The sequence below is a fragment of the Bacteroides sedimenti genome, assembly GCF_040365225.1.
GTDB lineage: Bacteria > Bacteroidota > Bacteroidia > Bacteroidales > Bacteroidaceae > Bacteroides > Bacteroides sedimenti.
Window position 1 is genome coordinate 1 of record NZ_AP028055.1, and the last position, 57,671, is coordinate 57,671.

The 57,671-nt window shown below is 39.5% G+C and carries 43 protein-coding genes and 1 tRNA gene; 23 read left to right on the forward strand and 21 right to left on the reverse strand.

Annotated features, from left to right (window positions below; translation table 11 throughout):
• From dnaA to ABWU87_RS00020, 4 genes are all read right to left on the reverse strand, one after another.
• On the reverse strand, nt 1-1,407 hold the full coding sequence (dnaA, locus tag ABWU87_RS00005) for a chromosomal replication initiator protein DnaA (protein ID WP_353332063.1): 1,407 nt from the start codon (nt 1,405-1,407) through the stop codon (nt 1-3).
• A gap of 359 nt (nt 1,408-1,766) precedes the next feature.
• On the reverse strand, nt 1,767-2,657 hold the full coding sequence (locus ABWU87_RS00010) for an MlaD family protein (protein WP_353332065.1): 891 nt from the start codon (nt 2,655-2,657) through the stop codon (nt 1,767-1,769).
• A gap of 28 nt (nt 2,658-2,685) precedes the next feature.
• Complete coding sequence (locus ABWU87_RS00015) at nt 2,686-3,990, reverse strand: N-acetylmuramoyl-L-alanine amidase family protein (RefSeq protein WP_353332067.1); 1,305 nt, start codon at nt 3,988-3,990, stop codon at nt 2,686-2,688.
• Nucleotides 3,991-4,417: 427 nt separating this feature from the next.
• Nucleotides 4,418-6,469, reverse strand: a complete 2,052-nt coding sequence (locus tag ABWU87_RS00020) for a TonB-dependent receptor plug domain-containing protein (protein WP_353332069.1) — start codon at nt 6,467-6,469, stop codon at nt 4,418-4,420.
• A 92-nt stretch (nt 6,470-6,561) separates the two neighbouring features.
• On the opposite strand from ABWU87_RS00020, the gene ABWU87_RS00025 reads away from it, so the two are divergent.
• Entirely contained in the window at nt 6,562-7,473 is a 912-nt protein-coding gene (locus ABWU87_RS00025) for a bile acid:sodium symporter family protein (protein WP_353332071.1), read from the forward strand.
• 18 nt (nt 7,474-7,491) lie between these two features.
• On the opposite strand, the gene ABWU87_RS00030 is transcribed toward ABWU87_RS00025, so the two are convergent.
• The 4 genes from ABWU87_RS00030 to ABWU87_RS00045 all read right to left on the reverse strand — a co-directional run bounded on the left by ABWU87_RS00030 (nt 7,492) and on the right by ABWU87_RS00045 (nt 10,851).
• Complete coding sequence (locus tag ABWU87_RS00030) at nt 7,492-8,139, reverse strand: NAD(P)-dependent oxidoreductase (RefSeq protein WP_353332073.1); 648 nt, start codon at nt 8,137-8,139, stop codon at nt 7,492-7,494.
• A 111-nt stretch (nt 8,140-8,250) separates the two neighbouring features.
• On the reverse strand, nt 8,251-8,385 hold the full coding sequence (locus ABWU87_RS00035; protein ID WP_353332075.1) for a hypothetical protein: 135 nt from the start codon (nt 8,383-8,385) through the stop codon (nt 8,251-8,253).
• A gap of 282 nt (nt 8,386-8,667) precedes the next feature.
• A complete protein-coding gene (locus ABWU87_RS00040) occupies nt 8,668-9,891 on the reverse strand; it encodes an exo-beta-N-acetylmuramidase NamZ family protein (protein WP_434533894.1) in 1,224 nt (407 codons plus the stop codon).
• 27 nt (nt 9,892-9,918) lie between these two features.
• A complete protein-coding gene (locus ABWU87_RS00045) occupies nt 9,919-10,851 on the reverse strand; it encodes a mechanosensitive ion channel family protein (protein WP_353332077.1) in 933 nt (310 codons plus the stop codon).
• A 74-nt stretch (nt 10,852-10,925) separates the two neighbouring features.
• On the opposite strand from ABWU87_RS00045, the gene ABWU87_RS00050 reads away from it, so the two are divergent.
• Together ABWU87_RS00050 and ABWU87_RS00055 are read left to right on the forward strand one after the other, a co-directional pair.
• Entirely contained in the window at nt 10,926-11,459 is a 534-nt protein-coding gene (locus ABWU87_RS00050) for an HD domain-containing protein (RefSeq protein WP_353332079.1), read from the forward strand.
• An 88-nt stretch (nt 11,460-11,547) separates the two neighbouring features.
• Nucleotides 11,548-14,253, forward strand: a complete 2,706-nt coding sequence (locus ABWU87_RS00055; RefSeq protein ID WP_353332081.1) for a putative LPS assembly protein LptD — start codon at nt 11,548-11,550, stop codon at nt 14,251-14,253.
• Between the two features lie 112 nt (nt 14,254-14,365).
• Here ABWU87_RS00055 and ung read toward each other — a convergent pair whose 3' ends face one another.
• Nucleotides 14,366-15,028 carry a uracil-DNA glycosylase gene (ung, locus tag ABWU87_RS00060; protein ID WP_353332083.1) on the reverse strand — a complete coding sequence of 221 codons (663 nt, stop codon included), beginning with the start codon at nt 15,026-15,028 and terminating at the stop codon, nt 14,366-14,368.
• 5 nt (nt 15,029-15,033) lie between these two features.
• Nucleotides 15,034-16,071 (reverse strand): aspartate--ammonia ligase, encoded by a 1,038-nt coding sequence (gene asnA / locus ABWU87_RS00065; protein WP_353332085.1) that lies wholly within the window; start codon nt 16,069-16,071, stop codon nt 15,034-15,036.
• A 353-nt stretch (nt 16,072-16,424) separates the two neighbouring features.
• On the opposite strand from asnA, the gene ABWU87_RS00070 reads away from it, so the two are divergent.
• Nucleotides 16,425-16,497, forward strand: a tRNA-Arg gene (locus ABWU87_RS00070).
• 316 nt (nt 16,498-16,813) lie between these two features.
• Here ABWU87_RS00070 and ABWU87_RS00075 read toward each other — a convergent pair.
• Nucleotides 16,814-17,560, reverse strand: a complete 747-nt coding sequence (locus ABWU87_RS00075; protein ID WP_353332087.1) for an HAD-IA family hydrolase — start codon at nt 17,558-17,560, stop codon at nt 16,814-16,816.
• A gap of 122 nt (nt 17,561-17,682) precedes the next feature.
• On the opposite strand from ABWU87_RS00075, the gene ABWU87_RS00080 reads away from it, so the two are divergent.
• Nucleotides 17,683-18,156, forward strand: coding sequence for a DUF5035 family protein (locus ABWU87_RS00080; protein WP_353332089.1), 474 nt, complete (start codon nt 17,683-17,685; stop codon nt 18,154-18,156).
• A 342-nt stretch (nt 18,157-18,498) separates the two neighbouring features.
• Here the strand turns inward: ABWU87_RS00080 and ABWU87_RS00085 are convergent, their stop codons facing one another.
• The 5 genes from ABWU87_RS00085 to aroC all read right to left on the reverse strand — a co-directional run bounded on the left by ABWU87_RS00085 (nt 18,499) and on the right by aroC (nt 25,278).
• On the reverse strand, nt 18,499-19,842 hold the full coding sequence (locus ABWU87_RS00085; protein WP_353332090.1) for a glucose-6-phosphate isomerase: 1,344 nt from the start codon (nt 19,840-19,842) through the stop codon (nt 18,499-18,501).
• Between the two features lie 11 nt (nt 19,843-19,853).
• Nucleotides 19,854-20,849 carry an NAD(P)H-dependent glycerol-3-phosphate dehydrogenase gene (locus ABWU87_RS00090; protein WP_353332092.1) on the reverse strand — a complete coding sequence of 332 codons (996 nt, stop codon included), beginning with the start codon at nt 20,847-20,849 and terminating at the stop codon, nt 19,854-19,856.
• Nucleotides 20,850-20,857: 8 nt separating this feature from the next.
• The gene (gene lysS, locus ABWU87_RS00095) at nt 20,858-22,591 is read right to left on the reverse strand and encodes a lysine--tRNA ligase (RefSeq protein WP_353332094.1); all 1,734 of its coding nucleotides are present in this window, start codon (nt 22,589-22,591) and stop codon (nt 20,858-20,860) included.
• A gap of 216 nt (nt 22,592-22,807) precedes the next feature.
• Nucleotides 22,808-24,175 carry a dipeptidase gene (locus tag ABWU87_RS00100; RefSeq protein WP_353332095.1) on the reverse strand — a complete coding sequence of 456 codons (1,368 nt, stop codon included), beginning with the start codon at nt 24,173-24,175 and terminating at the stop codon, nt 22,808-22,810.
• Nucleotides 24,176-24,201: 26 nt separating this feature from the next.
• Complete coding sequence (aroC, locus tag ABWU87_RS00105; protein WP_353332097.1) at nt 24,202-25,278, reverse strand: chorismate synthase; 1,077 nt, start codon at nt 25,276-25,278, stop codon at nt 24,202-24,204.
• A 548-nt stretch (nt 25,279-25,826) separates the two neighbouring features.
• Here aroC and ABWU87_RS00110 point away from each other — a divergent pair.
• Nucleotides 25,827-27,110, forward strand: a complete 1,284-nt coding sequence (locus tag ABWU87_RS00110; RefSeq protein WP_353332099.1) for a serine dehydratase subunit alpha family protein — start codon at nt 25,827-25,829, stop codon at nt 27,108-27,110.
• Nucleotides 27,111-27,124: 14 nt separating this feature from the next.
• Nucleotides 27,125-27,700 (forward strand): TlpA family protein disulfide reductase, encoded by a 576-nt coding sequence (locus ABWU87_RS00115; protein WP_353332101.1) that lies wholly within the window; start codon nt 27,125-27,127, stop codon nt 27,698-27,700.
• A 1,176-nt stretch (nt 27,701-28,876) separates the two neighbouring features.
• Here the strand turns inward: ABWU87_RS00115 and ABWU87_RS00120 are convergent.
• Nucleotides 28,877-29,440 (reverse strand): FKBP-type peptidyl-prolyl cis-trans isomerase, encoded by a 564-nt coding sequence (locus tag ABWU87_RS00120; protein ID WP_353332103.1) that lies wholly within the window; start codon nt 29,438-29,440, stop codon nt 28,877-28,879.
• Nucleotides 29,441-30,006: 566 nt separating this feature from the next.
• On the opposite strand from ABWU87_RS00120, the gene ilvD reads away from it, so the two are divergent.
• The 5 genes from ilvD to ilvC are packed head-to-tail and all read left to right on the forward strand — an operon-like array spanning nt 30,007 to nt 35,926.
• Nucleotides 30,007-31,836, forward strand: coding sequence for a dihydroxy-acid dehydratase (gene ilvD, locus ABWU87_RS00125; RefSeq protein WP_353332105.1), 1,830 nt, complete (start codon nt 30,007-30,009; stop codon nt 31,834-31,836).
• A gap of 28 nt (nt 31,837-31,864) precedes the next feature.
• Nucleotides 31,865-33,562 carry a biosynthetic-type acetolactate synthase large subunit gene (ilvB, locus tag ABWU87_RS00130; RefSeq protein WP_353332107.1) on the forward strand — a complete coding sequence of 566 codons (1,698 nt, stop codon included), beginning with the start codon at nt 31,865-31,867 and terminating at the stop codon, nt 33,560-33,562.
• Nucleotides 33,563-33,573: 11 nt separating this feature from the next.
• Nucleotides 33,574-34,125 (forward strand): acetolactate synthase small subunit, encoded by a 552-nt coding sequence (gene ilvN, locus ABWU87_RS00135; RefSeq protein WP_353332109.1) that lies wholly within the window; start codon nt 33,574-33,576, stop codon nt 34,123-34,125.
• Entirely contained in the window at nt 34,112-34,855 is a 744-nt protein-coding gene (locus tag ABWU87_RS00140; protein WP_353332111.1) for an acyl-[acyl-carrier-protein] thioesterase, read from the forward strand. The genes ilvN and ABWU87_RS00140 overlap by 14 nt, the downstream gene beginning before the upstream one ends.
• Nucleotides 34,856-34,879: 24 nt before the next feature.
• Nucleotides 34,880-35,926 (forward strand): ketol-acid reductoisomerase, encoded by a 1,047-nt coding sequence (gene ilvC / locus ABWU87_RS00145; RefSeq protein ID WP_353332112.1) that lies wholly within the window; start codon nt 34,880-34,882, stop codon nt 35,924-35,926.
• A gap of 87 nt (nt 35,927-36,013) precedes the next feature.
• On the opposite strand, the gene ABWU87_RS00150 is transcribed toward ilvC, so the two are convergent.
• Nucleotides 36,014-37,057: a sugar kinase gene (locus tag ABWU87_RS00150; protein WP_353332114.1), complete on the reverse strand. Its 1,044-nt coding sequence runs from the start codon at nt 37,055-37,057 to the stop codon at nt 36,014-36,016.
• A gap of 261 nt (nt 37,058-37,318) precedes the next feature.
• Entirely contained in the window at nt 37,319-38,458 is a 1,140-nt protein-coding gene (locus ABWU87_RS00155) for an acyltransferase family protein (protein WP_353332116.1), read from the reverse strand.
• Between the two features lie 116 nt (nt 38,459-38,574).
• Here ABWU87_RS00155 and ABWU87_RS00160 point away from each other — a divergent pair, with 116 nt between their 5' ends.
• Nucleotides 38,575-39,459, forward strand: coding sequence for an AraC family transcriptional regulator (locus ABWU87_RS00160; RefSeq protein WP_353332118.1), 885 nt, complete (start codon nt 38,575-38,577; stop codon nt 39,457-39,459).
• A gap of 142 nt (nt 39,460-39,601) precedes the next feature.
• The gene (locus tag ABWU87_RS00165) at nt 39,602-40,402 is read left to right on the forward strand and encodes a M48 family metallopeptidase (RefSeq protein WP_353332119.1); all 801 of its coding nucleotides are present in this window, start codon (nt 39,602-39,604) and stop codon (nt 40,400-40,402) included.
• Between the two features lie 101 nt (nt 40,403-40,503).
• Here ABWU87_RS00165 and ABWU87_RS00170 read toward each other — a convergent pair whose 3' ends face one another.
• Complete coding sequence (locus ABWU87_RS00170) at nt 40,504-41,058, reverse strand: hypothetical protein (RefSeq protein ID WP_353332120.1); 555 nt, start codon at nt 41,056-41,058, stop codon at nt 40,504-40,506.
• 8 nt (nt 41,059-41,066) lie between these two features.
• The gene (locus tag ABWU87_RS00175; protein WP_353332122.1) at nt 41,067-41,405 is read right to left on the reverse strand and encodes a DUF6970 domain-containing protein; all 339 of its coding nucleotides are present in this window, start codon (nt 41,403-41,405) and stop codon (nt 41,067-41,069) included.
• Between the two features lie 976 nt (nt 41,406-42,381).
• On the opposite strand from ABWU87_RS00175, the gene ABWU87_RS00180 reads away from it, so the two are divergent.
• From ABWU87_RS00180 to ABWU87_RS00220, 9 genes are all read left to right on the forward strand, one after another.
• Nucleotides 42,382-43,827, forward strand: coding sequence for a sugar porter family MFS transporter (locus tag ABWU87_RS00180; protein ID WP_353332124.1), 1,446 nt, complete (start codon nt 42,382-42,384; stop codon nt 43,825-43,827).
• A 129-nt stretch (nt 43,828-43,956) separates the two neighbouring features.
• Nucleotides 43,957-45,123, forward strand: a complete 1,167-nt coding sequence (locus ABWU87_RS00185; protein ID WP_353332126.1) for an AGE family epimerase/isomerase — start codon at nt 43,957-43,959, stop codon at nt 45,121-45,123.
• Between the two features lie 106 nt (nt 45,124-45,229).
• On the forward strand, nt 45,230-47,545 hold the full coding sequence (locus tag ABWU87_RS00190; protein WP_353332128.1) for a DUF4434 domain-containing protein: 2,316 nt from the start codon (nt 45,230-45,232) through the stop codon (nt 47,543-47,545).
• An 84-nt stretch (nt 47,546-47,629) separates the two neighbouring features.
• Complete coding sequence (locus ABWU87_RS00195; RefSeq protein WP_353332130.1) at nt 47,630-50,857, forward strand: SusC/RagA family TonB-linked outer membrane protein; 3,228 nt, start codon at nt 47,630-47,632, stop codon at nt 50,855-50,857.
• A 33-nt stretch (nt 50,858-50,890) separates the two neighbouring features.
• A complete protein-coding gene (locus tag ABWU87_RS00200) occupies nt 50,891-52,600 on the forward strand; it encodes a RagB/SusD family nutrient uptake outer membrane protein (protein ID WP_353332132.1) in 1,710 nt (569 codons plus the stop codon).
• Between the two features lie 25 nt (nt 52,601-52,625).
• Nucleotides 52,626-53,765 (forward strand): glycan-binding surface protein, encoded by a 1,140-nt coding sequence (locus ABWU87_RS00205; protein ID WP_353332134.1) that lies wholly within the window; start codon nt 52,626-52,628, stop codon nt 53,763-53,765.
• Nucleotides 53,766-53,927: 162 nt separating this feature from the next.
• Nucleotides 53,928-55,133: a glycoside hydrolase family 27 protein gene (locus tag ABWU87_RS00210; protein ID WP_353332136.1), complete on the forward strand. Its 1,206-nt coding sequence runs from the start codon at nt 53,928-53,930 to the stop codon at nt 55,131-55,133.
• 362 nt (nt 55,134-55,495) lie between these two features.
• Nucleotides 55,496-56,554, forward strand: coding sequence for a DUF4434 domain-containing protein (locus tag ABWU87_RS00215; RefSeq protein ID WP_353332138.1), 1,059 nt, complete (start codon nt 55,496-55,498; stop codon nt 56,552-56,554).
• Nucleotides 56,555-56,575: 21 nt separating this feature from the next.
• On the forward strand, nt 56,576-57,514 hold the full coding sequence (locus ABWU87_RS00220) for a ligand-binding sensor domain-containing protein (protein ID WP_353332140.1): 939 nt from the start codon (nt 56,576-56,578) through the stop codon (nt 57,512-57,514).
• Nucleotides 57,515-57,671 lie beyond the last annotated feature (157 nt).

A 57,671-nucleotide genomic window follows, 5' to 3' on the forward strand; every position in this document is an offset into this window, starting at 1 on the left:
CTATCTTTTACGTAAAGAAGCTTCAATTTCTTCTACTTCCGCCCGGAATGTTTTATCAACATCAACCTGCCCTTTTACAATCTTGCAAGCGTGTAGCACAGTGGCGTGGTCTCTGTTTCCTACTAACTGACCGATCTTTGATGAAGAAGAATCTGTATGTTTCTTAGATAGGTACATGGCAAGCTGGCGTACCTGAACCACCTCTCTCTTGCGAGATTTGGAGTGAATGGCAGATGGGTCAATATCAAAATGCTTGCACACCTTATCGATGATATCTTCGATAGTGATCACCCTCGTTTCGCAGCGAACCGCTTTGCGCACAATTCTTTCAGCCAGCTCAATATCTATCTCTTTATTGTAGATAGTAGAGTGTGCCATAATAGAAATAACTATACCTTCTAAGTCACGTACACTTTCATTCACGTTTTCGGCGATATATGTAATCACTTCTTCCGGGAATTTCAAACCGTCGCGATGAATCTTATTCTTTAGGATATTCTTTCTTAGTTCTACATTCGGTTTTTCCAGTTCAGCAGTCAATCCCCATTTGAAGCGGGTAAGCAATCTGTCTTCCATGCCTTGTAATAAAATAGGGGCACGGTCTGAAGTCAGTATCAATTGTTTCCCGTTTTGATGCAGGTGATTGAATATATGGAAGAACGTGTTCTGTGTTTTAGTGAGACTGGCAAACTCCTGTATATCGTCAATAATTAATACATCAATGGATTGGTAGAAGTTGATGAAGTCATTAATGGTATTGCTTCGTACAGAATCTGTATATTGTACCTGGAACAAGTGAGCCGATACATAAAGTACTCTCTTGTCAGAATAAAGTTCTTTGATTCGTGTCCCTATTGCATTAGCAAGGTGTGTTTTGCCCACACCGGATGCTCCATACAAGAACAGCGGATTAAAGGTTGTCTTGGCCGGATTTACTGCAACCGCTTCTCCGGCAGTTCTGGACAACTTATTGCTATAACCTTCGATAAAGTTTTCAAAGTTATAATTCGGATTCAATTGTGGATCCAGATCCAGAGGTGAAGGCGCTTTCAGAGTGCTAGGCGCTTTGTTGCCGTTACGGATGATTGCTCGTTGCGGAATAGCTGTAGAGCGATTGGTTGCTTCCAAGTCAACCGAAGCTTTAGAACTATTATCCACAATGACACGATACATCAGTTTTGTTCCTTCTCCGATCTCCTTATATAAGGTTGCACGGAGTAACTCTACAAATTTGTCTTCCAGAAATTCATAAAAGAACTGGGAAGGAACCTGTACAGTCAGCGCATTGTCCTCAAATTTAAGGGGAACAATAGGAACAAACCACGTGTTGTAAGTAGTCTCAGGCACATTGTCGCGTATCACACGGAGACAACGATTCCATAGACTTACATGGCTGGAATCAATCATAAGGCTATTAATACATTTAATAATTTGATGAAACTTCTACTATTGCAAATTTGGGAATCTTATTCCAGAAAAACAAATGTTATTTTTAACTTGTTTTTTTAATAAAATTAATAAGTTGTTTAATTTCAGCATCTTATCTGACTTTACTTGCTGGAAAGCTTGAAAATAGATTTTGTTTGTTTGTAAGTATTTGATAATCAAAAAGATATAGTGTTATTTTGAAAGTAAAACAGCTCTTGGTTTCTTTTTCAACTATTTGAATATACTCATCTATTAATGGTGAAGTTAGTCGTTATTCTTTAATATAAATTAATAATTTGTTATTTAGACAAAATCTATTTTATACATTTTTTTTCGACTTACTTTCGCCCGAAAATTGAAAAGTGAACATAGCGTTTTGGGTTTGCTTTCAAGTCTTGCAGTAAGAGCGATGCATTGGCTCCGGTATTCGATAAATTTCGGTACAATGAACTGTCATTAAGCAGTAGTCCGAGTGAGTTATCTTTTCTGTTTAGTTTTGCAGTAACCATTTTCACGTTGGCCATGGTAGAATCGATCTTACTGAATGTAGATGCATAGTCAATTCCTTTCAGGTTATTGCTTACAGCTATAAGATTATCTCCAATAGTGTTTACCTTATTTGTCAACTGAGGTACATCATTATTCATAAAGCTCCGCAACTGAGTTGTTGTTTCAGCAAGGTTATCGGCAGTCTTTCTCACAGACTTCAATGTTGCCGGTATATTAGGATCGGCTGCAATCTTATTCAGCGAAGTCAAAATTGAGTCTAATTTAGGCAGCATCTTTTCCATTTGCGGCATAACTGATTTTGTAACAGCTTCCATCAGGCCGTTGTTAACAGTTCCAGGGATTGTATCTCCAATGGAATATGCTTCGTTAGGATTAACAGCCAAAATAATATTCATCTTTACTGTTCCCAACATTTCAGTTACCAGTTCGGCATGAGTACCCTTCGGAATTCTCATAGCATTATCAAGTTCTACTTCCACAGTGACGTTTCCAGGATGTTCATAATCATAAAATATATCACTTACAATTCCTATCCTAAAACCATCTGCAAATACCGGACTTGATTTGGCCAGTCCTTGAATATCTTTGTATTTTACATAAAAGTAGCTGCTGGGTTTAAACAAGTTTACCCCTTTCAGATAGTTGATGCCATATACGAGCATGCATAAACTTACTATTCCTGCAATTCCTATCTTAACCTCTTTTGTAAAGTATTTCATTTCTGTTGTTTTTTATGTTTATGCTTATTTATTTTCTGTTACTTTTAAACTCTTTGATAGCTTCATTGACGTTAATTTTCACTCCATCCTTGAATGCAATGATGAATGAATCCTTGAACAAGCCTGCTATTTGTTTTTTTATTTTCAGAACTTCATTATAATTCTCCGATGCTGCATAGGTATACTTAAATGTTCCCTCCTCGTTGTAACATTCGATTGGAGAGAGTTCCTTAAATCTTTTATCGTTTTCCTTCAGCTTATTTCCGGAAGTGAGTATCTGAATTTTGAATATCAAACCGCTTTGGTTTGATGATTTATCGATTTTCTCCTCTTTATTTTCTTTTCTGTTAATTCTGGCATTCAGGCTATTTTTTACTATATCATCTTTTTCTTTAGCGGTAGCCTGTTCTTTTTCTGTAGCAGATTCTCTAACCTCTTTCCGACTGTTTGTAGTTGCAGAATCTTTCTTTTCAGTGCTTGAAACTGGAGTTGTTTTTATATCTGCCTTTGAGTCATCTTCATCATCCGGACGATAGGGCACTTTTGTTTTAGAATGCCGCACATCATGCTTTATTTTATATTGTTCGAAGGCCTTAAAGATAGCTCTTGCCAATGCGTTAGTTCCTTCTTCCGTGTTCAGGTATTGCTCTTCATCGGGATTGGAAATAAAGCCAACTTCAGTAAGTACGCTCGGCATGGCTGTTGCTTTTAAAACCAGGAAAATATCCTGATGCACTCCCCGGTCTGGTCTTCCAACATGGGTTCTGTACTGTTTCTGAATTAATGTAGCCAGATTAACACTTTGCTCCATGTGCTTATCCTGAATAAACTCAAACATGATGTATGATTCAGACGAGTTCGGATTAAAACCGGCATACCGTTGCTTGTAATCGTCTTCCATCAGAATTACGGAGTTTTCACGTTTGGCAACCTCCAGGTTAGCGCTCGAACGGGAGAGACCCAGTGAAAATGTTTCGGTTCCTCTGGCTGCTTTACCAGGGGCAGCATTTGTGTGAATAGATATAAACAAATCTGCATTTGCATTATTGGCAATTTCAGCCCGTTTGTCAAGCGGGATAAAAACATCCGTTTTACGAGTATATATTACTTTTACATCGTTGCAACTTTGTTCAATAATGCGTCCTACCTTCAATGCAATATTGAGGTTGATGTTTTTTTCGCGTGAAAAATTTCCAATGGCACCCGGGTCATGTCCTCCGTGTCCAGCATCAAGAACTAATACAAAATCTTTTCCGGATACCGGAATGCATCCCACGGTTGCCAACCAGATGCAGCTGATTAAAGTAAGGGTATGAATGATACTTTTTTTCATTTTTCTACAATAATGCACAAATGTAGTAGAATTTTCCTGAAAACTTACTATTAATCTTTAAGTTTTCTCTTTATTTAAGGGAAAGTTTAAATTCTTTCTTTTTTGTTAAAGAATATAAATACAAATTGAACGGAAGTTTGTTTATAGATGCTTATGCACGGGGTTAGAGGATGATTAGTATTTAATCTGGTTATTCTAAATTTATAATAGAATTATTTCTCGTATCAATTGCAATATAAATGGCTGTTTCAAATTGGATACCATTTTTGTCTTATGATTTCCAATTATGAAACAGCCTCAATTATTGAACCAGCATCTCAAATACTAAATGTTATCGTATTCATTTACAGTCTATTTAATTCCTTATGTGAGAAATAGTAATAATGACACTGAATATTTTTATACTGGCTATAAATGTAATAGCGTTTTATTTGAAGTTAAGCCTGTAACTGAACCCTACTTTTCCCCAGAATCCGGGTTGAGGAATATTGCCCAAGTCGTAATACTTACGGTTGAGCAGGTTGTTTGCTTCCGCAAAAATTGAATAGTTGCGGTCAGTCCACATTAACTTCATATCGAGCAGACAGAAAGATGGATAAGGCACCTCCTCTGCCGGCTTCAGATTCACGTATTTGGTATAGCTTCCTTCACGATCCTGCCAGCGAAATGCCCAATTTGCGCTCAGCTTCCGCCAAATCTGATGATCGATGGTGAGCACCAGTTTATGTTTGAGATAGTCGAGTGCATAGTTAGATTTATATACATCTCCAATCTCTTTGTCTTGAGTGATATAGGAATAGCCTAAAGTAGCTTTCTTCAGTAAGCTCGTATTTCCCAATAATCTGGTAAAGTTCAACGTTGCCATGGCTTCAATTCCCATATTGTTTAGTTTTGTATGGTTTACGGTTTGCCACTTATCGTCGGCGTTGAATTTTACCCAGTCAATCATGTTTTCCCCTTTCCGGTAGAATGCACTTACAGAAGTTTGTAATGCATAAGAGGAGTATTTGGTTCCTATTTCAAAAGCCTGTGTTTTCTCCGGCTTCAGGTATGGGTTTCCCTGATTGGTCTTGCTCTCATAATAGAGATCGGTAAATGTGGGCAGGCGCAGTGCCATGTTCCATGAAGCAAAAACTTTCAGCCCTTCAGTCAGCCGGTATGAAGCATCTACTCCGGGATATAAACGGAACTTATGATCCAGCCCCGTATTCATCGTGGCCATGAGTCCGAATGACATGGTAAAGCGAGGCAATAGAATGTCGTGTTCCAGATAATAGCTGATGTTTGTCCGGTTATCCTTCTTCGTGAAGTAATGGTCTCCTTCACCGGGAACTTTCACTGGTTTGTCCATCAGTTTACCTAGGACATTACTCAATACTCCTTCGTTTCGAAATTCTGCACCGAAGGCGGTTTTACCTGCCAAAGAGTTAAAGTAGGCATTCAGGTTGGTTCCGAATACATCAGTCTGGTGGTAATTATGAGTTGTATACCACGAGGCAGGGTTGTCACGGAATAGCTCGAAGCGGTCGTGCCCACGGTTCCAGTAGATAAGCGGAGTAAAATGGATTTTTCCTTTAGTCTCTGCTTGTACCGATGCGAAGTACTTACGGGTATGTTCGTACTGGTTGGGGTAGGCGGCCGAATAAAAAGTATTGGCTCCGTAACCTTTGTCACTCACGCCTGCCTGCCAACGGATATCGGCTTCCTGACCGGAATATTCTCCCTGGTAGAAAGCCCTGAGCGTTTCGAAATCGCTGTTGGCTATGTATCCATCTGAGCGACCATATCCGGCCGACAGCTGGTTGCTTACCTTTCCTTTTGTGAAGTTTCCACTAACTCCCCCATTGAACAGCCCGTATTGTCCGGCAGACAGGTTAACGGCAGCATGACTCTGCTTGTCGTTCCTGGTCACAATATTGATGGCTCCGGAAAAAGCCGAAGTACCGTATACTCTTGCGGCAGGCCCCTCAAGAATCTCAATACGTTCAATGTCGTTCATGTCTACTGGAAAATCGGCCGTGAGGTGGCCTGTTTGGGGATTGCTGATGTTGGCCCCGTTAAGAAGGATAGAAATCTGGTCGAAAGTTCCGCCCCGGATGCTGATGTCACTCTGAATACCCAATTCGCCCCGCTGACGGACATCCACGCCAACGGCATACTCTAGCAGGTCATTGATACTTTGTACCGCCGCCTTCTGAATATCTTCACGCGAAAGTACAGTTACAATTCTCGCCGCTTCACCCAAAGTGAGCGGTACGCGGCTGCCGGTCACTTCAATCTCTTCGAGCTTGTATTCCTTAATTTGCTGAGAGGTTTCGGTCTGCGCAAATACAGACTCCACATTGGCAAAGGCAAGTGTAGTAATTGCCAGGACGCCAATATTGACCTCTTTCTTCAAACTACAGAATACAGCATACGACTTGTGATTGAATTGCTTCCATCTGGCAGCACGTCGTTCTGTAAACAAGTTTTCTTTCATTTAAATTAAAATTAAAATAAAAAATCGGCCCAAAGGTAGTATATTTCTTTATTTCGCCGTTACTTTGCACCCGAATTCTAAAGAAGATGATAATGCTGAAGTTCTTGAAAAATTGGTCTTTGCCTCTAGCAATGATTACCGGAGCCATTGGTTACCAGTTCTTTTCCTTGTTGGCGCCCTTTACCCCATTCCTGATTTTTACCATGTTACTTTTAACATTTTGTAAGGTTTCGCCCCGTGAACTGAGATTTGAAAAGTTGCACTTCTGGCTTATCGCTCTCCAACTTATAGGTAGTTTATTGATATATTTCTCCATTGCCGGTTTTAATTCTGATGTTGCCGAAGGTGCGATGATTTGCATGCTAGCCCCCACTGCTACATCGGCAGCAGTAATAACCGGTATGCTGGGTGGAAGCGTCTCCTGCCTGACTACCTATACTTTACTTTCAAATGTGGTGGTGGCATTATCAGCTCCGGTTATATTCTCGCTGATGGGGAACAACAGCACAATGCCCTTCTTTTCCTCCTTTTTCTATATATGCAAACAGGTCTTCCCTGTATTGATACTTCCATTTATCTGTGCATGGTTCATTCAGGCAAAACTGCCGAAAATACATAGCAAAGTGCTGAGTATGCCAATGGCCTCTTTTTATTTGTGGACGGTTGCTCTTGCCATAGTGGTGGGGAAGACGGTTGCCTTTCTGGTGAATCAGAAAAGCACCAACTACACCAATGAAATACTGGTTGCTGCCTCGGGGTTAGTAATCTGTTGTCTGCAGTTTTTTCTGGGAAAGAGTATCGGTGGACATTTCAAGAATCGTATATCGGGAGGGCAGGCTCTTGGTCAGAAAAATACTATCCTTGCCATCTGGATGGCACAGGTTTATTTAAATCCCATTGCATCGGTAGGACCGGCTTCGTATGTTTTGTGGCAAAACACCATCAATTCCTGGCAGCTGTGGAAAAAGAGAAAAAAAGATGAGGCTGCTTCCCAACGTCAGTAAAGAAACAGCCTTCGTTTGTCAATAGCCTATTGTAAAACGCTCGAAGTGGTGCTGGGGAACTTCAAGTTCATCTATCATGGCTACTGCATAGTCTTGCACGGAAATCTTACTTTCTCCTTCGGCATCAGTCACCAGATTGTCTTTCCCCAGTCTGTACTTTCCGGTACGCTCTCCGGGAGCAACGTTGGCAGCAGGCGAGAAGAATACCCAGTCTATCTCTTTCTCATTCTCACGCAGTGAATATAGTATTTCGGCTAGTGCCTTTGCTCCGGGTAAAATGGTCTCTTCCAGCACCCCCATGTCTATCAAACGCACCCCATTGATGAGCAGGCTTCCGGCACCTCCTACAATCAACAGTCTTTTCACTCCAGCCTTTTTACAACCTTCCAGGATAGATGGATAGGCCTTCATCGTGTCTCTGTATAGCTCCGGATTAGTCCATCCGGGATTGTATGCACTGATAACAGCATCTAGTCCCTCAACAAGTTCCTTAACAGTGTCTGGGTTCATTACATCTCCCCTTCTGATAATCAAGTTTGGATGATCAATCGTTATCTTTTCAGGATTGCGGGCTATTGCCGTTACTCGGTGTCCTCTGTTCAGTGCCTCTTTCAGAAGTGCTGACCCCACAAAACCGCTTGCTCCAATGATTGCAATATTTTTCATTTTGATAGCTTTAATGAATGTTCCATTTATTAATAACAATGCAAGAGGTCAAACAGTTTATTTCTGCGTTTGGGTAATTGTTATTTTACCCCACAAAAGAGATCCGTTCGTTTAAAACAGGAGGTCGTAAAACCTGTCGGTTGTAGAACCTGATGGATGCAGATTATAATAGTTTAGCAAAGGCATAATGTCCGAAACATAGCAGGTGTCCATGTTGTTGGAGAAGGCAGTTCTTTCTCTCATCATTAAAGAGCTATGATGGGTGGTTTTCAAAGAGAAAGAGCCATTCCCAACCTATATTGTGTGTTGGATATGGCTCTTTTATTGTTTTTTGACGTTGACTAATATCAAGTTTAGATCATTTAGATTGAAACAATTCCGTTAATCGCCAGACTTATATTATCAATTGTAATTGTCGTTTCTTTAATTCGAAGAATTCGTTTTCAGTTAATCAGTAGTTCTTTCTATTCTTTCAAATAAGGGAAATATCAGAATGACTTATCAACTAAAAACTGAAAGTTTTGGCAATTACTCTGTGTAAAGCAGGTATTTTGCTCTCATCTTTTTGTACTTTGCCAACTCTTTCTGCCATCCGGCCTTTATCTCTTTTTCACTTTTTCCTTCAATAATTTCTTTACGCACTGAAGCGTCGCCCATTAACTGGTCGAACCAGCGTGGACGACTGATGAAGTCGGCTCCCTGGCCTGATTTGTTATAGAAATCCATGAAGTACTTCAAGGTAAATCCTTTTATGCGCGGTGCCTTTCTAAGATCTTCTCCATAGCATACCTGATCTTTATGCATAGGATTTTTGTCAAATCCGGCAAGTGAAGTTGGCGTGAAGGTGAATTCACCGAACTTTTTATCCGGCGCTCCGATAACTTCAAACGGGAAATAGGTTCCTCTTCCAACACTGATGTTAGTTGCTTCAAAAAGACAAAGGGAGGCATAAAGATTAATGGCTTGATCATTGGCCAAATTGGGAGAAGGCTTTACCGGAAGTGAATATGGTTGACCATGTTTCCAGTTTTTTACTTTAATTACTGTAAGAGCACATTTCTTTTTTCCTTCGAGCCATCCTTCACCGTTAATCATTTGTGCCAATTCTCCTACTGTACAGCCATGAAGGAGCGGTATAAGATCCATGCCAACAAAAGAGCGTAAAGAAGGTTTCATCACTGGTCCGTCCACAAAGTCGCAAGGGTTGGGGCGGTCTGCAATAATCATTTTCTTGTTATTTTCTGCACAAGCTTCCATTACATAATGCATTGTGCTGATATAGGTATAAAATCGGGCTCCCACATCCTGAATATCGAACAAGACAACGTCTACATCACTCATCTGTTCAGCCGAAGGTTTTCTATTCTTTCCGTATAGAGAGATAATTGGAATTCCTGTTTTGCTGTCTTTCCCATCAGTAATTTTCTCTCCTGCATCTGCATTCCCCCTGAAACCATGTTCAGGCGCAAACACTTTCTTCACTGAAATGCCGCTTGCAAGCAGAGTGTCTAATAAGTGAACCTTTTTCTCTCCAACAATAGAAGTGTGATTTACCACTAATGCTACCCTTTTATTTTTGAGTAGTGAAAGCAATTTGTCCATCTGTTCAGCACCTACTTTCACTCCTGTAGCAGAGTTTACATTCGAAGCAGCATAATGTGTCAAGCTCTTGCCTTCAGATGCGTGTACATTGAATGGCATGCAGAGTAACAGCGCTGCGCATAGTGACTGAAAAATTCTTTTTTTCTTCATAAATACGGTTTTCGGTTAAAGGGTTAATTATTGTTTTAATATTACATTGTTGTATGGATATGGTATCTCTATCTTTTCTTTATCAAAACGTTCCTTAATAGATTTCAGCAGATCGCATTTCAGAACAAAAGCATTTCCAGCATTTGCTGCCCATGCCCATGCTTTCAATGTTATAGCCGAATTTCCGAGTTCGATCACCCGAACCATTACCTGAGGCGTACCTGCCTGTTTGTCTTCGGCAGATCGACGATCAATCAGCAAGGGGTGCCTCATTATTTCATCTCTCATCACCTCAATGGCTCTGTTCAGGTCGGTATCATACGAGACACCGACTTCAATGAAGCTACAAGTGTCTTGTTCTCCAATAGTTGAATTTACGATGGTGCTGGAGTTGATTTTACTATTAGGGATAATTATCATACGGTTGTCCAAGCTCTTGATTACTGTATGCCGTAGAGTAATTTCGGCAACAGTTCCGTTGACTACTGCATCGATCATGATTGAATCTCCAATACGGAAAGGTTTTCCAAATACGATGAACAATCCGCTGACAAAATTAGATAAGGCTTCCTGAGATGCGAAACCGACGGCCATTGCCATGATTCCGGCTCCTGCAAGGATGGAGTTGCTGACTTTTTCCATTCCCGGTATTAAAGAGAGAAAAATACCTGTACCAATTATGTATATGGCATAAACAAGGATACGCTGTACAAAGCTCTCAGTTGTTTGGTCAAGAAGAGCAATTTTATTTCTTCTTCTTCTTTGAGAACGTCTGAATAAATACTTGGTAAATGAAACGGCAGCCTGGGTAATTGCATATATCAAAACGGCTTTTACACAGAATGTAATTGCTTTTTCAATGCTAATATCCCAAAAAGAAGCTGCTTTCTCAAGATTAATATTTACCTTATCAAGATTAATATTCAAAATGGTACTGCAGAAAAAGTCGTGTAGATTCATGTTTGTTATTCTTATATTTAGTAATATTGCACAAAATTATTTATTTCCACCGAAAAAGCAAGAATATAAATATAATGAATGTGTTAGAGATTATTAATAAGTATTATAAACCTGGAAGACAACTGGATATTTTACTCACTCATAGCAGGGCAGTTGCCGATAAAGCATTACAAATTGCTTCAGACCATCCTGAATTTAATCTCGATAAAGTTTTTCTGGAAGAGGCTTGTATGATTCATGATATCGGAATATTTCTAACAAATGCTCATGGTATCGATTGCGTGGGTACTGAGCCTTATATTTGTCATGGTTATCTGGGAGCCGATTTAATGCGCAAAGAAGGATTCCCGCGTCATGCACTTGTGTGCGAACGGCATACTGGTGCCGGAATATCTGCACTTGATATTGAGAAAAATCAGTTGCCCCTTCCTCATCGCGACTTTCTTCCCGTATCCATTGAGGAACAGGTGATTTGCTTTGCAGATAAGTTTTTTTCTAAGACTCATCTTGATCGTGAAAAAAGTGTGGAGGCAGCCCGGAAAAGCATCTCAAAATTCGGTTGTGAAGGATTAAAACGATTTGATACATGGTGTGAGATGTTTCTATAGCTGAAAAAAATATTTAAATAAACTGAAAGTCGTTAATATTTGGTGGATATTGCTTACTTTTGCCCATTCAAGCGTAAATGCAAAATTGATGACATCACTAAAACTAAAAACATATATAATCCCGCTTTTTATTCTTGTCATGACTCTTTCTCTTTCAGATGGAGTTCATGCGCAGAGGAGAAAACGAAGTACCTTGTCTTCCGATACAATTAAGACTGATACAATTGCAAATGATTCGCTGACTGGAAAAACAAAGAAGAAGCAGATGCTTGACGCTCCGGTAGCATATGAGGCTTCTGACTCTATTGTTTTTACAAAAGGTGGTTTTGCGCATCTTTACGGAAAGGGTAAAGTGAATTATCAGAAAATAGAATTGACCTCCGAAGTGATAACCATGAACATGGATAGTAGCACCGTTTATGCAAGAGGGGTGCCTGATTCTTTAGGAGTTGAAACCGGATCACCGGTTTTTAAAGATGGGGAAACACCTTATGAATCAAGAACAATTCATTACAATTTTAAAAGTAAACGAGGATACATTAAAGACGTTAAGACTAAGCAGGGAGAAGGGTTTGTTGTTAGCTACAATGCCAAAAAAAGCTCTGGAGATGAGCTTTTTATGGAAGATGGGAAATATACCACTTGTGATAACGAAAAACACCCTCATTTCTATCTGCAGCTTACACGGGCTAAAGTGAAACCTAAAAAGAATGTGGTGTTCGGACCTGCATATCTTGTTGTGGAAGATGTGGCCTTACCAATTGCCGTTCCTTTTGGCTTTTTCCCTTTTACCAGTACCTACTCTTCAGGATTTATTATGCCAACCTACGGCGATGAAATGAACCGGGGTTTTTATCTGCGTGATGGCGGATATTATTTTGCTTTGAGTGATTACATGGATTTGAAGTTGACCGGAGAGATTTTTACTAAAGGTTCCTGGGGATTAGGCGCTTCAACTAATTACAATAAAAGATACAAATATTCTGGTTCTTTGAGTGCCAATTATCAGGTAACCAAAACGGGTGATAAGAATATGCCCGACTATTCGGAATCAAAGGATTTTAAGATCAACTGGTCCCATCGGCAAGATTCAAAAGCAAGCCCTAATAGCACGTTCTCTGCCAGTGTAAACTTTGCTACCAGCAGTTACGAGAAAACAAATCTGGGAAGCTTTTATAATCCTGCTATGTATTCTCAAAATACAAAAACTTCTAGTGTAAGCTACACCCGGAATTTTCCTGATCAACGCCTCACACTTTCAAGTACTTTCAACATAGCTCAACGTACCAAAGATTCAACATTGTCCGTAACGCTTCCTGATATGAATTTATCAATGAGTCGCATATTCCCTTTTAAAAGGAAAAAAGCGGTAGGAGAAGAACGATGGTACGAAAAAATATCAATGAGCTATAATGGTCAATTACGTAACAGTATTACTACGAAAGAAAATCAGTTTTTTAAATCGAGCCTGGTAAAGGATTGGCAGAATGCAGTAAACCATTCAATTCCAATCAGTGCGACTTTCACCTTGTTCAAATACTTCAATCTGACACCCTCTTTCAATTATACCGAGCGCTGGTATACATATAAAGTAAATCAGTCCTGGGATAATGCCAGAAATGCCGAGAGAAGAGATACAACATATGGCTTTAACAGGGTTTATAACTATAACATGAGTTTGGGGCTTAGTACTAAGCTCTATGGTAGATATGTGCCGTTTAAAGCCATTAATGCCCTCTTTGGGAATAAGATAGACGCTATCCGCCATGTCATTACACCAACCATCAGCCTCAGTGCACAACCCGATTTCGGTGCACGTCATTATGGATACTGGGATACTTATACGTATACAGATGCCAATGGTGAGGTCCGCATGAAAGAGTACACACCTTACGAAGGAGCTCTGTTTGGTGTTCCGGGTAAAGGTAAACAAGGGAATATAAGTATGGATATATCCAACAACCTGGAGATGAAAATTAAATCAGACCGCGATTCAACAGGTGTGAAGAAGATTAGCCTGATTGACGAACTGGGTGCAAGCATGTCTTATAATATGGCGGCTGTAACAAAACCATGGAGTGATTTGTCTATGCGTCTTCGAATGAAGTTCTCGCAACGGTATACATTAAATTTAAGTACCTCTTTTGCAACGTATGCTTACCAGTTTGATAAGAATGGCAATGTGTTTGTAGGAGATAGGACTGAATGGTCTTACGGTCGTTTCGGACGATTCCAGGGGTGTGGGTCTTCTTTCTCTTACACCTTTGATAATAATACCTGGAAGAAATGGTTTGGTAAAGAAGAAGAGAAGAAACAGGATAAAAATAAGCCGAGTGAAGAAACAGCAGCTACAACTGAAGGAGAAGAACCTAAAAAACCGAAAGAAAAGAAAGCTGATGTTGATTCAGATGGTTATCTTCCGTTCAATATGCCCTGGTCGTTTAATATTTCCTACTCGTTTAATTTTAGGGAAAACACCACAGCTAAAATTAATGAGAAGAATATGCGTTATCCATATAAGCTGACTCATACACTGAGTGGAGGAGGCAACATAAAGATCTCTAATAAATGGTCTTTCTCATTCAACGGATCGTATGACTTTGATGCGAAACAAATTGCACAAACCTCCTGTAATATAACCCGCGACCTCCACTGCTGGAGTATGACTTGCAACCTGAATCCTTTTGGCAGATGGCGTTCATACAACTTCACCATCCGTGCCAATTCAAGTATGTTGCAGGATTTGAAATGGGAACAGAGAAGCAATATGTCTTCCAATATCAAGTGGTATTAAACATCAATTGAAATAAAAACAGTAAGAGCGGGTCTGGAATATTCAGAACCCGCTCTTACTGTTTTTATGGAACTCTTATATTATTTTGATTTGATCTGGTCTGATCTGGTCATTACCAGATAATCGGTTCCTTTCCATGTTCTGTAAGGTACCGGTTGGCTTTGCTAAAATGCCTGTTTCCGAAGAATCCTCTGTAAGCCGAAAGGGGGGAGGGATGAGCTGAAGTAAGTATCAGGTGCTTGTTTCGGTCAATCATAGCACCTTTTTTTTGTGCATACGATCCCCATAAAATGAAGACCAAATTTTCGCGCTCTTCTGCCAAATGGCGAATTGCTGCATCGGTAAACTCTTCCCAACCTTTTCTCTGGTGTGAGCCAGCCTGATGGGCCCGTACGGTTAGAGTTGCATTCATCAGCAGAACTCCCTGTTCGGTCCATCTTGTAAGATTACCACTTTTAGGCGGTGGAGTTCCCAAATCACTTTCAATCTCTTTAAAGATGTTCTGCAAGGACGGAGGAAATGGCACACCATCATTTACAGAGAAGCATAAGCCGTGTGCCTGTCCCGGTTCATGATAAGGATCCTGGCCTATAATCACTACCTTTACCTTATCGAACGGACAGCTGTTAAACGCATTGAAAATAAGCTTTCCCGGAGGATATACAGTGTAATTTGCATACTCGAACCTTACAAAATCAGTAAGCCGACTAAAGTAGCCGGCTTCAAATTCTGGTTCAAGATGCTGTTTCCAGCTTTCCTCTATCTGTACATTCATCTCTCTTAAATTAAAGGCATGTTGAGTTCATCACATTCCTTACGCATATCTGCAGGCCAGATGCTTGCCTGGATCTCACCAATGTGAGCTTTACGCAAATAGAACATGCAAAGGCGAGACTGGCCTATACCACCACCGATGCTCAGAGGTAGGGTACCTTCTATTAGTCTTTTGTGGAAATAAAGATCCTTACGGCTTTCCTGGCCGCTTTCATTCAATTGTCTTATTAGCGCCTCTTTATCTACGCGAATACCCATTGATGAAAGTTCCACGGCACGATTCAGAACATCATTCCAAACCAGCAGGTCGCCGTTCAGTCCCGGTAGTCCATTTAATCCAGGAGTTGAATAGTCATCATAATCCGGTGCACGCAAGTCATGCTCTATGCCATCACCCAATTTGCAGCCGATACCGAAGATAAACACGGCACCGTATTTTTTAGTAATTTCATTTTCACGTTCTTTCGGCTCAAGTTCCGGATACAGTTGACGGAGCTCTTCAGCATGTATAAAGAATAGTTTTTCCGGAAGGCATGGCTTAATCTGAGGGTACATCTCATACACCATGTATTCTGTACGAACCATAGCTGCGTAGATGCGGTTTACAATCTCTTTCAGGAAGTCAATATTACGGTCTTCAGCTGTTATAACACGTTCCCAGTCCCATTGGTCTACATAAAGTGAATGTAGATTGCCTAGTTCTTCATCAGAACGGATAGCATTCATGTCGGTATAAATACCATATCCTGGTTCAATGCTGTAATCGGCCAGTGTTAATCTTTTCCATTTAGCCAGTGAATGTACAACTTCAGCCTCCTTGTCACCAAGTTCCTTAATTGGGAAAGAAACAGGACGCTCTACTCCGCTAAGGTCGTCATTGATCCCCATTCCCTTTAATACAAATAAAGGTGCTGTTACGCGTCGGAGTCGTAACTCAGATGATAAGTTTTGTTGAAAAAACTCTTTTATTTGTTTTATGCCTAACTCGGTTTGTTGTAAATCAAGTATCGGCGTGTAATTTACCGGTTTTATAAGGTAGCTCATAGGTTGGTTTTTAATTAATTGGTCGGCAAATATACATACTATTTATTAATATGCTATTATTTATTCATAAAATATTAGCATAATGTTGTGTTAAATAGTTAAATCTATTTCAAAATAATAGTTTAATGTTTAGCCAATATTCGGATAAATAGTGTTTATTTTATGTATATTATTGAGTTTTATTGCAATAGGAATTATCTTTTTTAAAGAAGAAAGCAATTATTTCATCCGTTTTTTTCATTTATCTATTGTGTATGGCAGATAGAGATGCAGTAATTTTCAATGTTTTGAAGGAAAATAAATGAAATATTAGGAAACATGCATCTCTTTTTGTACTTTTGCAATCACAAAAAGGTTCCGTAGCTTAGTGAATAGAGCGTCAGATTCCGGTTCTGAAGGTCGTGGGTTTGACTCCCACCGGGATCACAGAAATGAAAATCAGCTAATTAAATCCTATGCAAGAGGATTTTTAGCTGATTTTTTTATTTACATGCTATACTGTATGATGCAGAAACAAGGATTACTTGTAAAATACAGAGGTAATAGTCATTTAATGATGAACATGCCATTATGCCTTTAAAGCTCAAACTTCTTAAGCATTCAATGGCATGCAAAAGTAAGAGGAGTTGCCAGTCGTGAAACTTAAAACGAACTTACAATCATATTCGTACACCACGAAAATCTCTATCTCCCCTTTATATGGAGAAATAAGGCATAGTTCATCTCACATTTATTTTACCCGTTATGAATTTGGTTTTGTGGCCCGAAGTTCTTTTAGAAGTTCCTCCCAGGCATTGCAGAACGCCTGCATGGATGGAAAAAGAATATTGGCGCCGGCATCCAGCAGAACTTTATCCTCCAACGGTCCGGTGTTAACTGCAACGGTAAATATTCCTGCTGCCGAGGCGGCTTGAACGCCCAAAGGAGCATTTTCTACCACTATTGCCTCGTTTGCCATCAGGTTTCCTTTATTTAGAGCCATTAGATAGGGTTCAGGATGAGGCTTCCCAATTTTTACATCGAATGCTGTCACCATCAGTTCTGGTTTAAAGATATTTGGGAAGTTATCGTTCAGGCGATTTAGCAATGTAGCTTGTCCAGATCCGGTAACCACCATCGAAAAGAGTCCATCGCGTTTTACTTTGTTCAGTACCTCCCAGGCGCCATCCATTTTTTCGGCTTCCGGAAGTTTGTTGAACGCTTCGGTTTTTGCTTTATAGATTTCCTGAATCTCCTTTTCGGTTGCGTTTCGGCCATACTGTCTCTGGCAGATGATATTGATCGTTCCTGAGCCTGTTCTGCCTTCGTGCAGATATGCTTCCTCTTTTGAAAGATGCAAACCGCGTTCTTCCATAATCATATGCCAGGAGTTGGCGTGGTGAGGCATGGAGTCGAACAGTACGCCGTCCATATCGAACAAAACGGCTTTAATAGGGATTGAAGAATGTTTTTGGGTCTTTAGATATTGTTGAATAGCAGTTCTAAACATAGTTTGGGAATACATTTATTTGTGTGCAAAGATACGAAGAACTTCTTAATTAACAGATTAAATGCTTTGTAATTCAGAATATTCGTGTATTTTTGCATCCGTGATTTATTAATAAAGTATAAATGAAAAAACTTATTTTAACAATAATTCTAGGTGCTGTATCCTTTTCTTCCTGTAGTTTCGAAACACCAGAGTCGCCAGCAATCAAAATGGAAAGCTGTACAGTAAATGGTGAATCTGTTTCTTTACCTTTGCCCTCTGTTAAGGCCGGAGATGTTGTTGAATTGACTCTCGATCTTGAAGGAAACGGTTCCGAACTGCAGACTTTTCAGGCAGATGCCGATGCAGATGATGTTAAAATGTCTCTTACTGATTACGATAAAAGCAGGGTTACAGATGATAAGAACTTTACGAACATAGATGAGTGTCTTCTTAGATTTGTAGACGGGGTAACCATCTCTTCTGTGAAGGTAAAAGCAACTGTCCAGCAAAAAAATGATGCTAAAATGTGTATGAAGTTTTATCTTTCTGCAAAATCTGCTAGTGAAGGTACTGCATTGGAAATTGATATGAACAGAGACAATATCAAAAATTAACCAGAACTTATAATAACCAGATTAAAGGCTGCTTCATTTTATTTTTGAGGCAGCCTTTTCTGTTTCTAATCTAAAAATATAAGATTGCTTCCTCCGATATCATCTACTCTAATTATTGCGCTTTAGTATCTTTTGGCGATTAAAACGCTCATTTACCTTTCTAAGCTGATATTATCTCCAGCATTATTTCGCTTTAATCTCTTCGTCCGGAAATAAAAATCCCCTTATCCTATCCTTTCCTTTCCAGAAAACGGTATAAAATAAGGGGTATTTCTTTAGGTGGCTCAAATCATGAAACCTCAATTGCTGAGAGTTTGCACAGAACCACTTTATGTCTTTTAATTACAGACGAGCCTGAATAGCTTTTGATTCTTCTTCGTAACCAGGTTTGTTTAATAAAGCAAACATGTTTTTCTTGTAAGCTTCAACACCCGGTTGGTCGAATGGGTTTACGCCCAGCAGATAACCGCTGATGCCGCAAGCTTTTTCAAAGAAGTAGAACAACTGACCAATGTAGTATTCGTTCAATTGCGGCATGCTGATATGCATATTAGGAACACCACCGTCTACGTGAGCAATCTGCGTACCAAGTTCGGCCATCTTGTTAACCTCGTCCACGCGTTTGCCTGCCAGGAAGTTCAGTCCGTCCAAGTTAGCTTCGTCCGAAGGTACAACCACTTTTTGGTTTGGTGTTTCAATTGAGATCACTGTTTCGAAAATCGTGCGTTCACCTTCTTGAATCCATTGGCCCATTGAGTGAAGGTCTGTAGAGAAGTCAACGGCAGCAGGGAAGATACCTTTGTTTTCCTTACCCTCTGATTCTCCGTAAAGCTGTTTCCACCATTCCATCACATAGTGAAGTTTTGGATGGTAGTTCACCAATATTTCAATCTTCTTTCCGCTCTTGTAAAGCTCGTTACGTGTAGCTGCATAGATTGCTGCCGGGTTTTCGCCGAAAGGAACGTTCAGTCCGCACGCCTCTTCCATTTTTACGGCTCCGGCAACCAACTGTTCTATGTTGAATCCAGCCACTGCAATTGGAAGCAATCCCACCGGAGTGAGTACAGAAAAGCGCCCGCCTACATTGTCGGGGATGATGAATGTTTTGTATCCCTCTTTATCAGCAGTAACTCTTGCTGCACCTTTCTTGGCATCTGTGATGGCAACGATGCATTTTTTGGCAGTCTCCTTGCCTCTCTGATCTTCGCATTGCTTTTTCAGGAGACGGAAAGCCAAAGCGGTTTCGGTTGTTGTTCCTGATTTGGAGATATTGATTACACCGAATTTCTTACCCTTCAGGTAGTCGGTCAATTCATATATATAATCTTCGCTTATGTTATGACCTGCATAAATCATTACAGGGCCATCTTTCTTCTCTTTCAGTAAAGCAAAGCTGTCAGAAAGCGCTTCAATAACTGCGCGAGCCCCCAGATAACTACCGCCGATACCAGCTACAACTACCACTTCGCAGTTTTCACGAAGCACGTTGGCGGTTGACTGCAGGTCAGCCAGATGTTCTTTGCTGATAGATGACGGAAGATTCAGCCATCCCAGAAAATCATTACCTTTACCTGTACCGTTGTGCAACGCTTCACTACCGGCTTTCACCTGAGCTTCGTATGCATTGACAGCGTCTTTAGAAATAAATCCTAAAGTCTTTTCGATGTTTAAACTAATATTTTTCATAATCGTGTATGTTATCTGAATGAGTCAGTTAGTAATTTAATCTCGATAGTGGGAGAAATTCTTTCATACAGGATATTATAAACAGCATCAAGAATAGGCATATTTACATGATAATGTTTATTTATCTCTTTGATACATTTAGTTCCGTAATATCCTTCTGCAATCATTTCCATCTCAATTTGCGCACTTTTAACCGAATAACCTCTTCCTATCATTGTTCCGAAGGTACGGTTACGGCTAAAGTTGGAGTAGGCCGTTACAAGTAGGTCGCCCAGATAAACCGAATCGTTGATGTTTCGGCTGATGGGGTATACTGTGTTGAGAAAACGGTTCATTTCCTGAACGGCATTCGATATAAGCACTGCCTGAAAATTGTCTCCATACTTCAACCCACTGCATATTCCTGCAGCAATGGCATACACATTCTTCAGCACCGAGCCGTATTCAATGCCCGATACATCGTCGCTGACAGATGTCTTGATATAGTTTCCTGCCAGTTTACGTGCAAAAATGCGTGCCTTGTCAATATCCGGACAGGCGATAGTCAGGTAAGAGAGCCTTTCTAGGGCAACCTCTTCGGCATGGCATGGTCCGCCGAGTACAGCGATATTCTCTTCCGGAACCCCGTACTCTTGTGTGAAATACTCAGAAACAATCAGGTTTTCGTCAGGAACAATTCCTTTGATAGCTGTGATAATAAACTTGTCTTTTAACTTTGTTTTCAGCTTCTTCAGGTGCGCCTTCAGATAAGGAGACGGTGTTACGAAAATCAGTGTATCCGATGCTTTTACAATATCGTTAATGTTTGAGCTGAAATTTATCCGTTTGATGTCGAATTTCACTCCGGTCAGATAGGCCGGGTTGTGTCCCAAACGTTTAAATTCAGCAATACGGTCGTCACGACGCATATACCAATTTATGCTGTCTTCTGATGCAAGAACCATCTTTGCGATAGCTGTTGCCCAGCTTCCTCCGCCCATTATCGCTATTTTACCGGGTAGTTTCATCTCTTTTTTTATGATAACTTATTGATCCACCCCGATACGGCGTCAACAGATGGATTAGTTAGTTCCAGCTTGTATTTCTTATTCACGCCACATATTTCCTGGTGCAGTTTCTGTGCATTCACACTTTTCATATCTTCTACCAGGTTGTATCCGGCTTTCTGAATTAAAGGCACCCATTCTTCAGGTACGCCTAATTCCATATATTTATCTGCAGAATCTTTCTTGATTGTTTTTTCAGGACGCATTTGCGGGAAGAACAGTACTTCCTGAATTGTGGTTTGTCCTGTCATCAGCATTACCAAACGGTCCATACCGATACCCATACCCGAGGTAGGAGGCATACCATATTCCAACGAGCGTACAAAGTCCATGTCGATGAACATCGCTTCGTCGTCTCCCTTTTCGCTCAGCTTTAACTGGTCCTGGAAACGTCCCAACTGGTCAATCGGATCGTTCAGTTCTGAGTATGCGTTACACAACTCTTTACCGTTTACCATCAATTCAAAGCGTTCGGTCAGTTCCGGGTTTTCGCGGTGACGCTTGCAAAGCGGTGACATTTCGATTGGGTAATCGGTGATAAAGGTTGGCTGTATATAGTTTCCTTCGCACTTTTCGCCAAAGATCTCGTCAATCAGCTTGCCTTTACCCATGGTTTCGTCCGCTTCAACATCCAGTTTGGCGCATACTTCGCGAAGTTGCTCTTCGTTCATGCCGGTAATGTCGATACCTGTAAACTCCTTGATGGAGTCGATCATGGTAATGCGTTTGAAAGGAGCCTTGAAACTGATGATGTTATCGCCCATCTTTACTTCATGAGTGCCATTTACATCCATGCAGATTTTCTCAAGCATCTTTTCTGTGAAATCCATCATCCAGTTGTAGTCCTTGTAAGATACATAGATCTCCATGCAAGTAAACTCCGGATTGTGTGTGCGGTCCATACCTTCGTTACGGAAGTTCTTCGAGAATTCGTAAACTCCTTCGAAGCCACCTACGATGAGGCGTTTCAGGTAAAGTTCATCGGCAATACGCAGATACAAAGGTATATCGAGTGCATTATGATGCGTAATGAACGGACGTGCTGAAGCACCACCGGGGATTGATTGTAGAATAGGTGTTTCTACTTCCATGTATCCTTGTGCGTTGAAATAGTCACGCATGGAGGAGTATACCTTGTTGCGTTTGATAAAGATGTCTTTCACACCTTCGTTAACCACCAGGTCAACATAGCGTTGACGGTAGCGCAGTTCAGGGTCTTCAAACGAGTCATAAGCCACTCCATCCTTATATTTTACGATAGGCAGCGGTTTGATTGACTTTGAAAGTACAGTCAGTTTCTGAGCGTGGATACTGATTTCGCCCATTTGAGTTCTGAAAACGAACCCTTCGATACCTATAAAGTCACCTAAGTCGAGCAGACGTTTAAATACTGTTGTGTATAAATCTTTGTTCTCTCCCGGACAAATGTCATCGCGGGTTATATAAACCTGGATTCTTCCTTTTGAATCTTGTAATTCGATAAAGGAAGCTTTTCCCATTACGCGACGGCTCATGATACGACCGGCCACAGACACTTTGCGTGGCTCAGCATTTTCATCGTCTACAAATTCATTTTTTATATCGGTAGAGAAAGCATTGGTTACGTACTCGGCAGCGGGGTATGGTTCTATGCCCATAGCTCGCAATTCATTCAGACTGTTCCGTCTGATTATTTCCTGTTCGCTTAGTTCTAATAGGTTCATTTTTATACGTATTAACTCAAATTTGTCGCAAAAGTACGAAACATTTCTCATATAATGCAATGAATTCTCATCTAATTCATCGTGTTAGAAAGGGGTGGAAGTCAGGTCTTTCTGATTTACAGCAAAATAATAGATCTATTTCTGGCTCGAACAAACCATTCTTTTGTGTATAAAAACGGATTGTTTGAGCCAGAATAGATTTTTTTATAAGATTTTCTATTTCTTCTTTGAGTATGCTATATGAAATTCGGCTACAGCCTCAATTCCCTTTCGGAAGATGTCCAGAGAGAAACTTTCGTTGGGCGAATGGATGGCATTCTGTTCCAGTCCGAAACCCATTAGTATGGTTTTGATTCCAAGTATTTCCTCAAAACTCGATATGATTGGAATGCTTCCTCCTCGTCTTACAGCCAGAGGTTTCTTTCCGAAAGCGATTTCGAAACCTTTTTCCGCGGCAAGATATGCAGGGTGGGAGATGGGGCATACATACCCTTGTCCGCCATGCATTGGTGTAACCTTTACTTGTACGGTTTGAGGAGCCATTTGTTCAAAGTATTCCTTAAAAAGTTGACTGATGATATGATGATCCTGATGAGGAACCAGTCGGGTAGATACTTTGGCATAAGCTTTTGATGGGAGTACAGTTTTCGAACCTTCTCCTGTGTATCCGCCCCAGATGCCGCAGATATCGAATGATGGACGGCAGCTGTTTCGTTCCAATGTAGAATAGCCAGTTTCTCCTGCCAGCTGTTTTACTCCGATAGCTTTTTTATACTCTTCCTCGTTGAAGGGTATATTTGCAATCATGGTTCTTTCCGCTTCGGGCACGGCTTCTACATCATCGTAAAAGTGTGGAATGGTAATCTTTCCGTTGTCGTCAATAACCTTACTCAGCATGCCGCAAAGCACATTGATGGGATTGGCTACCGCTCCGCCGAAATGCCCTGAGTGCAGGTCGCGGTTTGGTCCGGTAACCTCTATTTCCCAATAAGCCAGTCCTCGAAGTCCGGTGGTAAGTGATGGCAGATCGGCACCCAGCATGCTGGTGTCGGATACCAGAATCACATCAGCTTTTAATAATTCCTTGTGCTCTTTGCAGAACTGTTCCAAGCTGGGCGAGCCAATTTCTTCTTCCCCCTCGAAAATAAACTTCACGTTGTTTTTCAGAAGCTGATGGTTTACCAGATATTCAAACGCTTTCACTTGGATAAACGCTTGACCTTTGTCGTCATCGGCGCCTCTTGCCCAGATACGCCCGTCGCGGATTTCCGGTTCAAACGGGTTGCTTTTCCATAATTCTAGCGGTTCTGCAGGCATTACATCGTAATGACTGTAAATCAACACGGTTTTAGCTTCGGGGTTTACAATCTTTTCTCCATACACTATTGGGTTTCCTGACGATGACATTACCTGAGCCCTGTCGGCTCCTGCTTCCAGCAATAACTCCTTCCATCGCTGAGCACACGCCAACATATCATCTTTGTGATCGGGTAAAGCGCTAATGGAGGGAATGCGTATTAAACTGAAAAGTTCATTCATCATCCGGTTTTCGTGCTGGGTGATGTAAGACTGTATATGTTTCATTTTTATTTTAACCTGATTTTTATGTGTTACAATTGAGTGCATCTGTCAAGCAGATAATAATCCAGTATAGTCATAGCAGCCATGGCTTCCACGATAGGTACGGCACGCGGAAGCACGCAAGGATCATGTCTGCCCTTTGCTTTCATGGTGGTGTCTTCACCCTCAATGTTTACCGTGTGTTGTTCCATCAGGATGGTTGCCACAGGTTTAAAGGCTACCCGGAAATAGATATCTTCTCCGTTGCTTATACCTCCCTGAATTCCTCCTGAATGATTGGTCTTTGTCTCAATAAGTCCGTCGTGATTATAGAATACGTCGTTCTGTTCAGAACCTTTCTGCTTCAATCCTTTGAATCCGTTGCCATATTCAAACGCTTTCGATGCGTTGATGCTCAGCATGGCATTGCCAAGAGCGGCATGTAGTTTGCCAAAGACCGGTTCTCCCAGACCGATGGGGCATCCCTGAATTACACAGGTCACCACACCGCCAATCGTGTCGCCCTCATTCTTGATCTGCTCAATGTAGTCCACCATCTCTTTTGCCTTTTTCAAATCGGGGCAACGCACCGGAGTTTCCTCAATATTTGCGAAGTCGTATTTCTTATAATCCTCATCAATGCGGATATGTCCCACCTGTGAAGTGTAGGCGGTAATGGATATGCCGATTTGTTTCAAAGCCAGTTTAGCCAGTGCGCCTGCCACTACCCGCGAGATAGTTTCCCGGGCAGAAGAGCGGCCGCCTCCGCGATAGTCTCTGATACCATATTTTAACTGATAGGTATAATCTGCGTGCGAAGGACGAAATATGTTTTTTATATTCTCGTAATCTTTTGAATGTTGGTTCTTATTCCATACCACAAAGCCGATGGGGCTTCCGGTTGACTTCCCCTGAAATACGCCAGATAAGAATTCCACTTTGTCAGATTCATCACGATCTGTTGTTATTTTAGACTGACCTGGTCTGCGTCTGTTCAGTTCCTGCTGAACGAAGTCCATATCAATTTTAATCCCCGAAGGAAATCCGTCAATAACACCTCCCACTCCTTTACCATGAGATTCACCAAAACTGGTTAATCTGAAAATATTGCCGAATGAATTGAACATAGATTTTATTTTTGAATTATTAATGCAAATATAAAAAATCTTTCTTTAATATTATTATTAAAACAGCTATTAAAACGAATGGTTTGCTCATAAATGCTATTCTTTTTTCTTTTTCGTTTTTTATTTTCAAACTAGTGAACTTAATTGATGTTTGTTATGTTATTATAGAACTGCGGGTTAATAAATTGTAGTGGTGTAGGTTAAGATTAATGGGATATGAATAATACGTAGATTCTGTGAGAACACTCAGTGATAAGCGCCATTATAATTTTTTCCGTAATAAGGGCAATTGACCGGATAATCTGGTTACTTGCCCTTTTTTGATGATAGTGCAACCGATTTTTATTTTAGGAATTGAGATTCGGATTTATAATTTTATCCTGATGTCTTTTTTTATTTTCTACCTGAGAAGATGATTATTCCTTGTCTTTCCATGCAGATCCTTCCTTAATTGTTTTTATATGTTTATTTATTAAATATTGATGCAAAGCTTCTTGCAGTCAATAAGTTATTTTTGATAACTTTGCATCTTGAAAATTAATTCGAAAATGACTGAATTGGAAAGAAAACAAATTATCTCACTGGTGAAACGCGAAGTTATCCCGGCTATTGGTTGTACTGAACCAATCGCTGTAGCGCTGGCGGTTGCTAAAGCAAGTGAAACATTGGGTAAATGCCCCGAAAAAATAGATCTCTTTCTGAGTGCAAATATACTGAAGAATGCAATGGGGGTAGGGATACCCGGAACAGGGATGATTGGACTTCCTATTGCTGTGGCGCTTGGTGCACTGGTAGGTAAATCGGTATATCAGTTGGAGGTGCTCCGGGATAGTACTCCCGAGGCCGTTGAACAGGGACGACGTATGATTGAGGAGAAACGGATTAATATTCAACTCAAAAACGATATCAACGAGAAACTTTATATAGAGGCTCATTGCGAAGCCGGAACGGAGAAAAGTGTGGCGGTTATTGCCGGAGGACACACCAATTTTGTCTATATTTCCCATGGCGATGAGGTGTTGCTCAACTGTGGGCAAGACGCTTCAAGCGAGGAGGCTGAGGTAGATCCAGAGCTTTCTATGCGGAAAGTATACGATTTTGCTCTGACAGCTCCTATCGAAGAGATTGAGTTTATCCTTGAAACCGCCCGGGTTAACAAGGCAGCTGCCGAACGTTCACTAAAAGGAGAGTACGGACATGCTTTGGGAAGAACCTTGCGTGGTAAATATGAACAGGAAGTGATGGGAAACAGTGTTTTTTCTCATATTCTTTCTTTTACCTCCGCGGCCTGCGATGCGCGTATGGCTGGAGCCATGATTCCGGTAATGAGCAATTCGGGTAGTGGTAATCAGGGTATTGCCGCCACACTTCCCGTGGTGGTTTATGCCGAAGATAACAATATAAGTCGCGAGAAGCTCACAAGGGCATTGATGCTGAGTCATCTCACAGTAATTTATATTAAGCAAAGCCTAGGGCGCTTGTCTGCCCTTTGCGGATGCGTAGTAGCGGCAACAGGCTCCAGTTGCGGAATTACCTATTTGATGGGAGGGGGTTATGAACAGGTGTCATTTGCTGTAAAGAATATGATTGCCAACCTTACCGGTATGATTTGTGACGGAGCAAAACCCAGCTGTTCGCTTAAGCTTACCAGCGGTGTTTCTACTGCCGTGCTCTCTGCCATCATGGCAATGGAGAACAAATCGGTTACATCGGTCGAGGGGATTATTGACGATGATGTAGACCGCTGTATACGCAATCTTACGCTGATAGGTTCCGAAGGAATGAATGAAACCGACAAACTGGTGCTCCATATTATGACCAACAAATGTTAACCACAAAGAACCTGATGAGAAGAATTGTTTTTTTGCTGCTTATGTTTTGCTCGGTTGAAATTGCTTATTCAACGGTTGGAAATGATGATGTAACAGACGGACTTGCAAACGGGGCCTTCAAAAAGTCGAAGGCCATGCTGAAGGCTGAAGATAAGGCCTTGGAAAATAAGCTCTGCGGAAAGCCTTGTCCCGAATTTACTTTAAACGACAGTGAAGGAAAGCTTTGGACTCACCGAAGCATTCGCGGAAAGGTTACCCTGATTAACATCTGGCATGTGTACTGTGAGCCATGCATTAATGAATTTCCTCAACTGAACGAACTGACGAAGAAGTATCCTGAAGCTAATTTCCTGTCGATGACTTTCAATACTCCGGAGCAAGTGGAGAAGGTTAAGTTGAAGAACAAGCTGATGTATCATCAACTCTTCGAAGCTATTAATTTTATAAGTAAAACTGGAATAACCGCCACTCCCACATGTCTGCTTATAGATAAGTCGGGCACTATACGATATGTTTTCCGTGGTGCAGACGAAAAGCAATGCAAACGGATTGTGAAAAAGATGAAGGAGCTTTCGAAAGAGGAACTCTAGTTTTATTCCTTCTTGATTCACTAAAACTATGTGGAATGTATACTTGACTTCTATTTGCATAAAAACAGAAAATAATTATTCTTTTGCTTTTTGTGTTCAGACAAGTATGTTTTCTTACCAACTTAAAAGCCTGTGATCTTTTGAACAAACTCCCGCCATCTTTCTTAAAAAGACGGCGGGAGTTTGTTTGTTTATTCCTATACAATAGGGCTATTTTAGATAAGTTGTTGACCTTTCCTGGATGGAGTTTACAGTTTCTGTGGTTATTACTAGAACTGAATTACAAGATTTTTCTTATTCCTAAGCCGGCTTGGCAATGAAAGAGTATATTCTAGCAGATCAGAGAGAAAACTTTTCTCGATTCGTGGGCGCATTTTCATAAAGAGACAAATTATTTCATGGTTGTATATTCGCTTTGGATGAGTAGGCTGTGATGGAAAATGCAGGGACTGCAGGGACTGCAGATGTGTTTTTCAAACATTTATAATATTTATGTATTTCTGTATAAAATGTATATATATCATTACATCACATTTTTTCGCATAAGTTTTGGAATTCAACCCTGCAGTCCCAGCAGTCCCTGCACTTGATACTGGGAATTGTTGAGATTATAAATTTCGTCAGCCATGAATGTCAGATACATAGCGCATTTATAGTGTTATTATATGTACAATCTGAAAATGTGTAAAGTATTGTGAAATAGACACCTAAATGTCATATTAATTTTAATTTACGATAATGAAAAGTATTAAATCGCAACGTTGAACTTTCTGTATATGTATATAATTTTTTAATAAATATAAAATATATACAAAACCCCGCACCACCTATGCAGGGTGATGTGGGGACTAAATACCTCTTAATATAGACTAATTGTTTATCAATTTCTTAAGGGGTATCAGGGCTCTCGGTTTCTTTTGGTTCTTCATCCGGGTTGTGAATTCCCAATTTCTGCTGAGTAGCATCGGGTTCTTTTTTATCTCGTTGTTAATATATTTGTTCAAAGTAACCTCAGTTTTTACAAGCAACAAGAAATTATACCCAAAAAGAGATATAACAAAAACAGCGGAGTTGACACAAATCTGGTCAGCCCCGCTGTTAGTATCCGATATCCGAAGAGTATCTTTTCTTATCCTTTATATAAGGATTATAAATAGTTCCGTATTATCCTTTTGATTAGTGGCATCCTCCGCCGCAACCTTGGTTGTCATCACAACCGTCACCGCAGCTGTCGCAACCACAACCGCAACCTTCGCTGCTCATCATGTTAATCATTCCCTGAATTTCTTCGTTTGTAGCAGGGCGCGATTCAAGAACTTCACCTACAAAGGTCAGGTCTTCTCCAGCCAAAGGGTGGTTCAGGTCAACCTTTACATTGCTGTCGCTAACTTCTAATACAGTAGCGTTCATTCTGTTTCCTTCGGCATCCATCAACGGAACTACGTTTCCTGCAAAGATGCGTTCTGCATCGAATTTACCATTTATTTCGAATACGTTTTTAGGAAGTTCAATTACATGTTCGTCGTTGTATTCGCCATAAGCATCGTCACTGGCGATAGTGAATTCAAATTTGTCACCGGTAGCTAAACCTGTCAGTTGGCTCTCAAAAGCATCGAGAGTTGTTCCCATTCCTGAGATAAACTGAAAAGGGTTTTCTTTTGTTGCTTTTTCTACTAAATCTTTCTCTCCATCATATAGTTCGTAAGAAACCATGATGAATTTGTTTGGTGCTGTTTCCATTTACTTTATTGTTATATTTTAAATAATTCTGCAAAAATCAGGTTGCAAATATACGAAATAATTATTCCAACTTAGATTAATGCAACCTATTTACAGAATATTAAGTGCTTTTTTGTAAAATATGTACCTGTTACTCAAAAAGTGATGTTTCTTTCCATCTGTTAGATTTTGCAGCTGTTTTTAGTATATTTATGTTATCTACTGTTGTTGTTTTAAGTACTCTCACCTCTTTCATCTTTCTATTTAATATTTTTTAGTTTGAATTGGTTATAAAAACTATTTTTTATTAACCAATATCTTACGATTAATCATTAATCTGCGTTTTTTTTCTTTAATTTGTTTGGAGGTTTAAAAAAAGAGCGTACCTTTGCGCCATAATTAAAAAAAGAACATAGCAGTATGATTTCAATTACATCAAATATCCTGTCTCTGGTGCATATTATTATTATTCGCCTCGTGGTGGTCCAGGCAAGGGCATGAGAAAGGTGTGTATGATGGTCATACTATAGATAATATTTAGAGCCTTTCTCATTCATTTGAGGGAGGCTTTTTAATTTATACAGAAGATGAAAAAGCAATTACGTAGTTCATTTAGTACGCAAGGTCGTAGAATGGCAGGAGCAAGAGCTCTATGGAAAGCAAATGGAATGACGAAGGAGCAGTTGGGCAAGCCTATTATAGCAATTGTGAACTCCTTTACTCAGTTTGTTCCGGGACATGTTCATTTACACAAGATAGGTCAGCAAGTGAAAGCCGAAATTGAAAAGCTGGGTTGCTTTGCTGCCGAGTTCAATACTATTGCCATTGACGATGGTATTGCAATGGGGCATGATGGTATGCTTTATTCTCTTCCTTCACGTGATATTATAGCCGATAGCGTAGAGTATATGGTCAATGCGCACAAGGCGGATGCAATGGTTTGCATCAGCAACTGTGATAAGATTACTCCGGGTATGCTGATGGCTGCCATGCGACTTAATATTCCGGCGGTATTTGTATCGGGCGGTCCGATGGAAGCAGGTGTACTGGGCGACCAACACCTGGATTTGATTGACGCTATGATTAAGTCGGCCGATGAGAGTGTAAGCGATGAAGAGGTTTCTAAAATTGAGATGTCGGCATGTCCTACCTGCGGAAGCTGCTCGGGTATGTTTACCGCCAACTCCATGAACTGCCTGAACGAGGCTATCGGGCTGGCGCTTCCTGGCAACGGAACCATTGTGGCCACTCACGAAAACCGCGCGAATCTCTTTAAGGATGCGGCTAAACTGATTGTTGAGAATACATATAAATTTTATGAAGATGGCGATGAATCGGTTCTGCCACGTAGCATTGCCACACGCACTGCCTTCCTCAATGCCATGACGCTGGATATTGCGATGGGTGGCTCTACCAATACGGTGCTTCACCTATTGGCTATTGCCCACGAAGCAGAAGTGGAATTTACCATGGAAGATATCGATGCCCTTTCCAAAAAGACTCCTTGTCTTTGCAAAGTGGCCCCCAATACACAGAAATATCACATTCAAGATGTGAACCGTGCCGGAGGTATCCTGGCAATTATGGCCGAACTGAATGCTGCAGGACTGATTGATGGAAACGTAAACCGAGTGGATGGGCTGACGTTGATTGAAGCAATCAGCAAATACTCCATCACTAGCCCCGACGTATGCGAGGAGGCTATCAGTAAATACAAGAGTGCTCCCGGAGGAAAGTTCAACTTGGAACTGGGTTCTCAGAGCAGCTATTATAAAGAACTGGATACCGACCGCAAAGAAGGATGCATCCGTTCAGTGGGTTATGCCTACTCAAAGGATGGCGGACTGGCGGTATTGAAAGGAAATATTGCGCAGGATGGCTGCGTGGTGAAGACTGCCGGAGTTGACGAAAGCATCTGGAAGTTTACAGGCCCGGCAAAAGTATTCGATTCTCAGGAAGCTGCCTGCGAAGGAATCCTTAAAGGCAATGTGGTATCGGGAGATGTGGTAGTTATTGCCTACGAAGGACCGAAAGGTGGACCGGGTATGCAGGAGATGCTTTACCCAACCTCTTACATCAAATCCAAACACCTGGGAAAAGAGTGTGCGCTGATTACCGACGGCCGCTTCAGTGGCGGAACCTCCGGACTGAGTATCGGTCACATTTCACCCGAAGCTGCCGCAGGAGGAAACATCGGCCTGATTAAAGACGGCGACATTATCGAAATCAATATTCCCGAACGGAGCATCAACGTGAAACTGAGCGATAAGGAGCTCGACATCCGTCGCTCGGAAGAGATGGAAAGAGGCAACAAGGCATTCACAGCACCAATGCGCAACCGCAATGTTCCAAAAAGTCTCAGAGCGTATGCCAGCATGGTGAGCTCGGCAGACAAAGGGGCGGTGAGAATGATTTAATTATTAACGAAAACAACAAACAAGATATATGGATAAACAACTGGTTACAGGTTCGGAGGCATTAATCCGTTCGTTGTTAAAGGAGGGAGTAGATACTATATTTGGCTATCCCGGAGGGGCTATCATGCCTGTATACGACTGTCTGTACGACCACAAGCATGAGTTGAATCATGTACTTGTTCGTCATGAACAAGGGGCTGCCCATGCCGCTCAGGGTTATGCAAGAGTTTCCGGAAAAGTAGGTGTGTGTATTGTTACCAGCGGTCCCGGAGCTACGAATACCATTACCGGTATTGGAGATGCCATGCTAGATAGTACACCTATGGTAGTAATAGCCGGACAGGTGGGAGCCGCGTTGCTGGGTACGGATGCCTTTCAGGAAATAGACTTGGTCAGCCTAACACAACCTATCACCAAATGGAGCTACCAGATACGGCATGCAGATGATATCCCCTGGGCAGTAGCCCGCGCATTTTATATTGCCCGCAGTGGACGCCCCGGACCGGTAGTGCTCGATTTTGCCAAAAATGCACAACTGGCAAAGGTGGAATACGAGCCTCAGACAATAAACTTTATCCGCAGTTATCAGCCCTATCTCGATATTGATGAAGAGGCTGTATGTGCTGCCGCACAATTGATAAATTTTGCCAAGAAACCTCTTGCACTGGTAGGACAGGGAGTGGAACTGGGCGATGCACAGAAAGAACTTTTGGAGTTCCTTGAAAAAGCAGATATCCCTGCCGGAAAAACATTGTTGGGATTATCGGCATTACCTACTGCTCATCCATTGAATAAAGGGATGCTGGGAATGCACGGAAACCTGGGACCGAACGTGAAGACAAATGAATGCGACGTGCTGATTGCCATCGGTATGCGTTTTGACGACCGGGTAACCGGCGACTTGCACACCTATGCCAAACAGGCAAAAGTGATTCATTTTGATATCGACCCGGCCGAAATTAACAAGAATGTAAAAACTACCGTTGCAGTGGTGGGCAATTGCAAAGAGACTCTTGCTGCAGTAACGGCACATCTGAAAGAGAATAAGCACACCGAATGGATTGAAAGCTTTAAAGAAAGCGAAGAGACTGAATACAACTCTGTTATCCAAGGAGAACTGAATCCTGTTGAAGGACCAATCACTATGGGAGAGGTGGTGAACCGGATTTCCGTTGCCACCAATCACGAAGCAGTGCTGGTAACCGATGTAGGTCAGAACCAAATGATGGCTGCTCGCTATTTCCAGTTTACAAAGAACCGCAGTATCGTAACTTCGGGCGGATTGGGAACCATGGGCTTCGGACTTCCGGCTTCAATCGGAGCGTCGTTTGGTGCACCCGATCGCACAATCTGTCTTTTCTGCGGTGACGGAGGAATACAGATGAACATTCAGGAGCTGGGAACCATCATGGAGTCGGGCGCAACGGTTAAGATAATCCTGTTGAACAACAGCTATCTGGGTATGGTTCGTCAGTGGCAGGAACTTTTCTTCCACGAGCGCTACTCGTCCACTCCGATGAAGAACCCCGATTATATGAAGATTGCTTCGGCATACGGCATAAAGAGCCGCGCCGTTCACTTGCGCGAGGAACTCGGTGAGGCTATCCAAGAGATGCTAAATGCTGAAGGCTCCTTCCTGCTCGAGGTCGGTGTTATAGAAAAAGGGATGGTTTACCCGATGACACCAGCCGGTGCAACGGTAACCAACATGTTGTTGGGATACTAATACAGATAGTTATGAACAAGAAATTATATACAATCAACGTTTACTCAGAGAATGTAGCGGGGGTGTTGAATCAGGTCACAACCATATTCACACGTCGGCAGCTCAATATCGAAACTTTAAGTGTGTCGGCCTCTTCCATTCAGGGAATTCACAAATATACCATTACAGTATATACGGATGCCGCAACAATTGAGAAGGTTACCAAACAGATAGAGAAACGCATTGATGTGATGCAGGCTCATTATTATACCGATGATCAGATTATCTTTCAGGAGGTGGCGCTTTACAAAGTACCTGCGGTGAGTCTGTTGGGAAGTAACAAAGTTGAAAAACTGGTTCGTAAGCATAATGCCCGCATTCTGGAGGTAAACCAAACCTATGCAGTTATTGAACTTACCGGTCATCCTGACGATACGCAAGCGTTGTACGATGAACTTATGCCGATGGGATTGTGGCAGTTTGTCCGCTCCGGACGCATTGCAATCACCAAGAGCCCGGTAGAACGATTGAGTAATTTTCTGGCTTTGATAGAAAGCAGAAAGGGAAAAAATGGAGCAGAATAGGGTAGGTCATTACAAATTCGTGGCAGAGCCTTTCCATGTAGACTTTACAGGTCGTCTTACCATGGGGGTGCTGGGAAACCACCTACTTAACTGCGCAGGTTTTCATGCCACCGAAAGAGGATTCGGCATGGCTTCGCTAAATGAGGCCAATTATACTTGGGTACTTTCCCGTCTGGCTGTTGAACTTGAAGATATGCCCCGCCAGTACGAAGACTTCAGCATCCAAACATGGGTGGAGAATGTGTACCGACTCTTTACGGACCGCAATTTTGCCATACTCGACAAAAAGGGGAACACCATAGGATATGCGCGGTCGGTGTGGGCCATGATTAACATGAACACCCGCAAACCGGCCGATTTGCTCTCCCTGCACGGAGGAGGCATTACCGACTACATCTGCCAGAAGGAGTGTCCCATAGACAAACCAAGCAGAATCAAGGTGGACGATTGTGAACCCGATGCGGTGTATAACGCAAAGTACAGCGATATAGACATTAACGGACATGTGAACAGCATTAAATATATTGAGCATGTACTCGACCTCTTTCCGATAAATATGTACAAGGAGAAGCGGATTAAACGTTTTGAGGTGGCATACGTTGCGGAGAGTTATTACGGAGATATTCTCTCGTTCTATAAGCAAGAGATAAACGAAAACGAATTTCATATTGAGGTAAAAAAGAATAGCGGCGAAGTGGTTTGCCGCAGTAAAATGATTTTTATTAATTAGTTTTTAAATAAAAAAGAAAACAAAATGGCACAGATGAATTTTGGCGGCGTTACTGAAAATGTAGTAACCCGCGACGAATTTCCATTGGAAAAGGCACGTGAAGTATTGAAAGATGAAGTTATCGCAGTAATTGGCTACGGTGTTCAGGGGCCGGGTCAGGCACTGAACCTGAGAGATAATGGCTTTAATGTAATCATTGGTCAGCGTAAAGGCGGAAAAACATGGGAAAAAGCAGTAGCTGACGGATGGGTTCCGGGCGAAACTCTGTTCGAAATTGACGAAGCTTGCCAACGTGGTACTATCATTCAGTATCTTCTTTCGGATGCTGCTCAGATTGAAGTATGGCCAACAGTGAAGAAGAACCTTACAGCTGGTAAAGCTCTTTACTTCTCTCACGGTTTTGGTATCACTTACAAGGAAAGAACAGGCATCGTTCCTCCTGCAGATGTTGACGTAATTCTCGTTGCTCCTAAAGGTTCGGGTACTTCTCTTCGTACCATGTTCCTCGAAGGCCGTGGCTTGAACTCTTCTTATGCAATCTTCCAGGATGCAACAGGCAACGCATTCAACCGCGTAGTGTCATTGGGTATCGGCGTAGGTTCAGGTTATCTGTTCGAAACAACATTCCAACGCGAAGTTTACTCTGACCTTACCGGCGAACGCGGTACTTTGATGGGAGCCATCCAGGGATTGTTGCTTGCACAGTACGAAGTGTTGCGCGAAAACGGACACACTCCATCCGAAGCATTCAACGAAACTGTAGAAGAGCTGACTCAATCATTGATGCCTCTGTTTGCTAAGAACGGTATGGACTGGATGTACGCTAACTGCTCTACAACTGCTCAACGTGGTGCTCTCGACTGGATGGGCCCATTCCACGATGCAACTAAACCTGTATTCGAAAAGCTGTATTCGGAAGTTAAGTGCGGAAACGAAGCTCAACGCTCAATCGACACTAACTCTAAACCTGACTACCGTGAAGGTCTGGAAGCAGAACTGAAAGCACTTCGTGAAAGCGAAATGTGGCAGGCCGGTGCAGTTGTACGTAAACTGCGTCCTGAAAACAACTAATCAGCTCAATAGCATATAGCTTTAAAAGGGGACCTCAATGGGTCCCCTTTTTTGTCTCTGTATGGTTGGGAAACATGTTGTTTCCTTTTAACGTGATACACGACCGGAGCCGTCACCCTTCATCAGATTTTCAACCTCGGAAACAGTTATCAGGTTAAAATCCCCGCTGATGGTGTTTTTCAGGCACGAGGCAGCAATTGCAAAGTCAAGCGCTTTCTGGTCATCTTCGGGGTATGCAATTAATCCGTAAATCATGCCACCGCAAAATGCATCACCTACGCCAACACGGTCTACATTGTGAGTAATATCGTATATCCGGGAGTACTTTAGCGAATTATTGGAATAGGCAATGCCGGCTATCGTGTTGTGGTTGGCATTGATAGAGTTACGCAGCTCGAGGAACATCTTCTTGCAGCGTGGTACACGCTCCATTACCTTTTCGCCTACCGATTTAAATCCTTCCAGATTCATTTCCTCATTTGCCGTTACCGCTTTGAAACCTACCGGGGTAATATCCAGAACTTTTTCATATTCAGGTTCACTGCCAAAGATTACATCGCTGTACTGCACCATAGGAAGCATAACTTCCTCGGGAGTCTTGCCGTATTTCCACAGATTCTTCCGGTAATTCAAATCACAAGAGATGGTGAGCCCCATGCTGTCGGCAACCTTAATTCCTTCCAGGCAAGCATCTGCTGCCCCTTGCGAAACAGCCGCTGCAACTCCCGACCAGTGAAACCATTTGGCGTCTTTTAGTACTTCCTTCCAGTCAATCATTCCTGGCTGAAGGGTGGCGAAGGATGAATCGGCACGGTCGTAAACCACCTTCGACTGGCGGGCTACAGCTCCGTTTTCAAGAAAATAAATACCCAGTCGCTCTCCTCCGTAAACAATCTTATTAGTACCTACATTGTGTGAACGAAGTTCCTTAACGCAGGCCTCTGCAATATCATTTTGCGGAAGGCGGGTAACAAAATCCGATTCCAAACCAAAGCTTGCCAGCGAAACAGCGACATTAGCCTCGCTTCCACCGTATGTTGCAATAAATTCATTTGCCTGCGAAAATCTTAAATAGTCGCGTGGGCTCAGACGAAGCAGAACCTCACCGAACGTAACAATTCTATTTGCCATAAATACTTTTTATTTAATAATCAAGAATGGACTCTTGATTTAATTTGGAGCCCAAAATTACTTATTATCGATAAGAGGGGCAATCATATGGCGAATTCTTTACTATTAAAATTGTTGAAAATAATTTGAGTGTTGTTTCATAGATGAAAATTCCTCTCTATAATTAGTGTCTTTTGATAAATTCTGCTCTGCTAATCTTACGCCTATAAATTATATTATCAGCATAAACAAAGAGGCTTCTCTATAAATGAGTAGATATAATTATTTAGCAGAACTTTTCATAAACCGTGCCATAAGCCATTTTCTTATGGGTACATCATATAGCCTTACACACAGGTATGACAGGATGATGGTTGACAGGAGAATAAAAAGTGCAATTGGGAATGCTTCTTTTAAAGTGGTAATATTATTCTTCATTACCCAGGATGTAAACATGTATATAAATGGATAGTGGATAATGTATATCGGATAAGAAATATCGCCTAAGAACTTACAGATTTTGGAAGAGTATTTTCCTTTTACAGTGCCACTGGCACCCAGATAAACAATGAACGGAAATATGAAAATGATACATAAAGAATCGTAAAGGCCATTTATCCACAGTTGATCTCCTCCTACTCTAGGCATTGAAAGAACTGTAATAAGCAGCACACTGCACCAAAAAAAAGCATGATTAATGCGTTCTGGCTTGCAAATACGTGACAATAGTAGTCCGGCAAAAAATGGATAAAGCAATCTCGTAAAACCAATTCGTAATTGTGTAGGCTCTATTGACCAACCACCGATAATATCTCCATTGGGGCTTGTCACCGCAAGATGAATCAATGCACACCCAGCAATAAATACTAGGATTGAAAGCATTTTATTTGAAAACTTCCGGACGAAAAGAGCGTAAAGAATATTGGCTATGTATTCAAAGAAAAGTGACCAGGCTGGTCCGTTAAGAGGATGCATTTCTCCCCAGCCACGGATATCCATTGATGTAGGAACTGGAATCAATGTAAAGCCAATCAGCATAACGAGAATCATTTTCCAAACCGGAGTTTCATTAATAAATGGAAAAGCGGAACAGTCCTGGAAGTAGAAGAAAATTGCACCTATAACCATACCTGCTATAATCATGGGATGAAGTCGGATAATACGACGTTTAAAGAACCCTTTCAGACTCATTTTGCCCCAACGGTCATCATAAGCATAGCCAATAACAAAGCCAGAAAGAACAAAGAAAAAGTCTACTGCCATGTAACCATGATTTATGATTTGTTTTGAGTGATCACCACCTGTAAAAGTTTCAAGAATGTGAAACAGAACAACTATTACTGCTGCAACGCCACGTAATCCGTCCAGTATTTCGTAGTGGCTTTTTGTGTCTGTAAACGAAGATGAAGAAATGTAATTCATAGATTGTTTATTTAAAAATATTCTGCAAAGATATTTAGTTCTCTTACAGCAGTATTGTCGTTTTTTTATAATTTATTGTCTTATATTTGCCCAATAAACAATTTTTGGTAAGAAAAATGCAGGAGAACATAAAATATTGTCATGTTCCTATCTTTGACGATAAGTCTTTTATTTATGATTATGTTCATATAGTATGCGATGAGCAAATTACGTTTCATCAGCATGCTGAATGGGAATTATCTTACGTTATAACAGGAAGTGGAACGCGTATTATGGGCGATTTTATGGAAAGTTTCTCGAAAGGAGAGGTTGTTCTTATCCCGCCAAATATTCCACATTGCTGGTCTTTTGATAAGAATATTCATGATGATGAAGGTAAAATAGAAAATATCACGATTATTTTCCCGGATTCATTATTTGATAAATGTGCTTCTGTTTTTCCGGAAACTAAAAGGTATATTTCATATATCAATCAACATAAAAAGGCTATAAAGTTTGAATGTGATACCCTGCATACACTTCAGGAAATAATGACTAAGATGTCGTTTCAAAATGATATGGAACAATTATCTTCTTTGATTAAACTATTTGTGGTAATATCTTCTTCGAATGATACTAGTGTTGTGGGCTTTTGCAATAAACAGGATTGTAACACGGTAAGGTTTCAGGAAGTATACCGGTTTATTGCCAATAATTATCAGCATAATATCTCGCTTGATGATATTGCAAATTACGTTCACATGAATCGTTCTTCATTCTGTTCCTTTTTAAAGCGGACAATTGGGAAGTCCTTTATTACTATCCTGAATGAGTATCGCATTGAATCCTCTTGCCTGATGCTTCGTGAAACCACAATGCCTATAACTGACGTATGTTATGCTGTTGGTTTTAATGACGTTCCGTATTTCTACCGTACCTTTAAGAAATTGAAGGGAGAGACGCCCAAAGATTATAGACGGACCAATAATTTACAAAGTTGTACTGTACTATCTACTAATTGATTGTTAATCCTTTTTCGTGAGGTAAAGATTGTAGGTGTGTAAAGTATTGACGAAATTATAACGTTAAATAATTCATCGGAACTATTTTTTAATTATTTTTGTTTGTTATAAAGTAATAAATAACAGACTAAATAGAGTGACTATGAAAAGATTAAAAACATTTCCGGGAATTTTACTTCTAGTAATGTTTATAAGTGCATGTAGCACTGTAGCATTAACAGGGCGTAAGCAGCTGCTTCTTGTTTCTGATTCTGAAGTGCTGGGCCTGAGCAATCAAAGCTTTAAGGAGTACATGGGTACAGCAAAAATGTCTGCAAATAAGACGAATACAGCAATGGTAGAACGTGTGGGAAAAAACATTGCAACTGCTGTTGAAGCTTATTTAAAGTCTCAGGGATTGGAATCTGAAATACAGAATTTTGCCTGGGAATTTCATTTAGTGAAAGATACATCGGCCAATGCTTTCTGTATGCCGGGAGGAAAGATTGTTGTGAACGAAGGAATTTTGCCATACACAAAGACCGAAGCCGGATTGGCAATAGTTGTCGGCCATGAGGTTGCTCATGCCGTTGCTAAGCATTCGGCTGAACGAATGAGTCAGCAGTTGCTGGTTTCTTATGGCGGACAGGCTCTTGGAACTTTGATGCAGAAGAAGTCGTCGACCACTCAGATGCTGGCGCAACAAGTATTTGGACTGGGAGCACAATACGGTTATATGCTTCCTTATTCCAGAAAAAATGAATACGAAGCCGACAGAATGGGATTGGTATTTGCTGCAATGGCAGGATATAACCCTGAAGTGGCTGTTGAGTTCTGGCAACGCATGAGTCAGGGCGGAAAATCAATTCCGGCTTTCTTGAGTACTCACCCTTCGGATGAGGCTCGTATCGCAAACCTGAAGAAGGTTATGCCTGAAGCATTGAAATATTACAAAAAGAAATAAATGTGCATTCAGTAACTTGCTGTACATTTATAATTAAAACGACAGCCTGCTTGGAATTTACTCCGGGTAGGCTGTCGCTTTACTTATATATACGGCACAGCTTAGTCCATAATTACAATCCAATCCCATTCCTTGGGATTTCCTATTCCAACGCTCGGGGTATAGAGAAACAGGCTGATCCTCTTGTTGCTTTTAAGGTATTCAGCAACAATCCTGAGTTTGCTTATTGAATTCCAGATAAGTGAATAATCAGTCGGCGAAGGACCGAATATGCATTTGAACATGAAATCGTCGGGTTTATCAATAGGATTGCTTAAAAGAGCAAATTTATCTGCGGGTACAAATTCCTTCGGGTGTTTAATCACACCTGTACCCATCCAGATTATCGAACCATCGAATATTAAAGTATTTGTAGGGAGATAATAGAGGGAGATGTTCCCAAAGTCGCCCGGAGCTTTATAATTCACAGCAATAGGAATTGTATCAGAACTGGAAATGTCTCCATTCATTTGTTGCACATTTCCTCCTTCAAACTTATTGGTGGTATAGTCTACTTTTAGAAGTAATATCGAATTTTGAGACCATTCAATCTTGTCTTTCTCTTCAGAGCAGCCAAAGATGAAAAGAGTGAGAAATAATAGAATAAGCTTTTTCATAATCAATGTTATTTATGCCAAATGATTTTAATGAATTTCGCTTTCGAAAAATCTTCGCCGTTAATCATGGTATTTCCAGCAAATCCTCCAAGACTTCCCAGGTAGTTACAGTTTGAATCAAACACCGGACTCGGCATATCACAGCACATCGCCGGATCAAAGAGATAAACTCTTTTCCATTGAAATCTGTATTCCGTGACATTTGCATCCTTACCAGCCAGCACTGAGGTGCTTAATTCCTTTATCTTACTCTCAATGCATTCGGGAATTCCATTATCCGGATGTGATTTCTCACAGCTTATAAGTGCCATCATTACAATAATTCCCAGGAATAGTAACCTTTTCATAGATTTTTAGTTATTAAGGTTGATTTATATAATATAAACAATAGTGCGGCGACTTTACTGCACCGCACGCATTAAATAATGTTTAAATGAGGTTGTTGGTGATTAATATGAAAATTTGACACTGCTTATTTAACTGTGTAAATGCTGAACGGCCAATCATCCAAAATATGAGAAAGAAATAGCATAGTTGAAAATACCCACTTTTTGGTTCACTTCTTTAGTTCTGTCTAACACAAACTAAAGAATATCTACCTCTTGTTCTGAGTTCTCTAAAACATGCTGGTGGCAATTCTTGCTTTATCCTGTATCTAAGCTTTAACTATTCCATACATAAAGAATAATAATAAATTATTATAAAACGCAATTCGTTAATATCTTTAAAATAATTTTCTAAAGTGTTAATTGTTAATACTTCAAGAGTGGTGTAACTTGTTTTTTATATTTGTTTATTAGTTGCATAATTATGCTAATTAATTATTTTAAATATTTAATAGTAAGATAATTATAATAAAAAATAATCTATATTTCAAAAAAAATCGATTAAATATTTGTTTGATAATAAAATTTTGTATATTTGTTGTGTTTGCATGTGGTTTATTTTTTATCTGAGTTAACTTAAGTTTTCCTAAAACCTTAATATTATGAATTTAAGTCTAACATTTATTGATCTGAGATTGCCTGCTTTTTTTGCATGACATCTCTGTTTTAAGTATTTCTTGACGTTTTTTATACGTTGAATGCTTTAATGACCTTAAATACTTATCCTAAGTAGACAACTTTAAATACTTATCCTTTTAAGTAGATAACCTTAAACACTTACCTTAAGTAGACACCCTTTAGTACTTACCCTAAGTAAACAACTTTAAATACTTATCTTTATAAGTAGATAATCTTTGATACTTACCTTAAGTAGATGATCTTAAGTACTTATTTTTGGTATATAGCCTTAAATTAATGGCCTTAAAATTTATCTTTTATGAAATCAACATTAAATATTGGGTATGTTCTCTTTCTTTCACTTGTGGCTGCATTGGGAGGTTTTCTTTTTGGTTACGACACAGCAGTTATTTCAGGTACAATTACTCAGGTTACCTCTATTTTCTCTCTTGATCCCATTCAACAAGGGTGGTATGTGGGATGTGCACTGATAGGCTCTATCTTCGGTGTTCTTTTTGCTGGCGTTTTAAGCGACAAATTTGGGAGAAAAAAAACGATGATTCTCTCTGCAGTTCTGTTCTCTGTTTCAGGCATTGGTTGTGCTATATCGGCCAATTTCTATGAATTAGTTGTTTACCGTGTGATTGGGGGAATTGGTATTGGGGTAGTTTCTATTATTTCTCCTCTTTATATATCTGAAGTTTCTGTAGCTAAATACAGAGGTAGGCTGGTATCACTTTATCAGTTGGCTGTGACTATTGGGTTTTTGGGCGCATATCTTGTTAATTATGGTTTGTTGCAATACTCTCAGAATGGAGCAGCTCAACTAGATTACCCGGTAATGCAGAAAATATTCCATACTGAAGTGTGGAGAGGTATGTTAGGAATGGAATCTCTTCCAGCCTTGCTATTCTTTTTAGTTATTTTCTTTATCCCTGAAAGTCCTCGTTGGTTAATCCTGAAAAGAAAAGAGTTGTTGGCTCAGGATATTCTAAAGCATATATATGGTAATGAGAGAGATGCACAATACGAACTGAACGAAACCCGCCAGGTGTCAAAGTCGGATAACAAATCGGAATGGCTTTCAATTTTCAAACCTGGTATCTTCAAAGCAATACTGATTGGGGTGTCCATCGCTATTTTGGGACAGTTCATGGGTGTTAATGCAGTACTGTATTACGGGCCTACTATTTTTGAGAAAAGCGGACTTTCCGGAGGAGACTCTCTGTTCTATCAGGTGCTTGTGGGTGTTGTAAATATGTTGACGACCGTTTTAGCCATGACAATCATCGACAAGGTAGGCCGGAAAAAGTTGGTTTACTATGGAGTGACAGGTATGATTGTTTCCTTGATTATGATAGCCTTTTATTTTATCGAAGGCGAGGCATTGGCAATTCCGAATGTATTCCTTCTTATTTGTTTTCTGGCTTACATTTTTTGTTGTGCCGTATCAATTTGTGCTGTCATATTTGTATTGCTTTCGGAGATGTACCCCATCAAAGTGAGAGGATTGGCGATGTCTGTTGCCGGATTTTCGTTATGGGTTGGCACCTATCTGATAGGTCAGCTTACTCCCTGGATGCTTGAGAACCTGACTCCGGCCGGAACGTTTATCTTATTTGCCATAATGTGCGTGCCATACATCTTGATTGTATGGAAACTGGTTCCTGAAACAACTGGAAAATCTCTCGAAGAGATTGAAAGGATATGGGAAAAAGAACCCCTTTTAACAAATAGTGTTTCTGAAGAAATCTACACTATGTAGAGAAAAAAACGAATCTTTGACTTAATATAATAAAGTCTATGTCTTTTCGAAAGACATAGGCTGATGATATATTCAATTGCTTTGCAATTGGTTAATCTGCCAAGAATATTAACATTTAAATAAATCTCTATGAACTTTAAAAATTTGGCAAAACAATACAAGGATGAACTATTGAATAGTGTTCTTCCTTTTTGGATTGAAAACTCACAGGATAAAGAGTTTGGTGGTTATTACACTTGTCTGGAAAGAGACGGTTCAGTTTTTGATACCGATAAATTCATATGGCTTCAAGGAAGGGAAGTATGGCTTTTTTCCATGTTGTATAACAAAGTGGAAAAAAGACAAGAATGGTTGGATTGTGCCGTGCAAGGAGGTGAATTCCTGAGAAAGTACGGTCATGATGGCAATTATAACTGGTATTTCGTTCTCGACCGTAAAGGAAATCCTCTGGTTGAACCTTACAATATCTTTTCGTACACTTTTGCCACTATGGCTTTCGGACAACTTAGTCTGGCTACAGGTAATAAAGAATATGCTGAAATTGCCAAGAAAACATTTGATATTATCCTTTCTAAAGTTGAAAATCCCAAAGGTAAATGGAATAAGGTATATTCCGGAACTCGAGATTTGAAGAACTTTGCCCTTCCAATGATACTTTGTAACCTGGCACTGGAGATCGAGCCTTTGCTTGATAAAGATTTCCTGGATAAGACGATTGAAACGTGCATTCATGAAGTGATGGATGTTTTTTATCGCCCAGAGTTGGGGGGAATCATTATTGAGAATGTAACCACAGATGGTAAATTATCAGACTGTTTTGATGGGAGATTGGTTAATCCAGGACACTCTATCGAAGCCATGTGGTTTATCATGGATCTGGGTAAGCGCCTGAATCGTCCCGATTTGATTGAAAAAGCGAAAAATACCACTCTAACCATGGTAAATTATGGCTGGGATAAAGAGTTCGGAGGAATATTCTACTTCAAAGATCGCCTAGGTAATCCTACACAACAATTGGAATGGGACCAGAAACTTTGGTGGGTGCATATTGAAACCATGATTTCCTTGCTAAAGGGTTACCAATTAACTGGCTCGGAAGAGTGTCTTGAATGGTTTGAAAAAGTGCATAATTACGTTTGGACTCACTTTAAAGATCCACAATATCCCGAGTGGTTTGGCTACCTGAATCGTCGTGGTGAGGTTCTTCTGCCACTAAAAGGCGGGAAATGGAAAGGCTGTTTCCACGTTCCGCGCGGACTTTACCAATGCTGGCAAGTATTAGATCAGCTAGAATAAGCCGAACTGACAATCATTTAGATTTGATTTTAATGCGTTGAAATTGAATTTCAACTTTATTGTTATTAATAGATTGTTTGTAGTCTTATTTTACAAAAACAGAATAATGAAAAAAACGAAAATTAATGCAGTCCTTTCTAGCAATAGGATGTTTATATTCATTTTATTGATAATCTCTTTCATTTCTTTGCAGAACCTTTTTTCAAAGCCTTCGATTGTCAGTAGTAAAGATGTTGATGGAAAGAATCTCATATGTGGAACAATAGAAGATAAAAGTTGTAAGGGACTGCCTAAATTAAAATTTAATGCTGGAAAATTCAAGATAATTCAGTTTACGGATATTCATTGGGTAAAAGGGAGCGGGTATAAAAAATACAATGATAGTACCTTGGTTCTGATGAGAAGTCTAATTAAAAAAGAGCAGCCCGATCTTGTAATTATTACCGGAGATGTTATTGTATCCTGGGGAGCAACGGAAGAATGGAAAGAGGTGACTTTGCCTATGGTAGAAGCCAAAGTTCCTTTTGCTGTAACTTTTGGTAATCATGATACTGAAACAGACCTAACAAAGTTGCAGGCTTTGGAGGTGCTGAAAACAATTCCTTACAATATTACATACAATGCCGAGGGAGGGATTTCGGGAGCGGGAAATTGTGTTCTTCCTATCCAATCTTCGGATGGTAGCCAGAATAAATGGCTTCTTTATCTCTTTGATTCTCATTCTTATCCAAAAAATAAGATGTTTGGAGTCTATGACTGGATAAAGCCTGATCAGATTGAATGGTATCGTAATCAGAGGGATTTCTATGCAAAAGAGAATGGAAAAGTGCTTCCTTCACTCGCTTTTTTTCATATCCCTCTTCCTGAATATGATCAAATCTTGAGAATTAATTCCGCGATAGGTACGAAAGAGGAAGCAGTCTGTTCTGCCAATATAAATTGTGGCCTTTTCTCTTCCTTTCTCGAGAAGAAGGATTTGATGGGCGTATTTGTGGGGCACGATCATAACAATGATTATTTAGTAGATGCCAATGGAGAAATCTCTCTTGCTTTTGGCAGGAAAACAGGTTATGCTCCAGCATACAAAGAAGTATTGGAAAGAGGTGGACGAGTAATAAATTTGTATGAAGATGAACTATGTTTTAACACTTATATTGAGACGTTGAATGGAATATTGAATGAGTATACCTTCGAACAGAAAAATCGTGCTCGCTCTTACCCGATTGCAGAGGGATCTTTCATTCAAGAATCCCTGGTAAAAAATTGGGATGATGATCAATGGTTTCAGGAGTTGAAAACCTTAAAAGAGGCAGGAATGAAATACCTCATTTTTGCACCTACATTATTAGTTGATAAAAATGGCCGGAGTACATACCTTTATCCAAGTTCTTATGCTGGGAAAAATGAGAAACCTTCGAAAGATCTTCTGGAATTATGCCTTCGTAATGCAAAAAAGTGTGGACTTAAAGTCTTCGTTGGATTAAATATGAATGATAAATGGTGGTCGGTTGATTTTACACCCGATTGGCTTTATCAACAGATGAAAAATGGAAATAAAATAGCCGATGAATTAGTAGCTCTTTATAAGAAAAAATATGGTGATACTATGTATGGCTGGTATTGGGTATGGGAGGTAGATAATTTACATGCCAACACAGAAGAAAATCAGTTTATTCTTGCGAATGCGTTGAATATAAATTTGGACCATCTAAATAGGCTAACTCCCGATATGCCATTCATGCTTTCTCCTTTTGTAAATCAGAAACTTGGCACTGCAGCTGAGAACCGCAAAATTTGGGAATCAGTTTTTGCCAGGACGCATTTTAAAAACGGAGACATCTTCTCACCTCAGGATTGCGTTGGAGCAGGAGGGTTAGAAATTGAAACACTTCCTGAATGGTTCTCTAATATTCGACAGGCGGTTAATACAAAACCCGGTTTGAAATTTTGGGCAAATGTAGAGATCTTTGATCAAAGGTTTTGGACGACAGCCTCTCTTGGACGTTTTAGGAAACAGCTGGATGCAGTGAATCCTTATGTAAATAAAATCATAACATTTGCGTATAGCCATTATTATAGTCCTTTGCAAGTGAACAAGCAATACCATAATGCCTATATGGAGTATTGCAACACGGGCGAACTTCCCAAGTTGTCTGCCCCGGATCCGGTCTCCGAATCAACTCTTAAAATCAATAAGAATGGAAGAGCAGCTTTAAAATGGAAATCACCTGAAAATAAGACGAATTTATTGGGGTATTATATCTATAAAGATGGAAATCTGCTAGTAAATATCCCTTATAATGAAAGTGCTTCAATTATTGAATATGTTGATAAAAATAAGTTCCAGAATAACTTATATGAGATATCGACATATAATGCTAATGGAAATGAATCGATGAAAATCAGTGTGCAAAAACTATAGATATTTTGATGTTTTTTTGGTGAGAATTTTAATTTCGGAATCGACAGAAAAATAGTAATTACTCAACTTTAAAAATTAATTTTTATGAAAAAATGGAAAGAATCATTCAGGACTTTTCAGCATTTTAAAGCAGGTTTGCTTTTAATGTTGATGTCTCTCTCTGCAATGGCTGTCTATGCACAATCAGGAACTGTAAAAGGGACTGTTTTTGATGAAAATGGAGAACCGTTCATAGGGGTTTCTGTAGCAGAAAAAGGTACAAAAAATGGTACTATTACTGACATTGATGGTAAATACGCAATTAGTGTCAGAGATTTAAAAAATGCTGTTTTAAAGTTCTCTTTTATTGGTCACGAAACAATAGAAGAAGCTGTAAAAGGACGGAAAGTAATTGATGTAAAAATAACAACATCGGTCACAGTTCTCAATGAAGTTGTTGCTATTGGTTATGGTAACGTAAAGAAAAGAGATTTGACAGGTTCTATCGCTTCTGTGAAAAGTGAAGATATCTTGAGAACGGCTCCTGCAACCATTAATCAGGCATTACAAGGAAAGATTGCAGGTGTTTTGGTAAGTCAGTCTGACGGTGCACCTGGTGCAGGGATTAGCATTCAGATTCGAGGGGCAAACTCATTTACAACCAGTGCAGAACCTTTGTATGTGATTGATGGGGTACCTTTTAACACAGGCAATGCTCCTGACACCGATTATGCTACCAAGCAAACCAATAATCCATTGAGTTTAATTAACCCGCGCGATGTTAAATCCATAGAGGTTCTGAAAGATGCCTCTGCAACAGCAATTTATGGTTCGCGTGGTGCAAATGGCGTTATCTTGATTACAACTAAAAATGGGAGTGAAGGAAGAACAAAGATCGAATTGAGTGCAAATTATGGTGTATCAAAACCTGTTAAGTTGATCGAAGTTCTGAACGCCTCTGAATATGCACAATTCAGAAATGAAGAAACCATCATGGGATACAAGTATGATGGAAAAGATTATGTGTCAGATGAATCATTACCATTTCCAATCCCTGGCCGATGGACTTTTGAGAAGCTAAAAGATCCCAATACTGGTCAAATTGTGAATGTAGACAGTACTTATCTTCCAAGTCCACAGGATTTTGCAAATGGATATATGAATAATGGTACAGACTGGCAGAAACAGATTTATCAGACAGCTTTTTCTCAAGATTATAATCTGAGTTTATCTGGTGGTGATAAAAAAGGACAATATATGCTTTCGATGGGAATGCTGGATCAACAAGGAATTATTCTCAAATCTTATTTTAAAAGATATACTGTAAGATCAAACATTAACCGCAAGGTGACAGATTGGTTTGAGATAGGAAACAATCTGACTGCATCAAAGTCTCTGAATCGTATGGCTCGTACAAATACGGAAACTTATGGAATTGTTAATGATGCAATAGGTTTTAATCCGACAAGAAATATTTATGATCCAGATCAGCCATCTGGTTATTCAGAAGATTTTTCTAATGGATTATCAAATCCATATCTTTATGTTCGGACTGCAAAAAATTTATTGGAGTCAATGAATTTATACAACTCAACATATGCTACGATTACATTTAATAAACATCTTAATTTCAGACAGAATTTAGGTTATGGATATAGTCAGAGTAAACGTAATCAGTATTACAATAGATATATCAGCGGTGGAGTGGCACCGACCAATGGTTACGCTTCGCAGGCTGATGACTATTATGAAAGTGTGACAACAGAATCATTGCTTTCATTTAATATGGATATTAATAAAGCACATCATGTTGACGCAGTTGCCGGTTGGTCATATGAAAATGTGAATTGGGGTGGAAAAAGCATGAGTGGTTCTGGATTTGCTAATGACCTTAACGAAGAAAACAATATGTACGCAGCTATAGTTCAAAACAAAAACTATTCAAATAAAGGAAAGACATCACTGATGTCTTATCTGGGACGTGTAAACTACATATTGCTTGATAAGTATTTGCTTACTGCTTCTTTCCGTAGAGATGGATCAAGCCGTTTAGCAAACCATCGTTGGTCTAACTTTGCTTCTGGAGCTGTAGCATGGCGTTTGTCAGAAGAAAAGTTTATTAAAAACCTAAACATTTTTGATAATCTGAAGCTGAGATTTAGCTACGGACAAACAGGTAATCAAAGTGTTAACGCTTATGCAACACGGTCCAGATTTACTGTTCAACAGTATCCTGTTAATGGGGCTCTTACCAATGGATTTGCAGAAGATCGTTGGGGAGGACCGGCTGCTCCGAATTTGAAGTGGGAAACAACAGATCAATATAATATTGGTATGGATGTTGGCTTCTTTGATAATAGGGTGAATTTTGTATTCGATGTTTATAGAAAGAAAACTCACGACCTGTTGCAATATGTATATACTGACATGTCATCTGGATTCCTTTCTATGGCATCTAATTATGGAAACGTTCAAAACGAAGGGCTTGAAATTTCAGGTAATTTCTTAATTGTTAAAGACAGAGATTTTACATGGAGGATGGATGCAAATATGTCTTTTAACCGAAACAAAGTTGGTGGATTGAACTCTGATCAGTTTTCTGATGTTTGCTGGGGATTGGAAAGTATGTTCCTGAGACGAAACGGAGAACCTATTGGTGTTATATACGGATATCAGGAAGATGGATATTTTGACAATGAAGCGGAAGTAAGAGCAAATCCATTGTACAAAAATGAATCAGATGCTAAAATCAAGAGTATGATTGGTCAGGTTAAGTATAAAGACAATAATGGTGATGGAATTATTGACAATAAAGATAAAGCTATTATTGGTAATACTAATCCGGATTTTACTTATGGTATAACAAATACTATTACTTATAAAGATTTTATTCTGAGCTTCTTTTTACAAGGCACAAAGGGTAATGATATCTTGAATGTTAACATGAAAAATTATGATATGGCTTCAACTACTAATATGCCGAAATTTGTATGGGATAACAGGTGGACTGAATCTAATAGAGAAAATGCACAATTCCCTAGAGCAGACATTACCTACACACGAAGTTTGAAAGCCTCTGATCGATTCGTTGAAAATGGAGAGTATTTACGTATGAAAAATGTAAGTTTAACTTATAGGTTTAATAATCCGATCAAGGAAATTGAAGCTGTAAATCTAACTTTTGCTGTTAACAATCTCTTTACAATTACCAAATACCGCTGGTATGATCCTGATGTAAACACTTTTGGAAGTGATACTTCTCGTCGGGGTGTTGATATGGATTCATATCCAAGTGCCAGAACATTTAATCTGGGTATTCAGGTGACTTTCTAAAGTGCAAAGTATTCATTCTTAATAGTAAATAAAATGAAATATAATATTTTAAAATACATCGCAGCAACATTTATACTTGTAGCGGGAAGTTCATGTTCAGACGTACTTGATGAAAAGGCTTATACTTTTGTATCAGGAGATAATCTGATTGCTGCAAAGAGTTATAAAGAACTTGTTTCAGGTGCATACAATGCAATGAGTTTTGGTTTTGAGTGGGGGAATTACCATACGATAGCAAACTTTGATACAGATTATCAAACTGGTCCGACGTGGGCGTTTGGTGACATCGGTGCGGGTAATTTCTATGAAAATGGCTCTAACATAAACTTTTATAAATATTATTACCAATGTATTCATAGAGCGCAGTACCATTCTTATTTGATAAACCAGATGGATATTCCTGAAAAGGAGAAAAATAATGCAATGGGTGAATTGGCTTTTCTATGTGCATGGTCTTATTTCAACCTGGTTCAGTACTATGGTGATCTGCCTTTGTTTAAAAAATCAGTTTCAGAAGGAGGTGATTTCAACTTGCCTCGTTCTCCGATAAAGGATGTTTATGCATATATCATTGATGAATTGAAATTTGCTGAAACTGCTATGTATTCCACTCATGATGCCGAATTTGTAAAAGGTCATGTATCCCGTGGGGCAGCGAAGGCATTGTTGGCAAAAGTATACTGTACTATCGGTTCAGCTTCTATGGCTAAAGGGAATAAGATTTCTGTGATGGAAGGAGTTCCTTTCTATTTCGATGATAATAATAACAAAGTGCGGGTGCCATATCCCTCAAAACAAACATTCGAAAAAGATCTGGTAGCCGGTTATGAAAGCTTCGATTCAAAAGCTTATTATAAATTGGCAATGGACAAAGCAAAGGAACTTATTGACTTAGGTGATTTTGATCTTTATTCATCACAACAGGAGTTGTGGAATCCGGCAAGTAAAAATGGGAAAGAATTTATTTTCTCTCTCCAGACACTGGCTGGTAATGATGTTTTGAGTAATTATGTTGCTACTGATTATGCCGGATACTATAAAGAAAATGGTCAAATGTCTTCTGGTTATTATGTACAACGTGATCATTGGTACCAACTCTTTGATGATACAGATGAACGAATCACATGGGGAGTGATACACCGTACTCCATTTAATTATGTTGAATCAACAGGCCAGCTTCAATGGAGCTATTATCCTGCGAAAGATAGTGTGAAGGTCAGATTGGGTATTGATGGATACAAAACTACCGATATTTTAAGGTATGATGCACACTTGTATGGTTCTAAACTGATGAAATTCAGGCAGGTCTCAGTGCCATTAGATGGCAAAAGAACTGATTATAACTGGCCATTTATTCGCTATGCTGAAGTTCTGTTGCTTTACGCAGAGGCTGCTAATGAAGTTAATGGAGGACCTACAAACGAAGCAATTACACAGGTTGAAAAACTAAATAATCGAAACAAGAGCAAAAAAGTTTCGGAAATTGGAGTTATAAATCCTTGGACACAAGAATCATTCCGTTCATACATTCTTCAAGAAAGAGTAAAAGAATTTGCTGCAGAAGGTATTCGCCGATTTGATTTATTGCGTTGGGGGATCTATCTCCAAACAATGAATTCCATTGGTGGAGTAGATGAAAATGGAGTTATTAAAAGACGTGAACAAAGACATCTTTTGTTACCATTGCCAGCTGATGTTGTAAATGTAAATCCATATATTGAAACAAACAACCCGGGGTGGTAATTATTAATCTTAAAATGGTTTATATATGAAAACGATAAATATAACAAAGAATGTAATGCTCATATTGCTGACATTACTAACGGTTTCGATCACCTCGTGTAAAAACGATGACAATGGAACTCCTGGATTGCCCACTTTTAGTCAAGTGACAACAATCAAAGACCTGAAAACTCCTATAATAGGTGGAAAGATGGGAGATTGGATTGCTATACAGGGAGGTAATTTTGAACAGACAGATTCAGTTCTATTTAATGATGTTACTGTGCAAATGAAAGATATGTATTATGAAAATGATGTTTTGTATGTACAGGTGCCAGTAAAACTGCCTAAAAAGGTGAATAACAAAGTTACTGTTATGACTTCCGGCGGAGAAACAGCTTTTGATTTTAAAATTGATATCCCGAATCTTCAGCTGACTGGCATGTTCAATGAATATACTCTTCCTGGCGATACAATCAAGATTTACGGGAAATTCATATCTCTCTATGAAGTTAGTAGCTCAAATACAACTGTTTCATTTGGTGGCGTTGAAAGCCCTGTAATAAAAGCGACAGATAACTATATTACAGCCAAAGTTCCTCTTAATGTACAGTCAAATGTAAGAGTTAAAGCTATCAACAAGAAATACAATGTGGAGGCGGTTTGTCCTGGCTATTATCAGGATAAGCACAATGTAATCACTACTTTTGATTCAGACTTCCCCTATACAAGTTCAACTGGTCAGCAATGGGTTGGCGAATGGAAGGATCCTAAGCCTACATCTGGCAAATACCTTCGGTTTGAAGTAGATCAGGCTACTTATCCAAATGGATTAGGGTGGTTCTACTTCTTCACGAGTGATGTGAATTATACGTTGGATATGATGCAGCATCCAGATAAGTATACCCTAAGGTTCGAGCTCAATATGAGATTGCCAGTAAAAACCACTAATTTCTTTATTTATTATTATTGGGCTGTTGCACCAACTCCAATGAGTGGAGAAACATTTATTGTTCAAAATATGGGAGTATGGCAAACAGTGAATATTCCATTGGAAAAAATAATTCCGATGGGTTATACAGGTACTTGGACAGCCTATTCTTTAAATATTCGTGTGGAAGACTTTGCTCCGGTTGAACCGATTGCAATGTATTTTGATAATTTCCGTATTTATCAGAAAGAATAAACTTAGTAAGTTTTCAGATTTGAGTGCTAATTAATGTCTTAAGAGTTGTACATATTATTTTAATATGTACAACTTGAGGGCATTAATTAGTAAATGTATTCTCTGATGTTTTTAAAATTGCTTTACAATAGAATTCATAGCCAATAAATAATGAATCCTTATATGAATAAAATATTATTATCATTTTTTCTTCTCTTTTTTTCAATTTATTCATTTTCGCAGAAGTTTGAAAATTTAGGGAAAACCCCGCAAATGGGATGGAATAGTTGGAATGCTTTCGGAACTAAAATAGACGAACAGCTTGTAAAAGATATAGCTGATGCATTTGTCAACTTAGGGCTAAAAGATGTAGGATACGAATATATTGTGTTAGATGACGGTTGGATGGGTATGCAACGCGATGCTCAGGGAAACTTTATACCCCATCCTGAAAAATTTCCGCATGGAATAAAGGCGTTGGCAGATTATATACATTCAAAAGGCTTGAAGTTTGGATTATATAGTTGCGTGGGTGATAAAACCTGTGCCGGTTATCCTGGAAGCCGTGGCCATGAATTTCAGGATGCATTGAAATTTGCTGAATGGGGAGTGGATTATTTGAAATACGATTGGTGTTATGCAGGACTAATGAATGCCAGAGAAGCCTATACAACCATGAGAGATGCGCTTTATGCCGCGAAACGTCCCGTTTTTTTCAGCCTTTGTGAATGGGGGGATAATCAACCCTGGGAATGGGCCAAAGAGATTGGGCATAGTTGGAGAACAACCGGCGATATTAATAATTGTTTTGATGGTTCAAAAGACAGATATGGAGTAGTGCAAATCGTAAATCTAAGAGATCAGGAAAAACTTAGAAAAGCGGCTGGCCCTAGTCACTGGAATGATATGGATATGATGGAAATTGGGAATGGTGGTTTATCATACTTTGAAGAAGAAACTCATTTTGCATTATGGGCAATATTGGCTTCTCCTTTAATTTTAGGGAACGATTTAAGAAATATTTCTCAGGAAACATTGAATCTTATAAAAAACAAAGATATAATAGCTGTAAGCCAGGACTCGTTAGGGATTCAAGGGTTTAAATATGATACGGTTCAAGATAATATTGAAATATGGGTGAGACCTTTAATTAATAATGAATGGGCAATTTGTTTCTCTAACCGATCTGATAAGCCTTCGGAGTTAAATTTTGAATGGAATGGAAAAAATATAAAGGACAATATTTATAATTATGAGATATCATTCTCAAATGATAAGGCGTACAAAATTAGAAATTTGTATTCTCATAAGGAAATGGGAAAGACAAACAAAGTATTAAAATGTAAATTAGAGAAAAACCAATCACTCATGTTGAGATTATATAAATAACCTTGCAAGTGTGAGTTTATATAGAAAGAGAATTTATCAATCTGTTTTTTATGTAAATGAATCCTCAGACACATATAAATAAATTCTCTTTTATATACTTGACAGGGTAGAAGAAAAGAGTTAAAAATAGTCGTTTAATTTTTAATAAGGAGATAGGATAAAATTATATTCTCAGGAATGGGGTTTTCTTATTACAAGTAACAGTTAATCACTGGACAATTGAAGAAGAAAAAGTTCCATGTGTATTTATTATAGCATCCGAATAGTATTTGCTGAAAAATTTAAGAGAAAAATCGGCTGTAATATAATGACCTATTTGTGTGAGTTGTTGTGCTTTTAGAATATTTTGTAAATATGTAATTATGGATAGACGTAGTTTTTTTAAAAATTGTGGATTGGCATCTGCATCGTTGCTGCTGATGAACGATTTGTTTGCATCTAATGCTTCTTTAGAGTGGAAAAGGAATCTTCAAATTAAACCTATAATGGGATCATGGTTTGAATTTGAGCATGGATTCGGCCCGGAAGGAAAATATTGGAATTCCGTTTTGCCAAAATTTACTGAGGAGCAATGGAAATCTAAGATTAAAGAGATTAGTGAAACTGGTATGCAATATCTTGTTCTGATGGCTGTGGCTAATGCAGGCAAAACTTACTATCCTTCTAAGCTTCAACCTCGTCGTGATTATGCTTGCAGTGATCCGCTCGAAGCAATTTTGGCAGCAGCTGACGAATGCGGCATTAAATTCTTTATCAGCAATGATTTCTGGGGCAATTGGCAGGATTTGAATAAGATGATGACTGATTCGGACGTGGCAAAGCTGCGTGAAAAAGCGATGGAAGAAATAGCTGAAAAATATTCGCACCATAAAAGCTTTTATGGATGGTATTATCCTAATGAATCTGGCCTTTGGAATTTCATTGACGATACAACGATCAACTATGTGAATAGATGCAATAAAGTCGCAAAGGAATTAACACCTCATTCTGTTAATTTAATCGCTCCTTATGGTACAAAATCAATTCGTTTGGACGACCAGTATGTGCGGCAGCTCGAAAAACTCGATATTGATATTATTGCTTATCAGGATGAAATTGGTGTGAAGAAAACAAAAGTAGGATATGCCGGTAAGTATTTCGAGGCATTATACAAGGCACATGCCAAAGCTGGTCGTGCAAGACTTTGGGCAGACATGGAGATTTTTGAATTTGAAAATGAGGTTTATAAAAGTCCATTGATTCCAGCAGATTTCAATAGAATACTAAAGCAAATGGAGGACATATCTCCTTTTGTTGAAAACATCCTGGTTTATCAATATCTTGGAATAATGAATAAACCTGACTCTCAGGCTTACGTCGGACACCCGAATTCATCTAAGCTATATACAGATTATATGAACTGGCTTAAAGCTCAGGAATAACAAAAACTAATACGACTTAAAATGAGGAATAATAGAAAAATAGTCATGGTTTTCTTTGTGATGATAGCATTCTATGCTCATTCACAAACCAAATGGACTGAATGCAGGATTTCCAATGCTTTTTCACCTGGAAATGATATATGTTCTATTCAATTTGATAAGGATAACAATATGTGGGTTGGAACCTGGAATGGGATATATAAATTTGGAGAAAGGCAATGGGAGCAAGTAGGTCCGGCAAATGCATTTATTCATGATTTTTATATTGATAAACAGAACGTCAAGTGGATTGGACTTTGGGGTGGTGGACTTTATCGAAGTGATGACGACAAACATTGGACTCAAATAACCGATATTAAACCTGCCGGATGCATTTTTGCAATAAACGGCGATCGAAATGGAAATGTTTGGGTCGGTGATTGGAACTGTGGTGTGTATTCTTTTATAAATGGTCGATGGAATTCTTATAAAAAAGATGAAATAAACCTGGGTGATAGTACTGTAACTTCTATTAGCAGTGACTCAAAAAATAATATTTGGTTTGGAACATATCATGGCTTAACAGTTTATAATGAATCTGGGAGAACAAAATTATATAATAAGACAAATAGTAAATTACCTGATAATGATGTGTACTCATTATGTGCTGATTCAAAGAATGGCATTTGGATTGGTACGACAAATGGCCTGGCCAGATTTAATGGAAAGGATTGGTTGATATATAAAAAAGAGGATTCCTGTTTACCGTCCAATCTGATTCTTTGTATAGCAGAAGATCAGAAAGGATTTATTTGGGCGGGGACTGATAAAGGGGTTGTTTTTTTCAATGGAAAGAACTGGACTACTTATTCAATAGAAAATAGTCCGTTAGTTGATAATAGGGTGCAAACTATAACAGTCCATCAGGATAGAATATATATCGGAACCAGCAAAGGAATCTCTATTGTTGAGTATGATTGAAATGAATATCGTTTTAAAAAATATATAAGCGTTTATTCTTTATGATATTGTATCTCTTAGCTAATAATATAAATTACAAAGGTGTATTTCTATAAATTAGGTTTTATGAAAAAACAGTTTTTTAAAAATGTAAAACTTACAGTCGAATTCGAAAATA

What these genes read in the sequence shown, in the direction of transcription:
- dnaA (WP_353332063.1), bottom strand. Translation starts at nt 1,407, where the DNA reads ATGATTGATTCCAGCCATGTAAGTCTATGGAATCGTTGTCTCCGTGTG.
- ABWU87_RS00010 (WP_353332065.1), bottom strand. Translation starts at nt 2,657, where the DNA reads ATGAAATACTTTACAAAAGAGGTTAAGATAGGAATTGCAGGAATAGTA.
- ABWU87_RS00015 (WP_353332067.1), bottom strand. Translation starts at nt 3,990, where the DNA reads ATGAAAAAAAGTATCATTCATACCCTTACTTTAATCAGCTGCATCTGG.
- ABWU87_RS00020 (WP_353332069.1), bottom strand. Translation starts at nt 6,469, where the DNA reads ATGAAAGAAAACTTGTTTACAGAACGACGTGCTGCCAGATGGAAGCAA.
- ABWU87_RS00025 (WP_353332071.1), top strand. Translation starts at nt 6,562, where the DNA reads ATGCTGAAGTTCTTGAAAAATTGGTCTTTGCCTCTAGCAATGATTACC.
- ABWU87_RS00030 (WP_353332073.1), bottom strand. Translation starts at nt 8,139, where the DNA reads ATGAAAAATATTGCAATCATTGGAGCAAGCGGTTTTGTGGGGTCAGCA.
- ABWU87_RS00035 (WP_353332075.1), bottom strand. Translation starts at nt 8,385, where the DNA reads ATGATGAGAGAAAGAACTGCCTTCTCCAACAACATGGACACCTGCTAT.
- ABWU87_RS00040 (WP_434533894.1), bottom strand. Translation starts at nt 9,891, where the DNA reads ATGAAGAAAAAAAGAATTTTTCAGTCACTATGCGCAGCGCTGTTACTC.
- ABWU87_RS00045 (WP_353332077.1), bottom strand. Translation starts at nt 10,851, where the DNA reads ATGAATCTACACGACTTTTTCTGCAGTACCATTTTGAATATTAATCTT.
- ABWU87_RS00050 (WP_353332079.1), top strand. Translation starts at nt 10,926, where the DNA reads ATGAATGTGTTAGAGATTATTAATAAGTATTATAAACCTGGAAGACAA.
- ABWU87_RS00055 (WP_353332081.1), top strand. Translation starts at nt 11,548, where the DNA reads ATGACATCACTAAAACTAAAAACATATATAATCCCGCTTTTTATTCTT.
- ung (WP_353332083.1), bottom strand. Translation starts at nt 15,028, where the DNA reads ATGAATGTACAGATAGAGGAAAGCTGGAAACAGCATCTTGAACCAGAA.
- asnA (WP_353332085.1), bottom strand. Translation starts at nt 16,071, where the DNA reads ATGAGCTACCTTATAAAACCGGTAAATTACACGCCGATACTTGATTTA.
- ABWU87_RS00075 (WP_353332087.1), bottom strand. Translation starts at nt 17,560, where the DNA reads ATGTTTAGAACTGCTATTCAACAATATCTAAAGACCCAAAAACATTCT.
- ABWU87_RS00080 (WP_353332089.1), top strand. Translation starts at nt 17,683, where the DNA reads ATGAAAAAACTTATTTTAACAATAATTCTAGGTGCTGTATCCTTTTCT.
- ABWU87_RS00085 (WP_353332090.1), bottom strand. Translation starts at nt 19,842, where the DNA reads ATGAAAAATATTAGTTTAAACATCGAAAAGACTTTAGGATTTATTTCT.
- ABWU87_RS00090 (WP_353332092.1), bottom strand. Translation starts at nt 20,849, where the DNA reads ATGAAACTACCCGGTAAAATAGCGATAATGGGCGGAGGAAGCTGGGCA.
- lysS (WP_353332094.1), bottom strand. Translation starts at nt 22,591, where the DNA reads ATGAACCTATTAGAACTAAGCGAACAGGAAATAATCAGACGGAACAGT.
- ABWU87_RS00100 (WP_353332095.1), bottom strand. Translation starts at nt 24,175, where the DNA reads ATGAAACATATACAGTCTTACATCACCCAGCACGAAAACCGGATGATG.
- aroC (WP_353332097.1), bottom strand. Translation starts at nt 25,278, where the DNA reads ATGTTCAATTCATTCGGCAATATTTTCAGATTAACCAGTTTTGGTGAA.
- ABWU87_RS00110 (WP_353332099.1), top strand. Translation starts at nt 25,827, where the DNA reads ATGACTGAATTGGAAAGAAAACAAATTATCTCACTGGTGAAACGCGAA.
- ABWU87_RS00115 (WP_353332101.1), top strand. Translation starts at nt 27,125, where the DNA reads ATGAGAAGAATTGTTTTTTTGCTGCTTATGTTTTGCTCGGTTGAAATT.
- ABWU87_RS00120 (WP_353332103.1), bottom strand. Translation starts at nt 29,440, where the DNA reads ATGGAAACAGCACCAAACAAATTCATCATGGTTTCTTACGAACTATAT.
- ilvD (WP_353332105.1), top strand. Translation starts at nt 30,007, where the DNA reads ATGAAAAAGCAATTACGTAGTTCATTTAGTACGCAAGGTCGTAGAATG.
- ilvB (WP_353332107.1), top strand. Translation starts at nt 31,865, where the DNA reads ATGGATAAACAACTGGTTACAGGTTCGGAGGCATTAATCCGTTCGTTG.
- ilvN (WP_353332109.1), top strand. Translation starts at nt 33,574, where the DNA reads ATGAACAAGAAATTATATACAATCAACGTTTACTCAGAGAATGTAGCG.
- ABWU87_RS00140 (WP_353332111.1), top strand. Translation starts at nt 34,112, where the DNA reads ATGGAGCAGAATAGGGTAGGTCATTACAAATTCGTGGCAGAGCCTTTC.
- ilvC (WP_353332112.1), top strand. Translation starts at nt 34,880, where the DNA reads ATGGCACAGATGAATTTTGGCGGCGTTACTGAAAATGTAGTAACCCGC.
- ABWU87_RS00150 (WP_353332114.1), bottom strand. Translation starts at nt 37,057, where the DNA reads ATGGCAAATAGAATTGTTACGTTCGGTGAGGTTCTGCTTCGTCTGAGC.
- ABWU87_RS00155 (WP_353332116.1), bottom strand. Translation starts at nt 38,458, where the DNA reads ATGAATTACATTTCTTCATCTTCGTTTACAGACACAAAAAGCCACTAC.
- ABWU87_RS00160 (WP_353332118.1), top strand. Translation starts at nt 38,575, where the DNA reads ATGCAGGAGAACATAAAATATTGTCATGTTCCTATCTTTGACGATAAG.
- ABWU87_RS00165 (WP_353332119.1), top strand. Translation starts at nt 39,602, where the DNA reads ATGAAAAGATTAAAAACATTTCCGGGAATTTTACTTCTAGTAATGTTT.
- ABWU87_RS00170 (WP_353332120.1), bottom strand. Translation starts at nt 41,058, where the DNA reads ATGAAAAAGCTTATTCTATTATTTCTCACTCTTTTCATCTTTGGCTGC.
- ABWU87_RS00175 (WP_353332122.1), bottom strand. Translation starts at nt 41,405, where the DNA reads ATGAAAAGGTTACTATTCCTGGGAATTATTGTAATGATGGCACTTATA.
- ABWU87_RS00180 (WP_353332124.1), top strand. Translation starts at nt 42,382, where the DNA reads ATGAAATCAACATTAAATATTGGGTATGTTCTCTTTCTTTCACTTGTG.
- ABWU87_RS00185 (WP_353332126.1), top strand. Translation starts at nt 43,957, where the DNA reads ATGAACTTTAAAAATTTGGCAAAACAATACAAGGATGAACTATTGAAT.
- ABWU87_RS00190 (WP_353332128.1), top strand. Translation starts at nt 45,230, where the DNA reads ATGAAAAAAACGAAAATTAATGCAGTCCTTTCTAGCAATAGGATGTTT.
- ABWU87_RS00195 (WP_353332130.1), top strand. Translation starts at nt 47,630, where the DNA reads ATGAAAAAATGGAAAGAATCATTCAGGACTTTTCAGCATTTTAAAGCA.
- ABWU87_RS00200 (WP_353332132.1), top strand. Translation starts at nt 50,891, where the DNA reads ATGAAATATAATATTTTAAAATACATCGCAGCAACATTTATACTTGTA.
- ABWU87_RS00205 (WP_353332134.1), top strand. Translation starts at nt 52,626, where the DNA reads ATGAAAACGATAAATATAACAAAGAATGTAATGCTCATATTGCTGACA.
- ABWU87_RS00210 (WP_353332136.1), top strand. Translation starts at nt 53,928, where the DNA reads ATGAATAAAATATTATTATCATTTTTTCTTCTCTTTTTTTCAATTTAT.
- ABWU87_RS00215 (WP_353332138.1), top strand. Translation starts at nt 55,496, where the DNA reads ATGGATAGACGTAGTTTTTTTAAAAATTGTGGATTGGCATCTGCATCG.
- ABWU87_RS00220 (WP_353332140.1), top strand. Translation starts at nt 56,576, where the DNA reads ATGAGGAATAATAGAAAAATAGTCATGGTTTTCTTTGTGATGATAGCA.